Raw genomic sequence first — 40617 nt, 5'->3', positions numbered from 1 at the left:
GGTGGGTCCGCAACCCGGCGGAGCGGGGTGCCGCTGCGCCCACCCGTGCCGCCCCAGCGGCACGACTGCCCGCAGCTAGGGCGGCTCGCAGCCGCCGTGCCACGGAAGGGGACGTGTCGGGGGGTGTCCGCCCGCAGCGGTTGGCGCGTCAACGCCAGTCAGTCGGTGTGAGACCCCATCGCGCCGTTCCGAGGACGGACACCCCCCGGCGCGGCCCCGACCCACCACGCGGCCTCACGCGCTACGCGCACCCCCACGGCGGTCACCGCACCAAGCACGGACGCTTGGCGTCGAACTCCCACCCCGGAACCAGGTACCGCATCCCCGCCGCATCATCGCGCGCCCCCAACGCCTTCTCCCGGTACAGCTCGTGCGCAGCGAGAAGCCGGTCCTCGTCCAGCCGTACGCCCAGCCCCGGCGCGTCCGGCACCGCGATCTCTCCGCCGACGATGCGCGGCGGATCGACGGTCAGCCGCTCCAGCCCCTCCTGCCAGATCCAGTGCGTGTCCAGCGCGTTGTACTCCCCCGGCGCCGCCGCCCCGCAGTGGGTCACCATCGCCAGCGAGATGTCGAAGTGGTTGTTGGAGTGACACCCCCAGGTCAGCCCCATCGCGTTGCACAACTGCGCCACCCGCACCGACCCCTGCATGGTCCAGAAGTGCGGATCGGCCAGCGGGATGGACACCGACTGCAGTGCCAGCGCATGCGCCATCTGACGCCAGTCCGTCGCGATCATGTTCGTCGCCGTCGGCAACCCGGTCGCACGGCGGAACTCCGCGAGGATCTCCCGCCCGGAGTAACCCCCCTCCGCCCCACAGGGATCCTCCGCGTACGCCAGTGTCCCGACCAGCGGCCGGCACAACTCCACCGCCTCCCGCAGCGACCACGCCCCGTTCGGGTCGAGGGTGACCCGGGCCTCCGGGAACCGCTCCTTCAGCGCCCGCACGGCCCGCACCTCCTCCGCCCCCTCCAGCACACCCCCCTTGAGCTTGAAGTCCCGGAACCCGTACAGCTCGTACGCCGCCTCCCCCTGCCGGACGATCGCCTCCGGCGACAGCGCCTCCTCGTGCCGCACCCGGTACCACTCCACCGGTGAGTCGGGCTCCCGCACGTACTCCAGATCCGTCCGGTCCGGGTCACCCACGTAGAAGAGATAGCCCAGCACCCGCACCGAGTCCCGCTGTTGCCCGTCCCCCAGCAGCGCCGCCACCGGCACGTCGAGATGCTGCCCGAGCAGATCGAGCAGCGCCGACTCGACCGCGGTGACGGTGTGCACCGTCGTCCGCAGGTCGAAGGTCTGCGCACCCCGCCCCCCGGCGTCCCGGTCGGCGAACCGCTCGCCGATCTCCCGCAGCACCCGCTTGTAGTCGCCCACCTTCGCCCCGACGACCAGCCCCTCGGCGTCCCGCAGCGTCCGCGTGATCTTCTCCCCGCCGGGCACCTCGCCCAGGCCCGTACGCCCCTCGGAGTCCGTGAGAACCACGATGTTGCGGGTGAAGTACGGCCCGTGCGCGCCGGAGAGGTTCAGCTCCATGCTGTCCCGGCCGGCGACGGGGTAGACGGCGAACGCCGTAACGGTCGGCACCGTCGACTTGTGCCCGATGCTCATCGGATGTCCCTTCTCGAACACGTGATTCACAGACCAACGCCGTCGAGCACCCACTCGACCACCAGCACCCCGCCCAGCCCCAGCACGGCGAGCACCGTCGTGTAGGACGTACGGACCTTGATCGCCTCGATGACGGAGAGGTTGAAGTACTCCTTGAACAGCCAGAACCCGGGGTCGTTCACATGGGAGAACGCGATGGAGCCGCAGGCGACGGCCAGCACCATCACCTCCGGGTGCACCCCACTGCCCGCCAGGAGCGGCAGCGCCACCCCGGAGGCCGTGACGACGGCGACCGTGGCCGAGCCGAGCGCGATGCGCAGGATGACGGCGACGAGCCAGGCGAGGACGATCGGGGAGATGGACCAGCCGTCGGTGGCGTCCTTGATGTAGTCGGAGATCCCGCCTTCGACCAGCACGTTCTTGAAGGCCCCGCCCGCGCCGATCACCAGCAGGATCATCGCCATCGCCTGGGCCGCCGAGGTGCAGGAGGCGCCGACGTCGGCGAGGCTGCGGCCGATCCGCGGCCCGAACGCCCACACCGCCAGGCACAGGGTCAGCAGCAGCGCGATCGGCGCCGAGCCGACGAAGGCGACGACGTGCAGGAACGGGCTCTCACCGGAGGTGGCCATGTCGGTCACGGCGGCGGCCACGATCAGCACCACGGGGAACAGCGCCACGAACAGCGACCAGCCGAGCCCGGGCATCTCCTCCTCGGTGAACTCCCGTTCGCTGACCAGGCCCTTGGGGATGGCCGGCGTCAGCCGCGCGACGAACGGGAGCCGGGGCCAGGTGAGGGCGATGAGCGCCCCGGCGGGCACGGCGACGAACAGGCCGTAGAACAGCGTCAGTCCGACGGAGGCGTGGAAGGTCGCGGCGACGGCGGTGGGGCCGGGGTGCGGCGGCAGGAAGCTGTGCATGGTGGACAGGGCGATGGACATCGGCAGGCCGACCCACAGCAGCTTCGCCCCGGTGACCCTGACCAGGGTGAACGCGATGGGCACGATGATGATGAACGCGACCTCGTAGAACATGGTCACGCCGATCAGCATGGACGTGACCACCATGGCGACCTGGACCCAGCGCGGGCCGAAGGCGTCGAGGAGCTTGCCGGCTATCCGCTGCGCGGCGCCCGAGTCCCCCATCACACGGCCGACCATGGCGCCGAGCCCGATGGTCAGCATGGTGTCGCCGATCTGGTCCCCGATGCCCTCGGAGAGGACGTCCGGGATGGTCGCCACCGGAATGCCCTGGACCAGTGCCACCCCGACCGCCACGAGCAGCAGGGCGGCGAAGCCGTTCAGTCTGAGCCTGGTCATGAGGAGAAGCAGAATCAGGACACTGATCCCGACTACGAGCAGAGGCAAGGCAGTTCCCCTTTGAACTGGTGGGAGCTCATCCCTGTATGCAGATGTCGTCCACGTATGAAGATGGAGGCTAAGTGGGTGAACGCGCGGGGTCAATGGTCGTGCGATCACGGATTGCGGCGGACCGGATCGCCGCGGACCTACGATGAGCCCATGCAGGAGAGGAGAGGCGTCCGCGGCGTGAAGTCGGCGGCCCGGACCGTCGCGCTGCTGGAACTGCTCGCCGAGCGGGGCGAGGAGCCCTCCCGCCTCGACCAGCTCACGGAGGACCTGGGCGTGCCGCGCAGCAGCATGTACCAGCTGCTCCAGACGCTCGTCGACTCCGGCTGGGTCCGCACCGACACCACCGGCTCCCTCTACGGCATCGGCATCCGGGCGCTGCTCACCGGCACCGGCTACCTCGACGGGGACCGGCGCATCCGGCTGGTCCGCCCGTACCTGGACGAGGCGTCGGACGCGCTGGGCGAGACGATCCACCTGGCCCGGCTGGACGGCCGGGACGTCGTCTACCTCGCCACCCGGGAGTCGCACGAGTACCTGCGCACCCTCAGCCGGGTCGGCCGGCGCGTCCCGGCCCATGCCGGTGCGCTGGGCAAGGCGCTGCTCGCCGAGCGCACCGACGACGAACTACCCTTCGACGACGGCCCGTTGGCCGCCCTCACGGAGAACACGCACACCAGCCGGGCCGCCCTGCTCGCCGACCTGGCCGGGGTGCGCGAACGCGGCTACTCCGTCGACCGCGAGGAGACGGTGCCCGGCATCGCCGGCTTCGGTTTCCCCCTGCGCTACGACACCCCGGCCGTCGACGCCATCAGCTGTTCGATCCCGGTGGCCCGGCTGACCCCGGAGCACGAGGCCCGGGTCATCGCCGTGATGCGGGACACCCGGGCGAGGATCGAGTCCCGGCTGCCACCGGCGCCGGGAGGGCCCGACTGGCGCTGAGGATCAGTTCAGCCGGCGGCCCCCTCCGGCAGGACCCCCGCCCGGAACGGCTCCACACCTTCCAGCGTCCGCACCCGCGTCGGCTCGATCAGCAGCATCACCCGGCGCTCCCCGGGCAGCAGCCACGGGTACCGGTCCTCCCCGAGGTACTTGCGCGCGAGCCGGTCCATGCCCCGCTCCGCCTCCTCGCCCTCGACGAACCGGACGACCTTGCCCCGGATCTCCGCACGGTCGTAGGGGTTCTCGGGGTCATGGTGAGAGAGGGAAACGTACGGATTGCGCCGCAGGTTCTCCTCCTTCACCCGCCCGATCGAGGTGTTGACCATGACGTACTCCCCTTCGATGTCCGCCCACATGGGCGACACCTGAGGCGCACCGTCCGCACCCACCGTCGCGAGGTGCCAGAAGTTCGTCGCCAGCAGACGCTCGCGAATATGCCCGTTGAGCTTGCCGTTCACGTTTTTCACTGCCTTTCCGGACCCGCGTCCGCCGGGCCCGGCGCCATCCTCACCACCGTTCCCGCCCGGTTGACAAGACGATCTTCAGCCCCGGTCGAACCCGCGAGTAGCCGTAGCTTCCTACAATCCGTGATCCTGGCCGAACAGACCGTAGTCGCCGCGGTCCCACGCCCCTAGCTTGTGGCGCGTGCGCCGACCTTCACCCCGCCCGAGTGAACCGACCCCGCCCCCCACGCCGCCGCCCTTCAACGCCCCCGCCGCCCGCCGGCTGCGCGCCGCGCTCGGCATGACGCCCGACCACGTCGCCCACGACATGCGCGTCTCGTACGGACACCCGCACATCACCCCGGACCACGTCATCGCCTGGGAACGCGGGGCCGCGGCCCCGTCCGGAACCGAACTCACCGCCCTGGCGGGCGTCCTGTGGTGCTCGCCCGGCGAACTCATCGGCAGACCCCGCACCCTGCGCGAGCACCGCACCGCCCGCGGCCTCGCCCCCGAGGACGTCGCCCGGATCGTCGGGCACGAACTCCACGCGTACCTGCGCATGGAGGAGACCGACTCCTGGCGCGGCAGCGACCGGCAGTCCGCCGCCCTCGCCGATCTGCTCGGCCTCCGGCTGCCCGACTTCGTCACCGTCACCGGCCGGAACGCCAGACTCGGCGACCTGCTGCGCAGCGCCGTCACCACCCGCTGGCAGGCCTACGTACGCCCCGTGGCGAAGGTCGTGCCCCTGGACCGGCGGTTCCTGGAGAACGCCCTCCAGGAACTGCACCAGGACTACCAGGGGCACATGGCCGCCACCCTGAGCTGGGGCGGCGGCAGCAGCGCCGCCGGCGACTCCGCACGCGACTTCCTCGACCGGATCGTCGAGCACTTCTGGACGACGATCCAGGAGAGCCCGGCCTAGAACCCGGATGCCGCCCGGCTCAGAAGACCGACTCGGCCTCGTCCATCCGGTCCTTCGGCACGGTCTTCAGTTCGGTGACCGCCTCCGCGAGCGGCACCATGACGATGTCCGTCCCGCGTAGCGCCGTCATCCTGCCGAACTGCTCCTGGTGCGCCGCCTCCACCGCGTGCCAGCCGAAGCGCGTGGCGAGCACCCGGTCGTAGGCGGTCGGGGTACCGCCGCGCTGGACGTGGCCGAGAATGACCGGCTTGGCCTCCTTGCCGAGCCGTCGTTCCAGCTCGTGGGCGAGTGCCGTTCCGATGCCCAGGAAGCGCTCGTGGCCGAACTGGTCGATCTCGCCCTTGCCGTAGTCCATGGAGCCCTCGGCGGGGTGGGCCCCCTCGGCGACGCAGACGACCGCGAACTTCTTGCCGCGGGCGAAGCGCTCCTCGACCATCTTCACGAGGTCGGCCGGGTCGAACGGACGCTCCGGCAGACAGATCCCGTGCGCACCGGCCGCCATGCCGGACTCCAGCGCGATCCACCCGGCGTGGCGCCCCATGACCTCGACCACCATCACCCGCTGGTGGGACTCGGCGGTGGTCTTGAGGCGGTCCATCGCCTCGGTGGCGACGCCGACCGCCGTGTCGAAGCCGAAGGTGCGGTCCGTGGAGGAGATGTCGTTGTCGATCGTCTTCGGGACGCCCACGACCGGCAGGCCCGCGTCGGACAGCATGCGGGCCGCCGTCAGCGTGCCCTCGCCGCCGATCGGGATCAGTGCGTCGATGCCGAACTGGTGGATCATGTCGCTGGCGTTCTCGCAGGCCTCGCGGAGCCGGTCGCGCTCCAGCCGGGACGAGCCGAGGATGGTGCCGCCGCGGGCGAGGATGCCGCTGACCGCGTTCAGGTCGAGGTTGCGGTAGCGGCCGTCCAGCAGGCCCGCGTACCCGTCCTCGAAGCCGATGACCTCGTCGCCGTAGTTGTCGACCGCCCGGTGCACGACCGACCGGATCACGGCGTTCAGGCCGGGGCAGTCGCCGCCTGCGGTGAGGACTCCGATACGCATCGTGCTGTGTCTCCTGCTCGCTGTGGATACCGGTGAGCCTCCGCCGATTGTTTCACGCTCCACAGCCCGATGGGGCACCCCACTCTGACGGGCGCCTTATCCAGCGGCGGAGGTATTGTCAAGCTGGTTCTGCTCACCTCGGTGGGCGATTTTTCGACGTCCGGTAAGACGTCCGGTAACAAGACATCCCCCTGAGCAAGAAGACATTGCCCTGAGACGGAACGGAGAGCGCGCGTGACCCGCAGCGTGTACGTGACCGGCATCGACCGCGGTGACGGCCGCCAGGTCGTCGAACTGGGGGTCATGGAACTCCTCACCCGGCAGGTCGACCGGGTGGGTGTCTTCCGTCCCCTCGTCCACGACGGGCCCGACCGCCTCTTCGAGCTGCTGCGCGCCCGCTACCGGCTCGCCCAGGACCCCGCGACCGTCTACGGCATGGACTACCACGAGGCCTCCGCCCTCCAGGCCGAGGCCGGCACGGACGAGCTGGTGTCCACGCTCGTCGAGCGCTTCCACCTGGTCGCCCGGGACTACGACGTCGTCCTGGTCCTGGGCACCGACTTCGCCGACACCCAGCTCCCGGACGAGCTGTCGCTCAACGCCCGGCTGGCGAACGAGTTCGGCGCGTCCGTGATCCCGGTCGTGGGCGGCCGCAAGCAGACGGTCGAGTCCGCGCTCGCCGAGACGCGCAACGCCTACCGCGCCTACGACACCCTGGGCTGCGACGTCCTGGCCATGGTCACCAACCGGGTGGCCCGCGAGGACCGCGACGAGATCGCCCGCCAGCTCGACTCCCGGCTCCCCGTGCCCTGTTACGTACTGCCCGACGAGCCCGCGCTGTCCGCCCCGACCGTCTCGCAGATCAGCCACGCCCTCGGCGGCAAGGTGGTGCTCGGCGACGACTCGGGCCTGGCCCGGGACGTGCTCGGCTTCGTCTTCGGCGGCGCGATGCTGCCGAACTTCCTCGACGCCCTGACCCAGGGTTGCCTGGTCGTCACCCCGGGCGACCGGGCCGACCTGGTCGTCGGCTCGCTCGCCGCACACAGCGCCGGCACCCCGCCGATCGCGGGCGTGCTGCTCACCCTGGACGAGGTGCCCGGCGACCACATCCTCACCCTCGCCGACCGCCTCGCCCCCGGCACCCCGGTGCTGTCGGTGGCCGGCACCAGCTTCCCCACCGCCGAGCAGCTCTTCTCCCTGGAGGGGAAGCTGAACGCGGCCACCCCCCGCAAGGCGGAGCGGGCGCTCGGCCTGTTCGAGCGGTACGCCGACACCGCCGACCTGGCACACCGGGTCTCCGCGCCGAGCAGTGATCGCGTCACACCGATGATGTTCGAGCACAAGCTGCTGGAGCAGGCCCGCTCCGACCTGCGCCGCGTGGTGCTCCCCGAGGGCACCGAGGAGCGCGTGCTGCACGCCGCCGAGGTGCTGCTGCGCCGGGGCGTGTGCGAACTCACCCTGCTCGGCCCGGTCGACCGGATCCGCAAGAAGGCCGCCGATCTCGGCATCGACCTGGGCGAGTCCCAGCTGATCGACCCGGCCGCGTCCGACCTGCGCGACGCCTTCGCGGAGAAGTACGCGGCGCTGCGCGCCCACCGGGGCGTCACCGTGGAGCTGGCGTACGACGTCGTCTCGGACGTGAACTACTTCGGCACGCTGATGGTGCAGGAGGGTCTCGCCGACGGCATGGTCTCGGGCTCGGTGCACTCCACGGCCGCGACCATCCGCCCGGCCTTCGAGATCATCAAGACCAAGCCGGACGCCGACATCGTGTCGTCGGTGTTCTTCATGTGCCTCGCCGACAAGGTGCTCGTCTACGGCGACTGCGCGGTCAATCCCGATCCGAACGCCGAGCAGCTCGCGGACATCGCCATACAGTCGGCGACCACGGCCGAGCAGTTCGGCGTGGAGCCGCGGATCGCCATGCTGTCGTACTCCACGGGTACGTCCGGCTCCGGCGCCGACGTCGACAAGGTGCGCGAGGCCACCGGGATCGTCCGCAGGCGGCGGCCCGACCTGCGCATCGAGGGCCCGATCCAGTACGACGCCGCGGTGGAGCCGTCGGTCGCGGCGACCAAGCTGCCCGGCTCCGAGGTCGCCGGGCAGGCGAGCGTGCTGATCTTCCCGGATCTGAACACCGGCAACAACACCTACAAGGCCGTGCAGCGTTCGGCCGGCGCCATCGCCGTCGGCCCGGTGCTGCAGGGTCTGCGCAAGCCGGTCAACGACCTGTCCCGGGGCGCCCTCGTCCAGGACATCGTGAACACCGTCGCCATCACGGCGATCCAGGCCCAGTCCCCCGCCCCGTCCCCGAGCGAGAAGGCAACCGCCCAGTGAGCAGCCCGACCCGTGTCCTCGTCCTCAACTCCGGTTCCTCGTCACTGAAGTACCAGCTGCTCGACATGCGCGACGGCGACCGGCTGGCGGTGGGCCTGGTCGAGCGCATCGGCGAGCAGACCTCCCGGCTGAAGCACACTCCGGCCGGCGGCGAGAGCCGGGAGCGCGGCGGGGCGATCGCCGACCACGACGCCGCTCTGAAGGCCGTGGCCGAGGAGCTCGCGAAGGACGGCCTCGGCCTGGACTCGCCCGAACTGGCCGCGATCGGGCACCGGGTGGTGCACGGCGGCAAGTTCTTCACCGAGCCGACCGTCATCGACGACGCGGTGCTCGCCGAGATCGAGCGGCTCATCCCGGTGGCCCCGCTGCACAACCCGGCCAACCTCACCGGGATCCGTACCGCACAGGCGCTGCGGCCCGACCTGCCGCAGGTCGCCGTCTTCGACACCGCGTTCCACACCACGATGCCGGAGTCGGCCGCCCGCTACGCGATCGACGTGAAGACCGCCGACGAGCACCGCATCCGCCGCTACGGCTTCCACGGCACCTCGCACGCCTACGTCTCCCGGGCCACCGCCGAGCTACTGGGCAAGGACCCGGCCGAGACGAACGTGATCGTGCTGCACCTGGGCAACGGGGCGTCCGCCTCGGCCGTGCGGGGCGGTCGCTGTGTGGACACCTCCATGGGGCTGACGCCTTTGGAGGGGCTCGTGATGGGTACGCGCTCCGGAGACATGGACCCGGCCGTCATCTTCCATTTGATGCGTGTTGGTGGAATGTCCGCCGACGAGATCGACACTCTTCTCAACAAGAAGAGCGGTCTGATCGGTCTGTGCGGCGACAACGACATGCGGGAGATCCGCCGTCGCGTCGACGAGGGCGACGAGCAGGCGGAGCTGGCGTTCGACATCTACATTCACCGCCTGAAGAAGTACATCGGTGCCTATTACGCCGTACTCGGGCGGGTGGACGCGGTCGCCTTCACCGCCGGTGTGGGCGAGAACGCGGCTCCCGTGCGGGCGGCCGCCCTGGCGGGCCTGGAGGAGCTGGGCCTGGCGGTGGACGGCGAGCGCAACGCGCTGCGCGGCGACGAGGCGCGGCTGATCTCGCCCGAGGGCGCCCGGGTGGCGGTGGCGGTGGTACCTACTGACGAGGAATTGGAGATCGCGACGCAGACCTACGCGCTGGTAATTGGTTCGGGGAATCACACCTGAGCGGCAACCCGCCCTTTTGTATTTTCCGCCAGACGGAATATTCCGTTGCGAAACAAACCGATAGGATCGCCCCCATGCGCCGTTCGAAAATCGTCTGTACTCTCGGCCCCGCGGTCGACTCCCACGAGCAGCTTGTCGCGTTGATCGAAGCCGGCATGAACGTGGCCCGCTTCAACTTCAGCCACGGCTCGCACGCCGAGCACCAGGGCCGGTACGACCGGGTCCGTGCCGCCGCCAAGGAGACCGGCCGGGCCATCGGGGTCCTCGCCGACCTCCAGGGCCCGAAGATCCGTCTGGAGACCTTCGCCGAGGGTCCCGTGGAGCTGGTCCGCGGTGACGAGTTCACCATCACCACCGAGGACGTCCCGGGCGACAAGACGATCTGCGGGACGACCTACAAGGGCCTGCCCGGCGACGTGACCAAGGGCGACCAGGTCCTCATCAACGACGGCAACGTCGAGCTGAAGGTCACCGAGGTCGAGGGCCCCCGGGTGAGGACGATCGTCATCGAGGGCGGCGTCATCTCCGACCACAAGGGCATCAACCTGCCCGGCGCGGCCGTCAACGTGCCCGCGCTGTCCGAGAAGGACGTCGAGGACCTCCGCTTCGCCCTCCGCATGGGCTGCGACCTCGTCGCGCTGTCCTTCGTCCGCGACGCCAAGGACGTCCAGGACGTGCACCGCGTGATGGACGAGGAGGGCCGGCGCGTCCCGGTCATCGCCAAGGTGGAGAAGCCGCAGGCGGTGCAGAACATGGAGGACGTCGTGATGGCGTTCGACGGCGTGATGGTCGCCCGCGGTGACCTCGCCGTCGAGTACCCGCTCGAGAAGGTCCCGATGGTGCAGAAGCGCCTGATCGAGCTGTGCCGGCGCAACGCCAAGCCGGTGATCGTGGCGACCCAGATGATGGAGTCGATGATCACCAACTCCCGTCCGACCCGCGCCGAGGCCTCCGACGTGGCCAACGCGATCCTGGACGGCGCCGACGCGGTCATGCTGTCCGCCGAGTCGAGCGTGGGCGCGTACCCGGTCGAGACGGTCAAGACGATGTCGAAGATCGTCACCGCGGCCGAGCAGGAGCTGATGTCCAAGGGCCTGCAGCCGCTCGTCCCGGGCAAGAAGCCGCGCACACAGGGCGGTTCGGTGGCCCGTGCGGCCTGCGAGATCGCCGACTTCCTGGGCGGCCGCGGCCTGGTGGCCTTCACTCAGTCCGGCGACACCGCCCGCCGCCTGTCCCGCTACCGCGCACAGCAGCCGATCATCGCCTTCACCACCGACGAGGGCACCCGCAACCAGATGGCGCTGAGCTGGGGCGTCGAGCCGTACGTCGTGCCGTTCGTGAACAGCACCGACGAGATGGTCGACCTGGTGGAGCAGGAGCTGGTCAAGCTCAACCGCTTCAACGAGGGCGACATCGTGGTCATCACCGCCGGTTCGCCCCCCGGCGTCCCCGGCACCACCAACATGGTGCGCGTCCACCACCTGGGCGGCTCCGCCAACTGATCCACCCTTCCGGAAGGGCCTGAGTGCAGGCCCGTGTACGGCGCAGAGGGCGCCCCCTGTCACGCGGGGGGCGCCCTTGCTTGTGGGTGACGAAGTACACCTACCGGAAATCTGTTTCCTGTGTAACTCTTGTGAAGCCCTGGGGGAGAGGGTACGGGGGAAGTGTGCCTGACCAGCGCACAGGAGTCTCTGACCGGAGTGCGGACGTTCGCCGACGGAAGTAACCGTCGGCCGTCCGAACACGTCCGCCACCGCACACCCACACTCGCGCCCGCCTGCCTCCTGGGTCGAACATACGTCCAGTAGACAGGCGACAACATGCGAAGAGCCATGCGCTCACGGGGGTTAGCCGGCACCGCACTGGTGGCGGCATCAGCCGTACTGACAGGACTGGTGTACGCGACACCCGCCCGGGCGGACGATCCGCCGGCCGAGGACCCGGACGCCGGCCAGTTCCGGATCAGCCTCGGACAGGACGCCCGGATGAACCGGTGCGTGGCCGGTACGGCGCTGCACATCGGCGGCCCCGCCCTCAAGGCCGCCGCGGCCAAAGCCCTCAACGGGACCGACGCCGACCTCACCGCGGCCCTGGAAGGGCACCAGGTGGGCCTCGGCACGCTCGGCGACGCCCGCGGGAAGGACAACCAGGGCGTCATCGACTACCTGAGCCAGTCCAGGAAGCGCACGGAGCGCTGGGAGACGGCCAACAAGATCTACGCACAGACGGGCTGGGACTCGGGCACCGAGTACCACGCTCCCGAGTTCGACAAGGACGTCGTCGCCTTCACCCTCGGTCCGCAGCAGGACCTGTACAACCGGCTCGGCCAGGACGGCCGGAGCGTGCCCACCAAGAGCTCGGTCGACCAGGCGAAGAAGATCGCCGCCGAGATCAAGGGCCAGGACGACTGGAACGACTTCGCCGCCGACGAGATGTTCGGGGACACCGACGTCCGCGGCCCCTACAACTGGACCACCGCCAGCGACGTCGCCTCCTTCCTGCGCCACGGCGGCTTCGTCACCAAGCCGCTGGAGGAGGGCTCCGCCGAGTACCGCATGGAGGTCGAGTCCCTCAAGGTCGGCTGGGGCGGTTGTGACAGCTACAACCCCGTCGACGCCCGGCGGATCCTCACCCCGGTGGTCCTGACCGCCCATCAGGAGTGGGAGCAGGAGTACGCCGCTCAGGCCAAGCCGCGGACGACCATCATGGCCGCCGAGGCGACCGCTTCGGCCGAGGCCCGCAAGGCCACCGAGTCGATGATCGAGTCCATCGGACAGGCGTGGCTCGCAGAGCAGATCCTGCTCTGGCAGAAGTACTGGGCCGGTCAGCCCAAGGACAACATCCACCGGCCCAAGGCAGCGGTCTTCACCCAGGCCAAGACGGACCTCGCCAACGCGCAGAAGAAGGCCGCCGAGCAACTCGCCCTGGCCAACAAGTCCGTGGCCGTGGCCAAGACGGCCTCGGAGCAGGCCGGCACCGCGCAGAACGACGCCTACGCCATCGCGGACGCCGCCAAGACGCCGCGCGGCCGTGGCCTGCTGTACGCGCAGCAGTCGGTGCAGGCCGCCAAGGCCTCGTACGCCGCCGCCCAGGCGGCGGCGAAGGCCACCCAGACCGCGGTGAACGCCGCCAAGGCGACGGTCGCGGACAGCAAGGCCCTGTTCGCGCTGTCCAAGACCCAGGCACACGCCGTCAACACCGAGTTCCGCCGGATCGCCGCCCAGGAGGCGGCGGCCCAGGCGAAGGCGGCCAGGGTGTCGGCGGACGCGCTGGCGAAGGACGCCGCGGCCAACGCCACGAAGGCGAAGAACGCGCAGGCCACCGCCGAGCAGGCGGAGGAGACGGCCCGCGTGGCGGCGGAGACCGCCAAGACGCAGCGCGCCAAGGCCGAGCACGAAAAGGCCGTCGCCGCGAAGGAGCGCAAGACCGCGGCCGGCGAACGCGCCAAGGCGCAGGCTGCCGAGCAGCGCGCGGCCGACGAGCGCGAGACGGCCGGGCAGGCCCGCACCAAGGCGGAGAACGCAGCCAGTACGGCCGACGAGCAGCTCTCCGTGGCGCTCCTCGCCGAGGGCAAGGCCGCCGCCGCGCGTGAGAAGGCCGAGGAGGCGGAGCGCAACAAGAAGGCCACCGCCGCCCGAGCCGCCGCCCTGGAGTCGGCCGCCGCCGCGGCCGTCGGCACCAGCGCCGCGGGCGAGACCCGGCAGGCCGCCAGTGAGGCCCGAGCCGCCGCCGACGAGGCGGCCGGCGCGGCCACACGGGCGAACACCGCCGCCGGCGAGGCGAGCACCGCGGCGCAGAACGCCCGCGCCGCCGCCACCCGTGCCGACGCCGCGGCGCAGCGCTCGCGCGCGGCCGCCGACAAGGCGTGGTCTGCCTACCAGACGGCCGTCGCGGCCGGAGCGACCGCGCACGCCGCGGCCGCCGAGGCCATCGACGCCTCCGATGCCGCCTCCGCAGACGCCGCCAAGGCCGAGCAGGAGGCCAAAAAGGCCCAGGCCGCTTCCCTCAAGGCGAACCAGGAAGCGAAAGCGGCCGGCGCCGAGGCCGCCAAGACCAGCGCCTGGGCGGCCGTGACCGCCGGACACGCGTACGCAGCCGGCCAGGCGGCCTCCGCGGCCCGTGACTCGGCCGCCGAGGTGATCAAGCCCGCCAACCAGGCCATCGCCATCGGGACTCCGTACAAGGAAACCGACATCTCGGCCGCGTTCGCGGTGCTCGTCGGCCAGGCCTCCAAGCCGATCGCGGAGCGGCAGGCCGCCGCGGCCGCCGCCAAGGCCAAGGAGGCCGACAAGGCCGCCGCCGACGCCAAGGCGCTGGCCGAGAAGGCCGCCGGTGACGCCAAGCTCGCCGCACAGGCGGCAGCGGCGGCGGCAGCCGACGCGGCAGCCGCGCTCAAGTCCGCCTCCGCCGCCCGGGCTTCGGCTGCTGAGGCCGCCAAGGCCGCCGAGGCGGCCAAGAAGGCCGACGCCAGGACCAGCGAGTACGTCGCCCAAGCGGGCACGGACTGGTTCTACGCCGACAGCGCCGCCCGTGACGCCTCGAGCGAGGCCACGGCGGCGAACAACGAGGCCACCGAGGCCGAGAAGAGCGCCACGAACGCCCGCGCCTCCGCCGACGCCGCCACCCGCGACGCAGGCGCCGCCGACTCCGCGGCCACCCAGGCCGAGAAGGACGCGGACACCGCGGAGCAGTCCGCCGCCAACGCCAACGAGGACGCGAAGGCGGCCGACGCGGCGGCCGACCGCGCCGAGAAGGAGTTCCTCGAGGAGCAGGAGAAAGCCCGCCAGGCCGCGATGGAGGGTCCCAAGCCCGAGACCGGGCCGGACCTCACCCAGGACGAGGAGGCCCTGCTCCTCGCCCAGTGCGGCCAGACCTGCGTGGACGAGTTCCGCGAGGCCAAGCAACTCCTGGCCATGGACGTCATGGACTGGGTGGTCGCCAACGGCGGCCAGATCATCCTCGACGAGCTGGGCTACAACGACGCCAAGAAGTGCTTCACCAAGCGCGACGTCGAAGGCTGCCTCTGGACTCTGGTCAACGTCATCCTCGTCGGCACGGCGGTCACCAAGATTCCGGCGGTCGGCAAGGCGATCTACCGGGTCGGCAAGGGCATCCACTCCTTCTGGGAGGGCCTGGACAAGGCCAAGGACACCCTGGACCGGTTGCGCACGGTCGTGGACCGGGTCAAGAAGGGCCAGAGCGCCGTAGCGTGCCTCGTTCCGTTCGCCGGAGGCGCTGCCGCCCAGCGGGCCGCGTTCCACGGAGCCTCCGCGAAGTCAGGGGCACTCGCCGTCGCCTCCGCCGGGAAGCCGAAGATCTGTGTGACCTCGGCGCTCGGCAAGAACAGCAGGCTCGCCAAGCTCGCCGAGAAGTCCACGAAGAACCAGGACGTGCAGCGCGAGATGAACCAGCTGATCAACAAGCTCATGGACGGCAACGACCAGCCGGGCAGGGGTTCCAAGGCGCTGTCGCACGGCATCCGCTACCTTCGGAGCGACAAGGGCGCCCGGCTCTTCTTCCGCGAGGTCGACGGCGGCTTCGAGATCATCGGTAAGTCCGACAAGCCGAACGAGCCGCACGTCATCAAGGAGTTGCTGAAGATCTATGGCTCATGAGCCGCTGGTGACCGTGGAGACGGCCGACTTCTCCGTCACCTATGTACTCGGCCTGGAGGACGACGCCGACACCGTCGAGGACGTCGACGCGGTCATCCGCGCCCATGACGGCAAGGGGTGGACCGCGAGCTTCATGACCCCTCGGAAGATCGCAGAGGTGATGGACCGCTGGTCCACCACCGGCGAGTGTGCCAACGGCCTGTACCTCCAGATCCCCGACCTCGTGATCGTCCGTGAAGGCGGCCTGGACGCCATGACCAGAGCCCTGGTCGACCTTTTCGGCGAGTACGGCATGGACACCAACGTCCTGCCGCGCTTCGAGGACGATGAGGACGAGGACGACTGAGCTGGAAAACGCAGCTGTGCCCCGCCGGGTGGACACCCGGCGGGGCACAGATTTCGCGGCTCCCGGAGAAGACCGGATCAGTCGGTGACGTACTGGTGCAGCCCCGGCACGGTCAGCGTGCCTCCGAACTGGCCTGCCTGGGTGACCTTCACGTTGGTGAAGTAGATGTACGGGATGTTCAGGGGCGGCGGGTGCTCCGGGTCGAACGTGACCGGGATCAGGCCGAGCAGGTTTCCGGAGATGCTCTCCGTGTACATCACCGTCTTGCCGTCGGTGATCGTGGACGTCGACCCCTTGGCCGCCTGGACGTGGTGCGTCTTGCCGGACAGCTTGTCCTTGACGAGCTGGTGCAGGTCCCCGATGTCGGTCCCGTCGTTGATGACGTACTTCAGGACCTTCTTGGTGGCGCCGCTCGCGGTCTTCACCTCGACGATGCCCTGGTAGTCGGCACCCTTCAGCGTCAGCGAGCTGGCCTCCAGGCGCCAGGGCTCGTCGGGCACGAGGATCTTGTTGTCGATCCCGCCCTCGGCGTCCGTGGCGGCCGGGCAGTCCTCGGGGTCCACGGAGGAGCTCTCGGACGGGCTCGGGGAGGCGGTGGCCTTGTCCGCCGCCTCTTCGGCCGCCTTCTTCGCCGCCTCGGTGGTGTCCTCAGCCGCCTTCGACGCCTTGTCGGTCGTGTCCTTCACCGCGTCCTGCGCCGTGTCGGTGACCTTGTCGGTGGTCTCCTTGACGGTGTCGGACGCGTCGTCCTTGCTGGTGGCCTCGTCGTCGGCCTTGTCCCCGGACGGCGAAGCGGACGCGGACGGCGTGGGGCTCGGGCTCGCGGTGGACTTGCCGCCCGTGAGGATGCCGCCGATCGCGTCGCCGATGCCCTCCAGCAGACCGCCACCGCTCTCGGACGCCGAGGGACTCGGCGTGGCCGCGTCGTCCTCGCCCGAGGTGCCCGAGGAGGCCGAAGGGGTCGGCGTGGGCTCGGTCTTGTCGCCCGTGTCGTCGGAACCTGAATCCGACGAATTCGACGAACCCGACGAGCCCGACGGGGTCTTGTCCGCGTCCGCTTCCGAACCGCCTGCGGACGCCGAGGGGCTCGGCTCGGCCGCGTCCTGGTCCTTCTTGCCGTCGGTCCCGCTGTCACTCGCCGAGGGCGAGGGAGAGGCGCCGTCCTTGTCGTCGTCCAGCGCCGCGACGCAGTCCTTGTACTCGTCCGCCTTGAGGCTGTTCGCCGTGGACGGGTGGTCGTCGGCAAGGGCGAGAGTCGGGGTGAATCCCATGCCCATGAGCACGGCGGTGGGCATCGCCGCCATGGCTATCGCCTTGCCGGCCGGCATCTGGAACCGGGTGAACAGCGGCTTCTTGGGGGCCGCGTGACGAGGCCCCGTTCTCGCTCGCGCCGTGGACTCGGGCAACTGGTGGTGGGCGTCAGCCGACACGGTACCCCCCGTGATGGGCCTCGGGCCGGGCGCCACCCGCCGATCCGCTGTCGTCGGTCCCGAAGGGAGAGAACGTCTGCCCCGGCTCCCCTGCGACACCGTCGGAAGCGGGTTCCGCCGCGCCCTCCGTCGTGGGCCCCTGACCATCCGGCTGCCGGCCGCCCCCGGCGGACTCCGTCTTGCCCGGGGCCCAGGAGATCCCGAGCGCGCCGCCGAGCATCGCCAGCAGGAAGCCGATGATGAAGCCCCCGATGTTCGAGACCACCAGCGACACCAGAGCGAGGATGATCGCCGCGACACCGGCGAAGACCCGCGTCGCCTGCTGGAACCACATGGTCAGGCCCAGCGTGACGAGCAGAACCCCGATGATGAGGGAGCCGGCACCCGCGGTGGTCGCCATGGTGAGCGACATGGTTCCCAGCTTGAGGGTGGCGTAGGGGAAGTACGCGATGGGCACCCCGCCGAGGATGGTGAACAGGCCTGCCCAGAACGGCCGGGTGCCCCGCCAGTCACGGAATCGCCGACGCAGCCGGGTGAAGGTCCCGGCGCTCTGGACCGGAGTCTCGGCACTCATGGAAAACAGCTCCCTCGGTCCGGTGGAGGTACGTACCGGCTCGGCCGTAGGCGTGTGGAGAAGCCGGAAAGTCTAAGTCTGTGAAGGTGCCCGGCTCGCGGCCGGGCCGGGCCCGCAGGGCGGGGAAGCCGCTGCTTCCCCGCCCCTCAGGAGCAGTTCAGCCGCCCCTGGGGTGCCCGTGAACCGGAGGCCTCAGTAGCACTCCATGTCCTTGTCCATGCCGAGCTTCATCGACAGGCCACTGAGCTTGAACGTGCCCGCCGTGGTCGCCCACGCCGTCTGCTCGACGCCGTAGAGGTCGGCCGACTCGGCCTGCTGGGCGAAGCCGCCCGGCAGCGTGGACTTCTTGTCCTTGACTTCAGGACCACGGGTCTTGTCCTGAACCGCGACGCCGATGTCGATGTTCTTGAACTCGGCGTCGGCGTCGAGCTGAGCGACGTCGATGTACAGGTTGTGCGCCGTGACCGGCTTCTTCGGGTCGGTCCCCGCATCAAGACGGAGGTAGACCGTCTTGCCTATGAGGGGGATCGGCGTCGCGACCGACTGGCACATCTTGGTGATCGTCGCGTCGTCGAACGACGAGATCGCGACGGGAACCTGGGTCTGTTCCTTGCCGTCCGTCTTCTTGTAGACGGTGTCGATTCCGCCGTACTGAGCGAAACCCTCACCGTGCAGGTGACCGGCCGACACCTTGAACTGCTGACCGGAAACGCTGAACGAAGCGGCCAGCGCCCCCTGCGCGAGTCCGACACCCACACATGCCGCAGCGGCGACGCTGGGCACCATGACCACAGCGAACCGCTTCCATCTGGTCCCGCCACGCACCTGGGACTCCATATTTCCTCCTTCTCGGACGTACATCTCCTGTCCTGGCTCGCCCCGAGTAGCGGCTCAGCCGGGCAGGGATGGGAGAAGTGCTACGTCCTCGGGAAGGAGAGCGCCCGCACTCGGAGGCACAACTCGCGCCCGAATCACCGGCGATCACCCCCGAGCGACAACCACTGGTCGCGCCTGACACGCATCACGCACAACCCTGCTGGACAGGCTTCGCCGAGCAGGCGAAGACCCCCCTGTCCAAGAGCCGGCGCCACTGCCGCCGGCTCTGCTCGGTGGGGACCCAGGACGTCCCGCGACCCAACCGGCTGCCGGGGTACGGGAATGGACCGAGCGTGGCCGATCGTGGTCCATTCTGGCCGCCCGCACAAGGGGGTTCGTTACTGGCTGGTAACGGCCGGATAACCGAACACCGACCCGATGGTCTCGGACGGCGACGCAGGGTGTCGCCCGACGGCGGTACAAAGCTGTTGATCGATGGACAGAATCCGACAGATCAACGCCCACGACTTACTCGCAGTAACAGCGGCCGCGATTACCAAGTTTTGGTAAAGCGCGGCCGCGGTGACGCTCTGTCGGCAAATTTTTCACGCGGGCACCACATGCCCGCGTGTTTAACGACTGGTCAGAACAGGGCGCGCGCCAGGGCCCTACGGGCCGCGATCACGCGCGGATCCTCGAATCCGACCACCTCGAACAGCTCCAGCAGCCGCATCCTCACGGTGTCCCGGTCGTCACCGAACGTACGCTGCACGGTCTCGATCAGCCGGCCGAAGGCGTCCTCCACGTGCCCGCCCACCAGGTCCAGGTCGGCGGCGGTGATCTGCGCCTGCACGTCGGCCGGCTTCTCGGCCGCGTCCTTGCGCACCTGCTGCGGGTCGATGCCCTGCACCCGCTGGAGCAACTCGGCCTGGGCGAGGCCCAGTTTGGCCTCCTCGTTGCCCGGGTCCTCGTTCAGCACGTTCTTGTAGGCCTGGATGGCACCGCCCAGGTCACCCGAGTCCAGCGCCTGGACGGCGGACTCGAGGAGGCCGTCATGCGGGCCGGCCGGTCGCTCGGGGGCCGCCTGGGCATCGCCGCCCGGCTCGGCGTCGGGGTCGACGGTGAGGCCCGTCAGGCCGAAGCGCTGCTCGGCGACCTGCACCAGCTGGTCCAGGGTCTGCCGGATCTGCGTCTCGTCGGCGGCCCCCTGGAAGAGCGGCAGGGCCTGCCCGGCGACGACCGCGAACACCGCGGGGATCCCCTGGATGCCGAACTGCTGCATCAGCATCTGGTTGGCGTCGACGTCGATCTTGGCGAGCAGGAAGCGGCCGTTGTACTCGACGGCCAGCCGCTCCAGGACGGGGCTCAGCTGCTTGCAGGGCTGACACCACTCGGCCCAGAAGTCGATGACGACGGGCACCTCGGCGGACCGCTGCAGGACGTCCCGCTCGAACCCCGCCTCATCGACGTCGATGACGAGATCGGCCGGGGAGATCGCCCCCGTCCCGCCCTCCCGGGCGGCCTGGGCTCGCGCCTGCTCCGCCTTCGCCTTGGCCTCCTGGGCCGCCTTCACCGCGGCGAGGTCGACGACTCCGCTCATGGACATGTTCCGTGGCTGCATGCGTCTATCCTCCCCCGTACTGCGCGCGCGTGTGAAAAACGGTGTGAAAGCCGGGCTGGTCGGTCCCCTTGGGTGCCGGGTCCCCACTCGGCACCGTCGTGACGAAGCCCGTGTACGTCCGTCACGAGCTTTCGCTACGAGACGTAGCGTAATGCCACGCCCCGGGCCGGGGACACCACCCCCCGGTGATCTCCCTCACGGCCACACAGGAACCGTCGGTTTATGGTCAGGGCATGCAGAGCCGCAGCCCCGCCAGCCGCACCGGGCGCCCGCGCAGCGCCACGGCGGACGCCGCGATCCTGGCCGCGACGCGGGAGGCGCTGGTCGACCTGGGATGGTCCAAGCTCACCCTGGGAGACGTGGCGACACGCGCCGGGGTTGCGAAAACGACGCTCTACCGCCGCTGGGCGGGCAAGAACGAGCTGGTCGTCGACGCGGTCGCGGAGCTCTTCGACGAACTCCGCCTGCCCGACCGGGGCAGTCTGGCCGCGGACATCGAGGGCGTCGTACTCCAGTTCGCGGCGATCCTGGCCCTCCCGGAGGCGAAGAGCGGCCTGATGGCGGTGGTGGCGGAGGCCACCCGCGACGACGCCCTGCGCGAGCGCATCCGCGCGTCGGTCGTCGACCGCCAGAAGCGCCTGGTCCTGGAGGGCCGGTGCCGAGCCCAGGAACGAGGCGAACTCCCACCCGAACCGAACCCGGAGTCAGCGGCCCGCACGGCGGACCTGATCTTCGACATGGTCGCGGGTGCGGTGGTCCACCGCACCCTGGTCAGCGCGGAACCGGCGGACGAGGAATGGGTCAGAAGCTTCACCAAGGTGCTGCTGGAAGGACTCTCTTAGCGGGCCGGGCTGCGGACCCACCCCAGCCGCAACACCGAGCACTCAGAAACCGGCAGGCTCCGTATACACCCCCCACTCATCCCGCAGCACCCCACAGATCTCCCCAAGGGTCGCCTCCGCCCGCACCGCGTCCAGCATCGGCCCGATCATGTTGGCCCCACTCCGCGCGGCAGCCAGCATCCCGTCGAGCGCGGTGCGCACGGCAGCGTCGTCCCGCCCGGCCTTGCGCCCGGCCAGCACCCGCACCTGCTCCCGCTCCACCTCGTGACTGACCCGCAGGATCTCCAGGTCCCCGGTCACCGACCCGGTGTGGCAGTTGACGCCGACGACCTTCTTGTCGCCCTTCTCCAGCGCCTGCTGGTAGCGGAACGCCGACTCGGCGATCTCCCCGGTGAACCAGCCGTCCTCGATCCCCCGGAGGATCCCGGAGGTGATCGGCCCGATCGGGTGCTGCCCGTCGGGGTGCGCCCGCAGCCCCCGTTCCCTTATCTGCTCGAAGATCTTCTCCGCGTCCGCCTCGATCCGGTCGGTCAGCTGCTCGATGTACCAGGAGCCGCCCAGCGGGTCGGCGACGTTGCCGACGCCGGTCTCCTCCATGAGCACCTGCTGTGTGCGCAGCGCGATCTCCGCCGCCTGCTCGCTCGGCAGCGCGAGGGTCTCGTCGAGGGCGTTGGTGTGCAGCGAGTTCGTCCCGCCGAGCACGGCGGCCAGGGCCTCCACGGCCGTCCGTACGACGTTGTTGTACGGCTGCTGGGCGGTGAGGGAGACGCCGGCGGTCTGGGTGTGGAAGCGCAGCCACTGCGCCTTCTCCGACGTCGCCCCGTACACGTCCCGCATCCAGCGGGCCCAGATGCGGCGGGCGGCGCGGAACTTCGCGATCTCCTCGAAGAAGTCGACGTGCGCGTCGAAGAAGAAGGACAGGCCGGGGGCGAACACATCCACGTCGAGGCCGCGCGACAGCCCCAGCTCGACGTATCCGAAGCCGTCCGCGAGCGTGTAGGCCAGCTCCTGCGCGGCCGTCGCCCCGGCCTCGCGGATGTGGTAGCCGGAGACGGAGAGCGGCTTGTACGCGGGGATGCCGGCCGCGCAGTGCTCCATCAGGTCGCCGATGAGCCGCAGGTGCGGCTCCGGCTGGAAGAGCCACTCCTTCTGGGCGATGTACTCCTTGAAGATGTCCGTCTGGAGCGTGCCGTTCAGGACGGACGGGTCGACGCCCTGCCGCTCCGCCGCCACCAGGTACATGCAGAAGACGGGGACGGCCGGGCCGCTGATGGTCATCGAGGTCGTCACGTCGCCGAGCGGGATGTCCTTGAACAGGACCTCCATGTCGGCGGCCGAGTCGATGGCGACACCGCAGTGCCCGACCTCGCCCAGCGAGCGCGGGTCGTCGGAGTCGCGGCCCATCAGGGTCGGCATGTCGAAGGCGACCGAGAGCCCGCCCCCGCCGTTGCGGAGGATCATCTTGTAGCGCTCGTTGGTCTGCTCGGCGTTGCCGAACCCGGCGAACTGCCGGATGGTCCACGTACGCCCTCGGTAGCCGGTCGCGTACAGGCCGCGGGTGAAGGGGTACTCCCCGGGCCAGCCGATCCGCTCGAAGCCGTCGTAGGTGTCACCGGGCCGTGGCCCGTAGACCGGCTCCACCGGATCGCCGGAGAGCGTGGTGAAGTCGGCGTCGCGCTTGCGCGCGGCATCGTACCGGGCCTGCCAGCGGCGGCGGCCTTCCTCTATGGCGTCAGCATCCATACCGACGAATTTACTAGGACGTCCAAGTAAATGTCGATGGGAGACCGCCGTACGTTGCTCCGTACGGCGGTGCGGTTACGCCTTGGCGGCCGCGGGCGAGTCCTCCGCGACCTTGGCCTCGAGCTCGTGGCTGATCCGGCGCTCCACGAAGAACGCGGCCGTCGGAACGGTCCCGGCGAGCAGCACCCACAGCTGCTTGCCCACCGGCCACTTCGCCTTGGAGCCCAGGTCGAAGGCGAAGATCAGGTACAGGACGTACAGCCAGCCGTGCGCGATGCCGACGACGCGCGTGAAGTCCGCGGCGCCGTCCATGTCGAGCAGGTACTTGGCGATGACGCCGATGGTCAGCAGGACCAGCAGCACGCCGGTGACGTAGGCCATCACGCGGTAGCGGGTCAGCACGCTCTTCTTCATGCCGTCGAGCGTAACGACCCGTTCCGGGAGATCTTGCCCCGGGTCAGCCCTCCTCGAAGTCCCCCGCGGCGACCCGCAGCGGCCGCAGCATGGCGAAGATCTCCGCGCACTCCTCCGCGTCGTACGCCCCCAGTCCGAAGTCCATCGCCATCAGGTCGCGGGTGGCCGACTCGACCACCTCGCGGCCCTTGTCGGTGATGCTGGCCAGGGTGCCGCGCCCGTCGTTGGGGTTGGGCCGCTTGCCGACGAGACCCGACCTCACCAGCCGGTCCACGGTGTTCGTCACGGACGTGGGGTGCACCATGAGCCGCTCACCGATCTTGGACATCGGCAGCTCGCCGGACTTGGAGAAGGTGAGCAGCACCAGTGCCTCGTACCGCGCGAACGTCAGCCCGTACGGCTTGACCACCGCGTCGACCTCGGCGAGAAGGATCTGCTGGGCCCGCATGATCGAGGTGATCGCGGCCATGGACGGCACGTTTCCCCAGCGCTGCTTCCAGCGTTCGTCGGCACGCGCGATCGGATCGAAGGAGAGACTGAGCGGCTTCGGCACGAACCCGACCTTACCGGCCGGTCACATGGTGGTCAGCCCCGTCTCGGCTTTCGGGCACCGGGGCCCTCGGGCATGATCTCGAAGACCCCCGTCCACCGGTCGTCGTGCAGACAGGCGTTCATCGGCGCGACCAGGGTGGCGTGGTCGGGGTCGGTCCGCCACCGCTTGATGGCCTCGAAGCTCTCCCACTCACTGGTGAGCAGCCACTGAGCGGGGTCGTCGACGGAGCGGCAGAGCTGTTCGCGCAGATGCCCGGGTGACCGCACGGCGCGTTCGAGCACGCCCTGGTACGACTCCACGAACTCCGCTTCGCGCCCCGCGCGGACCCGCAGCAGCCGCACCACCCGTACCCGGGCCGGCGCCGCGTTCTCCCCCGTCACGACGGGTCGAGGACGACGGGCAGCTCCGCCAGTCCGCGGAAGGCCGGGAACGGCACGGTCAGCCAGCGCGCGTCCTCCGGTGCCACGGCCAGGGCCATGTCGGGGTGCCGTCCGAAGAGCGTGCCGAGGGCGATCTGCATCTCCAGCCGCGCCAGCGGGGCGCCGACGCAGTAGTGCGGTCCGAGGCCGAACGCAAGGTGCGTCGCCTGGACGTTCGGGCGCTCGACGTCCATGCGGTCCGGCTCGGGGAACATCTCCGGGTCCCGGTTGGCCGAGGTGAGCGAGATCTGCACCAGCGCACCCTTGGGGATGAGCATGCCGCGGATCTTGATGTCCTCCTTCGCGTAGCGGAACGTCGAGTTCTCCACGGAGGTCTCGAACCGGAAGACCTCTTCGACGGCCGCGGCCATCGCCTCGGGGTTCCGCATGGCCAGACGCTTCTGCTCCGGCCTGCTGAGCAGGTGGTAGACGGCGTTGCCGATCTGGTACGCGGTCGACTTGTGCCCGGCGAACAGCAGCACCCACGCGGTGGAGACGAGTTCGCCGTCGGTGAGCGCGCCGTCCTGGTCCTGCGCCGTGACGAGTGCACTGAGCAGTGCCCCGTCCGGCTCCCGGCGCTTGCGCGCGATCAGGTCCACCAGGTAGTCGCGCAGGTTTCCCTCGGCGATCTCCAGCGCCTTCCTCGCCTCCGGCCCGAAGCCGGTCTGCGCGACGGTGGCGGACCACTCCTGGGCCTGCTTGCGTTCGTTCTCCGGGACGCCCAGCAGCTCGCAGATCACGTGCAGCGGCAGCGGGAAGCAGAACTCGGTGAGGAGGTTCACCGGCTCGGACGCCGGGCAGCGGTCCAGCAGCCCGTCGGTGATCTTCTGGACCTGCTCGCGCAGCGACTCCACGCGCTTGGGGGTGAAGGTGGCGCCGACGATCCTGCGCAGCCGGGTGTGCTTCGGAGGGTCCGAGAAGAGCATGTTGTCGTCCAGCGCGATCGACGAGTCGCCGAAGATCCGGTGGTAGGCGTCGATGGCGCCGTACATGTCCTTGCTCAGCCGGGGGTCCGCGAGGGCGGCGCGGGCGTCGTCGTACCGCGTGATGAGGTACGTGTCGACCCCGTGCGGGGGCGACAGCGGGCACACCGGTGCCGCCTCCCGGAGTGCGGCGTAGACGGGGTGCGGGTTCGCGCGGAACTCCCGGCTGCAGGACGATGCCGCGGCGGCGGCCTCGTCGGACGACATTCCCTCGGATGCGAACGCTTGCGTCATGACTGGTCCCGGTGGCAGAAGTTCCGTCGGTCGGTCACACCGTTTCCCGTCCGGCGTCGCGCGGCAAACGCTGCTGGGCCATACGAGTCGTAAGGCCGAATGCGCCGTGCACAACGGGCGGTTGACCCGGCCGGCGTATGCCGGGAAGCCCCGGATCGCGCACTCCTGGCCCGCTTGGTAAACATTTTGAACGGGCCGGTCCGCCTCTTCACGGGCCGGCACTCGCCGAATGCTGAGGAAGCCAGTGAGCGGACGCGCAGCGGAATCCACACCAGTTCTCGTCGTGGGCGGATCCCTGGTGGGTCTTTCCACATCCGTGTTCCTGGGGCGTCTCGGGATCGAGCACATGCTCGTGGAGCGGCACGCCGAGACGTCGACGCACCCACGCGGCCGTGGGAACAACGTGCGCACCATGGAGCTCTTCCGGACCGCCGGACTCGAGCAACGGGTGCGGGAGGCGGCTTTCGCGCTCGCAGGGAACGACGGTGTCCTCCAGGTGGACACCCTCACCGGGGGCCGGCGCCGCTGGATCATCCAGGACATCTCCGCGGGCATGGACATCTCCGGAGTCAGTTCGTCGAACTGGTGCCTGTGCAGCCAGAACGACCTGGAGCCGGTCCTGCTGAGCCGCGCCCGCGAGGGCGGAGACATCCGCTTCGGCACGGAACTGCTGTCCTTCACCCAGGACGAGGACGGGGTCCGGGCCCGGGTCATGAGCCGGGAAACCGGTGAGACGTACACCGTGAACGCCGAATTCCTGGTGGCCGCCGACGGCCCGAGAAGCCCCATTCGCGAACATCTGGGAATCAGCCAGTCGGGGCCCGGTGCTCTTTTCCACAACATCAGCGTGACGTTCCGGAGCAAGGCGCTCAAGGAATACGTCGGACCGCAGCGCTTCATCGTCTGCTACATCACCGATCCACAGGGAGAAGGCGCTCTGCTGCCCGTGGACAACGAGGAGCGCTGGGTCGTCCACATTCCCTGGTTCCCGAACCGGGGCGAGTCACTGGAGGATTTCACCAGTGAGCGCTGTGCGGCGCATATCCGCGCGGCTGCCGGAGTTCCGGACCTCGATGTCGAGATCACCGGAAAAGCGCCGTGGCACGCGTCGAAACGCGTCGCGGACAGCTATGCGCGGGGCCGGGTCTTCCTGGCCGGGGACTCGGCCCACGAAATGCCTCCCACCGGGGCGTTCGGCTCCAACACCGGGATCCAGGACGCCCACAACCTCGCCTGGAAGCTCGCCGCGGTACTGCGCGGCTGGGCCGGCCGGCCGCTGCTCGGCACGTACGAGGCCGAACGCCGGCCTGTCGCCGTCACGACGAGCGCCCGGGCCTCCCAGCAGGCGGTGGAGGAGGAGCACCCCGGCTTCGCTCCGGCGGCGGGACGCAACGACGACCCGGCGGACCTCATGACGGTCGCGCTCTGCTACCGGTACGCGTCGGAAGCCGTCGTGGGCGCCTCCCCCGGCCGGCCGGTCGTCCCGGACGACTTCCGGCTCGGCGGAGAGCCCGGCAGCCGCGCACCGCACATGTGGGTCACGCGGCGCGGCGAACGGATCTCCACCCTGGACCTGTACGAGCGTTCCTTCGTCCTGCTCGCCGGGCCCGGGGGCCAGGAGTGGCGCGGCGCGGCGGAACAGGCCGCCGGGACCCTGGGCGTTCCGGTCGAGGCGTATCTCGTGGGGGACGGCCCCGATCACGACCTGTCGCCCGAGCCGGGCGCCGACTGGGCGGAGCTGCACGGCGCGGCCCGGGACGGTGCCGTCCTGGTGCGCCCGGACGGTTTCGTCGCCTGGCGCGCGACCGGCCGGCTGCCCGATGCCGGCCAGGTGCTGACGAACGTACTGCGCACCGTGCTCTGCCGTGACTGAGCACGCCGCGTCCCCATCGAACGACCGACACCGAGGACATGCCGATGACATTCGAAGACGGCTTCCAAGACGGCCCCGTCGCGGGCCGAGTGGACGTCCATCACCATTTCACCGCGCCGGCCTGGCTGGACTGGGCCGAGCAACGCGGCGTCGTCAACCGCGAGCGGCTGCCCTGGTGGACGCGCTGGGACATGGACGCGGCCCTGGAAGTCATGGACAAGACGGGCATCAGCACGTCCGTCATGACCGTGGCGATGCTCGGACGGTTCCGTGAGCGTACGGAGCGTCAGGAGAGCGCGCGGATCGCCCTGCGGGCGGCGGCCGACGTCGTCGAGGCACGTCCCGCGCGCTTCGCCTTCTTCGCTCCGGTGTTCCTCGACGACCTGGAGCTCTCCCGGTGGAGCCTGCGCTACGGGCTCGACGAGCTCGGCGCCGTGGGCGTCAGCACGAGAACGAGCATGGACGGCGTCTACCTGGGCGACGCATCCCACGACAGCCTCCTTCAGGAGCTGAACGAGCGGTCCGCCGTCATCAGCACGCACCCCATGGAGGTGCCGGCCGGCAAGGACGGCGGTACCGGACTGCCGGGGATGCCGCCCTTCGTGTGTGACTTCCTCATGGACACCACGCGGGCGGCCATCAACCTCATCCGGAACGGCACCCTGGACCGCTACCCCGATCTCACCTTCGTGCTGCCGCACGGAGGCGGCTTCCTGCCGTACATGGCCACCAGGCTCGAACTCTTCGGCGGGCACCTCTCCCCCGGCATCGAGCCGGGCCGGGTCCGGGACTACCTGCACCGGTTCTACTTCGACACCGCGGGGCCCATGTCCCCCTCCGCCACACCCACCCTGCTGGCCACGGTGGACCCCGGCCGGATCCTCTTCGGCACGGACTGGCCGCCCACGCCCGCACAGGTCGTCGCCGACATCGCGGCACCGGCTCTGGACAGCGATCCGGCCCTCTCACCGGAGCAGCTCCGGGGCATCAACCGGGACAACGCCCTGCGTCTGCTGCCGGTGCTGGACCGCTCCGCCCGGTAGCCGGAAAAGCATGAGAGAGAGAAGGGCCGCTGCACCGGCAGCGGCCCTTCTCTCATGGCTCGTTGTTCACCGGGTCGTTCACCGGCCGGCCGGTGAACGGTCCCTCTCCCAGTGGTAGAAGCGCTGCGCCATCGCGTCCTTCGGACCACGCCAGGTCTCGGGGTCGTAGGGGCGGACGTACGCTTCGAGTCTTCTGCTGATGTCGAGGAACTCGGGGCGTCCGGCGACCCGCGCGATGGCGGGGCCCGGGTCCTGTTCGGCCTCGATGAAGTGCATGTACACATCGCCGAACTGGAAGAGGGAGCGCTGGGTCACCCCGACGAGGTGGGGCAGGTCGCCGCGGTCGGACTCCGCGAAGACCTCGGCGATGTCCGGGGCCGAATGCGGGGCCATCCGGGCGACGATCAGGGCGTGGTGCATGAGGTCCTTCTCCTTGTGCGGCGGCGTTCAGGCGGGTGTGGCGGGTGCTGTCGGCCGCTCGTCGGCGGCCTGCTCGATGCGGTCGCGGATGAGGGCCAGCTGGATCGGCGAGTTGCGGTTGATGATGTCCGTCATCCCGGCGTCGTCGACGGGCGCCTCGGGCTTCATGGCGAAGTCCTGCGTCCAGTGCATGCGGACGCCCCGGGGGGTCTCCTCGTACTCCCACAGGATGTTCATGTACTCGAAGGGGCCGGTCTCGACCCGGCGTGCCCGGACGGTGAGCTTCTCGCGGTCGGTGGTCCGCTCCGACACCCAGCTCCACACCTTGCCGTTCTCGTCGGGGTGCATGGTGAGGCGGAAGGTCACCGTGTCGCCCTCCCGGGACAGCACCTCGGCGTCCGCGTACTCACTGAACAACTGAGGCCATCTCTCGATGTCGTTGGTCATGTCCCAGACGAGGTCGAGGGGAGCGGCGATGGTGATCTCGTTCTCGGTGTGTCCTGCCATGTCAGGCTCCTGCCGTGAGGGTGCTGTTGACGAGGTCGAGGAAGTCGCGCGGGGTCTTGCACCGTTCCGCGTCGGTGGGCAACGCCCGGCCGTGCCCGTTCTCCAGCTCGCCCACGATGCCGAGCAGGCCGAGTGAGTCCAGCCCGAACTCGGCGAACGGACTGTCCGCCCGGGCCGCGAGGTCCTGCGGGTCGACGGTGACGCCGGCCGCCTTCTTCATGAGTGCGGCCAGTTCTTCCAGGGTCACTTCACTGCTCATGCGTGTTCTCCTTGTCGTGCGGTGTGGCGGATTCCGGGCCCCGGCGCAGCACCAGCGCCGCGTTGGAGCCCATGAGTCCGCGGCTGAGGACCAGGGCCGTGCGGAGCTCGGCCGGGCGTGCCGTCGAGGTCACCAGGTCGATGTCGTGGCAGACGTCGAAGACGTTCGGCGTGGGCGGGACCTGTCCGTGTTCCATGGCCATCACCGCTGCCACGACGTCCAGTACGGGCGCCCCGCAGTAGGACCGGCCGATGCCGGTCTTGGGGGCGGTGACGGGCACGCGGGTGCCGTGCGGGCCGAGGGCGTCGGCGAGGGCGAGGGCCTCGGCGCGGTCCGCCTCCGGGACGCCCATCGCGTCGGCGAAGACCACGTCGATCTCCTCCGGGGCGCAGCCGGCCTCGTCGAGGGCGCCGCGGATCGCCTGGGCGAGTCCCTCGCGTGAGCGGTCCCAGCGCGAGGCACCGGTGAAGGTGGCCGCGTGCCCGGCCACGACGGCGCGGACGGCCGCGTCGCGGCGGCGCGCGCGGTCCTCGTCCTCGACGACCAGCACGGCGCCGCCCTCGGCCGGCACGAAGCCGCAGGCCGCGGAGGTGAAGGGGCGATAGGCGCGCGCCGGGTCCTCGGCCGTGCTGAGTTCCGGGTATCCGAGCTGGCAGACCATCGAGTACGGCGCGAGCGGCGCCTCGGCCGCCCCGACCACGACCACGTCGGTGCCCCGTCCCACGGTCCGGGCGGCGTGGGCGACGGCGTCCAGTCCTCCGGCCTCGTCGCTCGCGACCACGCCGCAGGGGCCCTTGAAGCCGCCGCGGATGGACATCTGGCCCGTGCTGGCGGCGTAGAACCAGGCGATGGACTGGTAGGGGCCGACGAAACGGGATCCCTGGCCCCACAGCCGCTGCAGCTCCCGCTGGCCGAACTCGCCGCCACCGGATCCGGCGGCGGTGACCACGCCCACGGAGTACGGGGAGTCGGCGGCGGCGTCGCTCAGTCCCGCATCCTTCAGGGCCGCACTGGCGGCGGCCATCGCGTAGTGGCTGAACCGGTCGGTCTGCACGAGGAAGGTCTCCTCGATGAGCGCCGAGGGATCGAAGCCCCGCACCTCGCCGGCGACGCGCAGCGGAAGGTGCCCGCAGCCCTCCCGGGTGATCCGGTCGAGGACGAACAGCCCCTCCTTGACGGACTTCCAGTAGGTCTCGGTGTCGGTTCCGTTGGGCGCGACCACACCGATCCCGGTGATCACCGTGCGCCGGGTCGCTCGAGCACTCATCGTTTCCTCCCGCCCGGCCCCGTCAGGAGCACCGCGGACTGGAACCCGCCGAAGCCACTGCCCACGGAGAGCACGTGGTCGAGCTTGCGCGGGCGTGCGGTACGGGGCACGTAGTCCAGGTCGCACTCGGGGTCCGGGGTCTCGTAGTTCGCCGTCGGCGGGACCACCTGGTGGGCCAGGGCCAGCACACAGGCGACGACCTCGATCGCGCCGATCGCGCCGAGCGAGTGGCCCACCATGGACTTGATCGAACTCATGGGCGTGTCGTAGGCGTGGGCGCCCAGCGACCGTTTGACGGCGGCGGTCTCGTGCCGGTCGTTCTGACGGGTGCCCGAGCCGTGCGCGTTGACGTAGTCGATCCGGGTGGGATCCAGCTTCGCCTGTTCGAGCGTGGTGTCGATGGCCCTGGCCATCTCCAGTCCCTCGCTGGTCAGTCCGGTCATGTGGTACGCGTTGCCGAAGGTGGCGTAGCCGCCGATCTCGCAGTAGATGTGCGCGCCGCGGGCCCGGGCGTGTTCGAGTTCCTCCAGGACGAGCACCGCGGAGCCCTCGCCCATGACGAAGCCGTCGCGGTGGGCGTCGAAGGGGCGGGAGGCGTGCTCCGGGTCGTCGTTGTTCGGCGAGGTCGCCCGGATGGCGTCGAAGCAGGCCATGGTGATCGGGGAGATCGGGGAGTCCGACGCTCCGGCGACGCATATGTCGGCGCGGCCCTCCGCGATGGTGTGGAAGCCGTAGCCCACCGCGTCGAGTCCGGAGGTGCAGCCGGTCGACACGGTCTGCACCGGCCCCTGGGCGCCGAAGCGTTCGGCGACGTCGGAGGCCAGTGTGCTGGGCGAGAACGCCCGGTGCAGCTGCGGTTCGGCGGCCCGGTGGTCGACGTCCCAGCGTTGGCCCCGTTCGCTGACCAGTACGTAGTCGTGCTCCAGGCGGGTCGTGCCGCCCACGGCGCTGCCGAGCGAGACGGCCACCCGCCAGGGGTCCTCCGCCTCGAAGTCGACGCCGCTGTCGGACACCGCCTCCGCCGCCGCGACGAGGGCGAACTGGATGTACCGGTCGGCGCGTTCGGCCTGGCCGGGATCGAGTCCGTGCGCGAGCGGGTCGAAGTCGCATTCGGCGGCTATCCGGGAGCGCAGCCCTTCGGGATCGAACAGGGTGATGCCGCGCGTCGCGGTGCGGCCGCTGGAGAGCAGGTCCCAGAAGGCCGGTACGCCGATCCCGCCGGGGGCGACGACGCCGATGCCGGTGACCGCCACCCGCCGGGTCATGAGGGCACCCCTCGTCGTTCGGGCTGCGCGCCGTCCCCGTGCACGACCGGGTGCGGCCCGGCGGCGGCCTCCCCCTCCTGGGTCTCGGTGTCGACGTGGCCGAGGCTCGGCTTCGGGGCCAGCGGGGCGAGGTGGAAGACCATCCGGGCCTCCAGGTCACCGACGTTGCGGAAGCGGTGCCGCATGCCGATGGGGATCATGAGGCCCTGGTCGGCACGCAGAGCACGCGTGTCGTCGTCCAGGTCGACTTCCAGCTCTCCCTGGACGACGTACACGAACTCTTCGGAGTACGGGTGGTAGTGCTCGCTGATGCGCTCCCCGGGCTGCATGATGGCCAGGCCCATGAAACCGCTCGTGGAACCCACCGTGAGGGGGGTGAGCAGGGTGCGCAGATCGCCGCCGCGCCTGCGGTTGGGCTCGGTCTCGCTGATGTCCACGATGCGCGGGCGCGTTGTGTCCATGGTCCGTCTCCAAGGTCGGTCGGTGGGGGTGGGTGTTCAGGGACGGTGTCGTCCATGGGCCGTCAGGGCTGGTCGGCAGCCCTGCGGTCGGTGATCGGCGTCATCTCGGTGTGGGCCAGGAGGCGGGTGGCGTCCCGTTCGTTCGAGAGCGGTCCTGCCACGCCGAGTGCGGCGCCGTCGAGCAGCCGGGTCAGCACGGCGGCCTTGCGTGCGCCGTGGATACCGAGCGCCCTGACCGGGTCGCTCTCGGGGTCCCGCGTGTCGATGAGGCGGACGACCAGGTCGTCCCGGTGGAAGACGGTGCTGCGGTGCACGGGACTCGCGGGGTCGTCCGCGGCGGCCTCGTCCTGCTGGGCGAGCAGCCGTGCCAGGGCCATCCCGCAGCCCTCGCGGGCCGGGTAGAACAGCGCGTGGCGCCGCAGGCCGTCCGGCTCCGCTCCGCCGCGCGCCACATGGTGCACGGCCGGCATGGCCGCGCGGATGAAGAAGGCACGTGCGGACGCGGGGTCGGTCAGGTCCCTGTCGAGTTCCAGGTGTGGGTTGAGGGCTTCCTCGACGGCCCGCACCTCGGGTTGCCGGGAGACGTGGCGCAGCGCCGTCTGCAGGTCGCCCTCCACCTCGACGGTGCGCACGACGCGGTTGCCGTGCATGAACAGGGTCGTACGGCGCAGCCGGGTGGAGTCGTCGACTCGGGACCGGGGCGGCGCGTACCCGGCGAGGATCTCCGCGACCTTCGACTCGGAGCCGGGTTTGACCGTGAACGTCAGGGCGTGGCGCGTCACTCCGTCGCCCACCCGCACGGCTCCCCGCAGTTCCTCGCCGGCCCGGTCGGCGAGCGGGACGGCCCGCCCCGTCTCACGGACGACGGTGTAGCGCGTCGACCGGATGTCACGGACGCAGTCCTGCATGGGCCTGACGGTCTCGATGTGCTCCTCGCTGTTCACCCAGGCGAGATACGGCGGGGCCGTCTCCCATTCGCTCGTGATGAGCCACTGGGACGGGTTCTCCACGGACTGGCACAGCTGGTCGCCGAGGTGACCGGGAACCGACGCGACCCGGCTGCGCATGTGCTCGTAGGCGTCGAGGAACCGTTGCTGGGCGCCTTCGTGGAGGTCGACCAGCAGGATCACGCGCAGCCTGGAGCCGTCGAACGCCGACTGGGATGTATACGTCGAAGTGTCCATCCGGCAGACCCTTCCTTCGGGGCAGACGGCGGCCGCCGCATCCGGCAGTCGGATGACGGTCGGCCCTGAGCCCTCATCGTGGGTCGGCGTGTCGGACTCCGCGAGCCGCGCGGGTCATCAGAGGGAACTGCCCGGTGCGCAGGGCGCGTTTGCGTCGGGTGCGGTGCCCGGCCGCCGCGAAAGGAAGAAGCCCCGGCTCGTCATGAGCCGGGGCTTTGCTCCGTATGGATGACGCGGCGAGGTCACTCGGCGAGGTGCCGCTCCACGGTCTCCACCTTGGAGGTGAGGCCGTCGGTCACTCCGGGGCGGATGTCCGCCTTGAGGACCAGGGAGACGCGCGGCGCCCGCGCCTCGACCGCGGCGACAGCGCGCCGGACGACGTCCATGACCTCGTCCCACTCCCCCTCGATCGAGGTGAACATCGCGTCGGTGCGGTTCGGCAGCCCGGACTCGCGCACCACGCGCACCGCGTCGGCGACGTACTCCCCCACGTCCTCGCCGACGCCCAGCGGCGTCACGGAGAAGGCGACGATCACGCGTTCACCACGCCTTCCTGGCGGGCGCGGGACGCGATCACGGCGTCCTCGGTCTCACGCCGCAGCTTCCGCTCGGCGAAGAAGCCGCCGGCGGGCAGCACCGAGAGGACGAAGTACAGCGCGGCGGTCTTCAGGGACCACTTGGCCCGGTTCCACGCGTCGGCCCAGAAGATCACGTACAGGACGAACAGCACACCGTGCACCATGCCCATCACCGGCACGGCGTTGAAGTCCGTGGTCCGCTTCAGCACCGAGCAGACCAGCAGGAGGAGGAAGGAGATCGCCTCGGGGGCCGAGACCAGGCGGAGGCGGCGGATGGCGGTGGCGGTCTTGAGGTCCACGGGTCACCTTCGGTGGGAGAGACGCGGCGGTCTGGACGAACGGTCTGTACGGTCTGACGGTTTGTGAACGCACGCACAAGCGTCCCGCCCATTGTGGCAAACCGCCGCGGGCCCTCCGGCCGGGGGGCTGCGCTCCGCCCCCGTAAGGGTCCGATCAGGGTCGTTCTCCACCCGCGGGCCCTGTCCGCGGAGCCCGGCCTGCGGCTACCTTTCCCTTTCGTGGCGATGTTCCGACTTCAGAGCAGCAAGGTGCTCGCCGTCGACATGACCGGAGACGCCGTGAAGGCGAAGAACGGCTCGATGGTCGCGTACGACGGCGAGATGGCCTTCAAGAAGCTCAGCGGCGGCGGTGAGGGCATCCGAGGCATGGTGACCCGTCGGCTGACCGGCGAGCAGATGACCTTGATGGAGGTGAAGGGGCGGGGGACCTGCTGGTTCGCGGACCGGGCCTCCGAGATCAACCTGGTCGGCGTCCAGGGCGACAAGCTCTACGTCGAGTCGAGCAACCTGCTCGCGACCGACGGCGGGCTGCGCACGGGCACGGAGTTCACGGGCCTGCGCGGCGCCTCGCAGGGCAACGGGCTGTTCACGACGACCGTCGAGGGCCACGGCCAGGCGGCGATCATGTCGGACGGCCCGGCGGTGGTGCTGCGGGTGAGCGCGCAGTACCCGCTGACCGTCGACCCCGGGGCGTACGTGGCGCACCAGGGCAATCTGCGGCAGTCCTTCCAGTCCGGTGTGACGTTCCGCACGCTGCTCGGGGAGGGCGGCGGCGAGGCCTTCCAGATGCGGTTCGAGGGGGACGGGCTGGTGTACGTGCAGCCGAGCGAGCGGAACACGATCGCGGGAGACGTGTGACATGGCCTTCCGGGAGATCAACGGAAAGATGGTCGAGGCGACGGTGGCGCCCGGTCAGCGGCTGTTCAGTCAGCGCGGCGCGATGCTCGCATACAAGGGCGAGGTGTCCTTCACGCCCAACATGGCGGGCGGCCAGGGCGGGATCATGTCGATGATCGGCCGCCGGGTGGCGAACGAGGACACCCCCCTGATGTCCGTCGAGGGCAGCGGCACCGTCCTGTTCGGACACGGCGGGCACCACGTCCAGGTGATCCACCTCGCCGGCGACACGCTGTACGTCGAGGCGGACCGCCTCCTGGCCTTCGAGGGCACCCTCCAGCAGGGCACGATGTTCCTGGGCTCGCAGGGCGGCGTCATGGGCATGGTCCGCGGCCAGGTCAGCGGCCAGGGACTGTTCACGACGACGCTGAAGGGCCACGGGGCCGTGGCGGTCATGGCCCACGGCGGCGTCATAGAGATCCCGATCACTCCGCAGCGGCCGGTGCACGTGGACCCCCAGGCCTACGTCGCCCACCACGGCGACGTCCGCAACAAGCTGTCCACGGCCCTGGGCTGGCGGGACATGGTGGGCCGCGGGTCGGGCGAGGCGTTCCAGCTGGAGCTCAGCGGCAGCGGTGCGGTGTACGTCCAGGCGTCGGAGGAGAAGCTGTGAGCACGTACGGAACGCCGGGCGCCGGCCCCGCGGTCTTCGACCCCGCGACGCTGCCGCCCGACGACAACGTCAACGCGTACACCTTCTGTGTGGAGCTGAAGGGGAGCCAGTGGTTCCTCCAGAAGGGGAAGATGATCGCCTACTACGGCTCGATCGACTTCAACGGCGTCGGACACGGCCGGCTCGACCGTCTTGTCCGTACGTCCTTTCATTCGCCTCTGCACGCGAGCGACTGGGTCGTGGCGGAGGGCTCGGGCAAGATGCTCCTCGCCGACCGGGCTTTCGACGTCAATTCGTACGACCTCGAGGACGGCAATCTGACCATTCGCTCCGGCAACCTGCTCGCTTTTCAGCCAAGTCTGTCGCTGAAGCAGTCAATCGTGCCGGGTTTTCTGACCCTCATCGGAACCGGAAAGTTCGTGGCCGCGTCGAACGGCCCGGTGGTGTTCATGGAACCCCCCATCCGGGTGGACCCCCAGGCCCTGGTCGGGTGGGCCGACTGCCCCTCCCCCTGCCACCACTACGACCACGGGTACATGACCGGCGTAATGGGCGGTCTACGTGCACTGACGGGCCTGGGAGGCGCCTCCGGCGAGGAGCACCAGTTCGAGTTCGTCGGCGCCGGCACCGTGCTGCTCCAGTCGTCCGAGACCCTGATGGCCGAGCAGGCCACGGGGGCCGTTCCGCCCCACGCCGGCGTGCCCGGCGGCGGGCCGTCGGGGCCCCAGCCAGGGCAGTCCGGCGTACCGCGTCTTCCCGGACAGCTGGGGGACCTCCAGCGTCGCTTCGGGCTGTGAGCGGTAGTCTGCGGAGTGTGACATCGAACGCCTTCGCACCGATGTTCGGCAGGCGCACGCCGTCACACGAAAACCCTCACTAGTTCGCCTTTCAACCTTTTAGGTAGACTTCATTCATGGAGACCGAGACGGCCACGCGCTGGCTGACCGATGCGGAGCAGTGCGCCTGGCGCACCCACCTGGAGGTCAACAGGCTGTTGACGTACCAGCTCGAAAAGGACCTGCAGCCGTTCGGCCTGACAATGAACGACTACGAGATCCTGGTGAACCTCTCCGAGTCGGAGGACCAGCGGATGCGGATGAGCGACCTCGCCTCCGCCACCCTCCAGTCCAAGAGCCGCCTCTCGCACCAGATCACGCGCATGGAGAACGCGAACCTGGTCCGGCGGGAGAACTGCGAGTCCGACCGCCGGGGGCTCTACGCGGTCCTCACCGACCACGGCATGGCGACGATGCAGCAGGTCGCGCCCCACCATGTGGCGTCCGTGCGGAGGCACTTCATCGACCTGCTGTCCCCCGAGGCCCTGACGGAACTCGACAAGGCCCTCAAGCCCATCGCGGAGCACCTGCGCGACCAGCGCGGACGCCCGTAGTCACCCGCCGCCACGGTCAGGCGAGAGGCAGGCGGAGCTCGAACAGGGCTCCGCCTGCGGGCCCCTGTCCGGCCGTGAGGGTGCCGCCATGCCGTACGGCGACGTCCCGGGCGATGGCGAGCCCCAACCCGGCCCCGCCGTCGTCGCGGCTGCGGGCGGCGTCCAGGCGGACGAACCGTTCGAAGATCCGCTCCCGGTCGGCCTCGGGCACACCCTCCCCGTCGTCCGCCACCCCGATCACGGCCGTACCACCCTCCGGCCGCACACACACGGTGACGGCCGACCGGGCATGCCGCTGGGCGTTGTCGAGCAGATTGGCGAGCACCCGACCCAACTGCCCCCGCGATCCGGCCACCTCCACCGGCTCCGCGTCCACCGTCACGCCCGTCCTTCCCTCGGCCTCCTCCCGGGCCAGCCCGGCCAGGTCGACCCGTGCCTCGCCGGGCCGCTCCCCCGCGTCCAGCCGGGCGAGCAGCAACAGGTCGGCGGCGAGCCGCTGGAGCCGCACGGTGTCCTCCACGGCCCCGTCGAGGTCCAGCAGCTCGGGATGCGCGGCAGCCACCTCCAACTGCGTCCGCAGCGAGGCGATCGGGCTCCGCAGCTCATGGGAGGCGTCGGCGACGAACCGCCGCTGCCGCTCCACTGAGGTCTCCAGGGCCGCGAGCGTCTCGTTGGTGGTGCTGGCGAGCCGGGCGACCTCGTCGTGCGTGTCCGGCTCCGGGACGCGCCGGGAGAGGTCCTCGGAGTGGGTGATCGCCGCCATCTCGCACCGGATGTCCTCCACCGGCCTGAGCGCCCGGCGGGTGACCAGCCAGGTCACTCCGGCAACGACGCCGAGCAGCAGCGGGAACCCGATCAGCATCACCGTGAGCGCGGTGCGCACGGCCCCGTGCTCGGCGGCCAGCGGAGAACCGGCGTAGACCTTGAGGCGCCCCCGGTCCTGGGTCTCCACCTCCACGGCGGCGAACCGGTAGTCCTCCGTGTCCCCGTCGATCGTCACCGACCCGTTGCTGAAGACGCTCTTCCCGGCGATCTCCCCGGGTTCGAGGGCCTCTTCGTGGTCGTCGGCCTCGTCGTCATCGTCCTCGCGGGGCGCGACCGGCGGCTGCGGCTTCACCCGATCGGAGTCGGTGCCGCTGATTTTCTCCAGGTCCTCGCTGGCCGCGACCAGCCGCTTGTTCTCATCGAGGACCTGCACCGGCCCGTCGTCGCCGTCCAGGCCCGACAGCTTGTCGTACGGCGTCCCGGCGGCGAGTTCGGAGGCGACCGCCCGGGCGGACCGCTCCGCCTGCGTACCGGCCTCGCCGATCAGATTGGACCGCAGGGACAGCAGGACGGCGGCGCCGGCCGCGACGAGCGCCACCGCGACCACGAGCGTGGCACCGAGCGTGGCCCGCGCCCGGACGGATCCGAACAGCCGCCTCACGGCGACGTCTCCAACCGGTACCCGGCCCCTCGCACGGTCCGGATCAGCCCGGCCCGCAGCTTGCGCCGCAGGGTGCTGACGTACACCTCGACGATGTTCGGATCACCCTCGTACGCGAAGTCCCACACGTGCTCGAGGATCTCCGGCTTGGACACCACCTCCCCGGCCCGCAGCACGAGCTGCTCCAGCACCGAGAACTCCTTCGCGGTGAGGGCGATCTCGTCGTCCCCCAGGAACACCCGCCGAGCCGCCGTGTCCACTTTCAGGTCCCCGTGCACATGCACCGGCGAGGCCCCGGCTCCCACCCCGCGCCGCCGGAGCAGGGCCTTGACCCGGGCCACGAGCACGACGTACGAGAACGGCTTGGTCAGATAGTCGTCCGCACCGGTGTCCAGCCCCTCGGCCTCGTCGTACTCGCCGTCCTTGGCGGTCAGCATCAGGATCGGCACCTCGTGCCCGGCGGCGCGCAGGGCGGCGCAGACCCGGTAGCCGTTGAGGCCCGGCAGCATGATGTCGAGGATCACCAGGTCGTATGTGCCCTCAGAGGCCTGGTGCAGCCCCTCCCTGCCGTCGTGGACGACGTCCACGGCGTACCCCTCGGCCGTCAGGCCCCTGGCGAGCGACAGGGCCAGCCGCTTCTCGTCCTCCACGATCAACAGGCGCATGCGTAAAGAGTGGCAAAGCCAACCTGAAGATCCCTTCAGGGGCCTTCAGCTTCCTCTCAGCCTCCGTCAGCCAGAGTCGAAGACGTCGAAAACGAAACGACTCGGGAGGAATCCGCATGAAGCGCAACATCGTGATCGCCGCTGTGACCGCTGCCGCCCTGATCGGAGGCGGTACGGCCACGGCTATCGCGACCACGGGAGACGACGAGGGGTCGGCGCGGCAGGCGGCGAACACACGGCTGTCGGACGACGACGGCCGGGACGACCAGGACGGCGCGGACGACCGGGACGACGACACCGCGAAGGCGTCTTCCGCGGACGTCACGGCGCCCGAGGCCATCGCCTCCGCGCTGAAGCACACCCCGGGCACGGTGGTCTCCGCGGAGCTGGACGACGAGGACGACAGCGACAAGGTGATCTGGAAGGTCGACGTCCTGGCCGGCGACAGCACCTGGCACAGCGTGAGCATCGACCCGTCCAGCGGCAAGGTCCTCGGTTCGCACACCGACGACGAGGACGACACGGCGCAGGTGCGGGCGGCGCTGAAGGGGGCTTCCGTGACGGCCGAGCAGGCCGCGAAGGCTGCTGCCGGCAAGGGGGTCGTGACGTCCGTCGGCCTCGACGAGGACGGCAAGGACAAGTCCTGGGAGGCCGAGACCCGCAAGTCCGGTGGGGTCGAGCAGGACTGGAAGGTCGACCTGAACACCGGCAAGGTCACGGCCGATCAAGACGACGACCAGGACTGATCAACAACTGTCACTTTCAACCGCCCCGGCGCCGCTGCTGACGCCGGGGCGTTGCGCAACTCGGCGCGGCGAGGTGCCGCTGCGCCCACCCGTGCCGCCCCAGCGGCACGACTGCCCGCAGCTGGGGCGGCCACGACGCGCCCGCAGCCGCCAATGGCGAGAAGGGGACGTGTCGGGGGGTGTCCGCCCGCAGCGGTTGGCGCGTCAACGCCAGTCAGTCGGTAGGTGACCCCATCGCGCCGTTCCGAGGACGGA

At 70.2% G+C, this 40617-nt stretch carries 39 protein-coding genes; 15 read left to right on the top strand and 24 right to left on the bottom strand.

Features of this window, described 5'->3' with window-relative positions:
* Positions 1-262 precede the first annotated feature (262 nt).
* Both ABZ016_RS40310 and ABZ016_RS40305 read right to left on the bottom strand, forming a co-directional pair.
* Positions 263-1609, bottom strand: a complete 1347-nt coding sequence (locus ABZ016_RS40310; RefSeq protein ID WP_356921744.1) for an enolase C-terminal domain-like protein — start codon at positions 1607-1609, stop codon at positions 263-265.
* 26 nt (positions 1610-1635) lie between these two features.
* Positions 1636-2973 carry a gluconate:H+ symporter gene (locus ABZ016_RS40305; protein ID WP_356921743.1) on the bottom strand — a complete coding sequence of 446 codons (1338 nt, stop codon included), beginning with the start codon at positions 2971-2973 and terminating at the stop codon, positions 1636-1638.
* 153 nt (positions 2974-3126) lie between these two features.
* Between ABZ016_RS40305 and ABZ016_RS40300 the strand changes: the two genes are divergently transcribed.
* On the top strand, positions 3127-3915 hold the full coding sequence (locus tag ABZ016_RS40300) for an IclR family transcriptional regulator (RefSeq protein WP_356921742.1): 789 nt from the start codon (positions 3127-3129) through the stop codon (positions 3913-3915).
* Between the two features lie 8 nt (positions 3916-3923).
* Here ABZ016_RS40300 and ABZ016_RS40295 read toward each other — a convergent pair whose 3' ends face one another.
* A complete protein-coding gene (locus ABZ016_RS40295) occupies positions 3924-4382 on the bottom strand; it encodes a PPOX class F420-dependent oxidoreductase (protein WP_356921741.1) in 459 nt (152 codons plus the stop codon).
* Between the two features lie 178 nt (positions 4383-4560).
* Between ABZ016_RS40295 and ABZ016_RS40290 the strand changes: the two genes are divergently transcribed.
* Complete coding sequence (locus tag ABZ016_RS40290) at positions 4561-5283, top strand: helix-turn-helix transcriptional regulator (protein ID WP_356921740.1); 723 nt, start codon at positions 4561-4563, stop codon at positions 5281-5283.
* Positions 5284-5302: 19 nt separating this feature from the next.
* Here ABZ016_RS40290 and ABZ016_RS40285 read toward each other — a convergent pair whose 3' ends face one another.
* Entirely contained in the window at positions 5303-6328 is a 1026-nt protein-coding gene (locus ABZ016_RS40285; protein WP_356921739.1) for an ATP-dependent 6-phosphofructokinase, read from the bottom strand.
* Between the two features lie 234 nt (positions 6329-6562).
* Here ABZ016_RS40285 and pta point away from each other — a divergent pair, with 234 nt between their 5' ends.
* From pta to ABZ016_RS40260, 5 genes are all read left to right on the top strand, one after another.
* The gene (pta, locus tag ABZ016_RS40280) at positions 6563-8665 is read left to right on the top strand and encodes a phosphate acetyltransferase (RefSeq protein ID WP_356921738.1); all 2103 of its coding nucleotides are present in this window, start codon (positions 6563-6565) and stop codon (positions 8663-8665) included.
* Positions 8662-9879 carry an acetate kinase gene (locus tag ABZ016_RS40275; protein ID WP_356921737.1) on the top strand — a complete coding sequence of 406 codons (1218 nt, stop codon included), beginning with the start codon at positions 8662-8664 and terminating at the stop codon, positions 9877-9879. Before pta ends, ABZ016_RS40275 begins: the two co-directional genes overlap by 4 nt.
* Positions 9880-9953: 74 nt before the next feature.
* Positions 9954-11381, top strand: a complete 1428-nt coding sequence (gene pyk, locus ABZ016_RS40270; RefSeq protein WP_356921736.1) for a pyruvate kinase — start codon at positions 9954-9956, stop codon at positions 11379-11381.
* 393 nt (positions 11382-11774) lie between these two features.
* The gene (locus ABZ016_RS40265; RefSeq protein ID WP_356921735.1) at positions 11775-15494 is read left to right on the top strand and encodes a hypothetical protein; all 3720 of its coding nucleotides are present in this window, start codon (positions 11775-11777) and stop codon (positions 15492-15494) included.
* Positions 15484-15840 carry a hypothetical protein gene (locus ABZ016_RS40260; protein WP_356921734.1) on the top strand — a complete coding sequence of 119 codons (357 nt, stop codon included), beginning with the start codon at positions 15484-15486 and terminating at the stop codon, positions 15838-15840. Before ABZ016_RS40265 ends, ABZ016_RS40260 begins: the two co-directional genes overlap by 11 nt.
* A 77-nt stretch (positions 15841-15917) precedes the next feature.
* Here ABZ016_RS40260 and ABZ016_RS40255 read toward each other — a convergent pair whose 3' ends face one another.
* The 4 genes from ABZ016_RS40255 to ABZ016_RS40240 all read right to left on the bottom strand — a co-directional run bounded on the left by ABZ016_RS40255 (position 15918) and on the right by ABZ016_RS40240 (position 20281).
* Positions 15918-17168, bottom strand: a complete 1251-nt coding sequence (locus ABZ016_RS40255; RefSeq protein ID WP_356921746.1) for a hypothetical protein — start codon at positions 17166-17168, stop codon at positions 15918-15920.
* A gap of 91 nt (positions 17169-17259) precedes the next feature.
* On the bottom strand, positions 17260-17844 hold the full coding sequence (locus tag ABZ016_RS40250) for a DUF6114 domain-containing protein (protein WP_356921733.1): 585 nt from the start codon (positions 17842-17844) through the stop codon (positions 17260-17262).
* Positions 17845-18036: 192 nt separating this feature from the next.
* Positions 18037-18681, bottom strand: coding sequence for a DUF6230 family protein (locus tag ABZ016_RS40245; protein ID WP_356921732.1), 645 nt, complete (start codon positions 18679-18681; stop codon positions 18037-18039).
* A gap of 622 nt (positions 18682-19303) precedes the next feature.
* Positions 19304-20281: a tetratricopeptide repeat protein gene (locus ABZ016_RS40240; protein ID WP_356921731.1), complete on the bottom strand. Its 978-nt coding sequence runs from the start codon at positions 20279-20281 to the stop codon at positions 19304-19306.
* A gap of 233 nt (positions 20282-20514) precedes the next feature.
* On the opposite strand from ABZ016_RS40240, the gene ABZ016_RS40235 reads away from it, so the two are divergent.
* Complete coding sequence (locus ABZ016_RS40235) at positions 20515-21123, top strand: TetR/AcrR family transcriptional regulator (protein ID WP_356921730.1); 609 nt, start codon at positions 20515-20517, stop codon at positions 21121-21123.
* 42 nt (positions 21124-21165) lie between these two features.
* Here ABZ016_RS40235 and ABZ016_RS40230 read toward each other — a convergent pair whose 3' ends face one another.
* From ABZ016_RS40230 to ABZ016_RS40210, 5 genes are all read right to left on the bottom strand, one after another.
* Positions 21166-22866, bottom strand: coding sequence for a methylmalonyl-CoA mutase family protein (locus tag ABZ016_RS40230; protein ID WP_356921729.1), 1701 nt, complete (start codon positions 22864-22866; stop codon positions 21166-21168).
* 75 nt (positions 22867-22941) lie between these two features.
* Positions 22942-23280 (bottom strand): DUF3817 domain-containing protein, encoded by a 339-nt coding sequence (locus ABZ016_RS40225; protein ID WP_003993039.1) that lies wholly within the window; start codon positions 23278-23280, stop codon positions 22942-22944.
* A gap of 43 nt (positions 23281-23323) precedes the next feature.
* Positions 23324-23833: a MarR family transcriptional regulator gene (locus ABZ016_RS40220; protein ID WP_356921728.1), complete on the bottom strand. Its 510-nt coding sequence runs from the start codon at positions 23831-23833 to the stop codon at positions 23324-23326.
* 32 nt (positions 23834-23865) lie between these two features.
* On the bottom strand, positions 23866-24213 hold the full coding sequence (locus tag ABZ016_RS40215) for an antibiotic biosynthesis monooxygenase family protein (RefSeq protein ID WP_356921727.1): 348 nt from the start codon (positions 24211-24213) through the stop codon (positions 23866-23868).
* Complete coding sequence (locus tag ABZ016_RS40210) at positions 24210-25469, bottom strand: cytochrome P450 (RefSeq protein ID WP_356921726.1); 1260 nt, start codon at positions 25467-25469, stop codon at positions 24210-24212. The genes ABZ016_RS40215 and ABZ016_RS40210 overlap by 4 nt, the downstream gene beginning before the upstream one ends.
* A 229-nt stretch (positions 25470-25698) precedes the next feature.
* Here ABZ016_RS40210 and ABZ016_RS40205 point away from each other — a divergent pair, with 229 nt between their 5' ends.
* Together ABZ016_RS40205 and ABZ016_RS40200 are read left to right on the top strand one after the other, a co-directional pair.
* A complete protein-coding gene (locus tag ABZ016_RS40205) occupies positions 25699-27342 on the top strand; it encodes an FAD-dependent monooxygenase (protein ID WP_356921725.1) in 1644 nt (547 codons plus the stop codon).
* A 44-nt stretch (positions 27343-27386) separates the two neighbouring features.
* Entirely contained in the window at positions 27387-28385 is a 999-nt protein-coding gene (locus tag ABZ016_RS40200) for an amidohydrolase family protein (RefSeq protein WP_356921724.1), read from the top strand.
* Between the two features lie 78 nt (positions 28386-28463).
* Here ABZ016_RS40200 and ABZ016_RS40195 read toward each other — a convergent pair whose 3' ends face one another.
* The 9 genes from ABZ016_RS40195 to ABZ016_RS40155 form a co-directional block, all read right to left on the bottom strand.
* Positions 28464-28805, bottom strand: coding sequence for a TcmI family type II polyketide cyclase (locus ABZ016_RS40195; RefSeq protein ID WP_345660162.1), 342 nt, complete (start codon positions 28803-28805; stop codon positions 28464-28466).
* A 27-nt stretch (positions 28806-28832) separates the two neighbouring features.
* Entirely contained in the window at positions 28833-29312 is a 480-nt protein-coding gene (locus tag ABZ016_RS40190; RefSeq protein WP_356921723.1) for an SRPBCC family protein, read from the bottom strand.
* A gap of 1 nt (position 29313) precedes the next feature.
* A complete protein-coding gene (locus ABZ016_RS40185) occupies positions 29314-29571 on the bottom strand; it encodes an acyl carrier protein (RefSeq protein WP_356921722.1) in 258 nt (85 codons plus the stop codon).
* Positions 29561-30838, bottom strand: coding sequence for a ketosynthase chain-length factor (locus ABZ016_RS40180; protein WP_356921721.1), 1278 nt, complete (start codon positions 30836-30838; stop codon positions 29561-29563). The genes ABZ016_RS40185 and ABZ016_RS40180 overlap by 11 nt, the downstream gene beginning before the upstream one ends.
* Positions 30835-32103 (bottom strand): beta-ketoacyl-[acyl-carrier-protein] synthase family protein, encoded by a 1269-nt coding sequence (locus tag ABZ016_RS40175; protein WP_356921720.1) that lies wholly within the window; start codon positions 32101-32103, stop codon positions 30835-30837. The genes ABZ016_RS40180 and ABZ016_RS40175 overlap by 4 nt, the downstream gene beginning before the upstream one ends.
* Entirely contained in the window at positions 32100-32564 is a 465-nt protein-coding gene (locus ABZ016_RS40170; RefSeq protein WP_356921719.1) for a cupin domain-containing protein, read from the bottom strand. The genes ABZ016_RS40175 and ABZ016_RS40170 overlap by 4 nt, the downstream gene beginning before the upstream one ends.
* Positions 32565-32626: 62 nt before the next feature.
* Entirely contained in the window at positions 32627-33748 is a 1122-nt protein-coding gene (locus ABZ016_RS40165; protein WP_356921718.1) for a SchA/CurD-like domain-containing protein, read from the bottom strand.
* A gap of 242 nt (positions 33749-33990) precedes the next feature.
* Positions 33991-34284, bottom strand: a complete 294-nt coding sequence (locus ABZ016_RS40160; RefSeq protein WP_189739141.1) for an MTH1187 family thiamine-binding protein — start codon at positions 34282-34284, stop codon at positions 33991-33993.
* The gene (locus ABZ016_RS40155; protein ID WP_356921717.1) at positions 34281-34625 is read right to left on the bottom strand and encodes a DUF3817 domain-containing protein; all 345 of its coding nucleotides are present in this window, start codon (positions 34623-34625) and stop codon (positions 34281-34283) included. The genes ABZ016_RS40160 and ABZ016_RS40155 overlap by 4 nt, the downstream gene beginning before the upstream one ends.
* Positions 34626-34850: 225 nt before the next feature.
* On the opposite strand from ABZ016_RS40155, the gene ABZ016_RS40150 reads away from it, so the two are divergent.
* The 4 genes from ABZ016_RS40150 to ABZ016_RS40135 all read left to right on the top strand — a co-directional run bounded on the left by ABZ016_RS40150 (position 34851) and on the right by ABZ016_RS40135 (position 37525).
* On the top strand, positions 34851-35483 hold the full coding sequence (locus ABZ016_RS40150) for an AIM24 family protein (protein ID WP_356921745.1): 633 nt from the start codon (positions 34851-34853) through the stop codon (positions 35481-35483).
* A 1-nt stretch (position 35484) separates the two neighbouring features.
* Positions 35485-36135 carry an AIM24 family protein gene (locus ABZ016_RS40145; RefSeq protein WP_356921716.1) on the top strand — a complete coding sequence of 217 codons (651 nt, stop codon included), beginning with the start codon at positions 35485-35487 and terminating at the stop codon, positions 36133-36135.
* On the top strand, positions 36132-36932 hold the full coding sequence (locus ABZ016_RS40140; RefSeq protein ID WP_356921715.1) for an AIM24 family protein: 801 nt from the start codon (positions 36132-36134) through the stop codon (positions 36930-36932). The genes ABZ016_RS40145 and ABZ016_RS40140 overlap by 4 nt, the downstream gene beginning before the upstream one ends.
* A gap of 116 nt (positions 36933-37048) precedes the next feature.
* Complete coding sequence (locus tag ABZ016_RS40135; protein WP_003993020.1) at positions 37049-37525, top strand: MarR family transcriptional regulator; 477 nt, start codon at positions 37049-37051, stop codon at positions 37523-37525.
* Between the two features lie 16 nt (positions 37526-37541).
* On the opposite strand, the gene ABZ016_RS40130 is transcribed toward ABZ016_RS40135, so the two are convergent.
* On the bottom strand, positions 37542-38951 hold the full coding sequence (locus ABZ016_RS40130; RefSeq protein WP_356921714.1) for a HAMP domain-containing sensor histidine kinase: 1410 nt from the start codon (positions 38949-38951) through the stop codon (positions 37542-37544).
* Entirely contained in the window at positions 38948-39616 is a 669-nt protein-coding gene (locus ABZ016_RS40125) for a response regulator transcription factor (RefSeq protein WP_356921713.1), read from the bottom strand. The genes ABZ016_RS40130 and ABZ016_RS40125 overlap by 4 nt, the downstream gene beginning before the upstream one ends.
* A gap of 116 nt (positions 39617-39732) precedes the next feature.
* Here ABZ016_RS40125 and ABZ016_RS40120 point away from each other — a divergent pair, with 116 nt between their 5' ends.
* The gene (locus ABZ016_RS40120) at positions 39733-40362 is read left to right on the top strand and encodes a PepSY domain-containing protein (protein WP_356921712.1); all 630 of its coding nucleotides are present in this window, start codon (positions 39733-39735) and stop codon (positions 40360-40362) included.
* The last annotated feature ends 255 nt before the right edge of the window (positions 40363-40617 follow it).

The sequence above is a fragment of the Streptomyces sp. NPDC006372 genome (genome assembly GCF_040612515.1).
Classification (GTDB): domain Bacteria; phylum Actinomycetota; class Actinomycetes; order Streptomycetales; family Streptomycetaceae; genus Streptomyces.
This window is presented reverse-complemented; position numbering and strand designations above follow the sequence as displayed.

What these genes read in the sequence shown, in the direction of transcription:
- ABZ016_RS40310 (WP_356921744.1), bottom strand. Translation starts at nt 1,609, where the DNA reads ATGAGCATCGGGCACAAGTCGACGGTGCCGACCGTTACGGCGTTCGCC.
- ABZ016_RS40300 (WP_356921742.1), top strand. Translation starts at nt 3,127, where the DNA reads ATGCAGGAGAGGAGAGGCGTCCGCGGCGTGAAGTCGGCGGCCCGGACC.
- ABZ016_RS40285 (WP_356921739.1), bottom strand. Translation starts at nt 6,328, where the DNA reads ATGCGTATCGGAGTCCTCACCGCAGGCGGCGACTGCCCCGGCCTGAAC.
- pyk (WP_356921736.1), top strand. Translation starts at nt 9,954, where the DNA reads ATGCGCCGTTCGAAAATCGTCTGTACTCTCGGCCCCGCGGTCGACTCC.
- ABZ016_RS40260 (WP_356921734.1), top strand. Translation starts at nt 15,484, where the DNA reads ATGGCTCATGAGCCGCTGGTGACCGTGGAGACGGCCGACTTCTCCGTC.
- ABZ016_RS40255 (WP_356921746.1), bottom strand. Translation starts at nt 17,168, where the DNA reads ATGCCGGCCGGCAAGGCGATAGCCATGGCGGCGATGCCCACCGCCGTG.
- ABZ016_RS40250 (WP_356921733.1), bottom strand. Translation starts at nt 17,844, where the DNA reads ATGAGTGCCGAGACTCCGGTCCAGAGCGCCGGGACCTTCACCCGGCTG.
- ABZ016_RS40245 (WP_356921732.1), bottom strand. Translation starts at nt 18,681, where the DNA reads ATGGAGTCCCAGGTGCGTGGCGGGACCAGATGGAAGCGGTTCGCTGTG.
- ABZ016_RS40240 (WP_356921731.1), bottom strand. Translation starts at nt 20,281, where the DNA reads ATGCAGCCACGGAACATGTCCATGAGCGGAGTCGTCGACCTCGCCGCG.
- ABZ016_RS40235 (WP_356921730.1), top strand. Translation starts at nt 20,515, where the DNA reads ATGCAGAGCCGCAGCCCCGCCAGCCGCACCGGGCGCCCGCGCAGCGCC.
- ABZ016_RS40230 (WP_356921729.1), bottom strand. Translation starts at nt 22,866, where the DNA reads ATGGATGCTGACGCCATAGAGGAAGGCCGCCGCCGCTGGCAGGCCCGG.
- ABZ016_RS40225 (WP_003993039.1), bottom strand. Translation starts at nt 23,280, where the DNA reads ATGAAGAAGAGCGTGCTGACCCGCTACCGCGTGATGGCCTACGTCACC.
- ABZ016_RS40210 (WP_356921726.1), bottom strand. Translation starts at nt 25,469, where the DNA reads ATGACGCAAGCGTTCGCATCCGAGGGAATGTCGTCCGACGAGGCCGCC.
- ABZ016_RS40205 (WP_356921725.1), top strand. Translation starts at nt 25,699, where the DNA reads ATGCTGAGGAAGCCAGTGAGCGGACGCGCAGCGGAATCCACACCAGTT.
- ABZ016_RS40200 (WP_356921724.1), top strand. Translation starts at nt 27,387, where the DNA reads ATGACATTCGAAGACGGCTTCCAAGACGGCCCCGTCGCGGGCCGAGTG.
- ABZ016_RS40195 (WP_345660162.1), bottom strand. Translation starts at nt 28,805, where the DNA reads ATGCACCACGCCCTGATCGTCGCCCGGATGGCCCCGCATTCGGCCCCG.
- ABZ016_RS40190 (WP_356921723.1), bottom strand. Translation starts at nt 29,312, where the DNA reads ATGGCAGGACACACCGAGAACGAGATCACCATCGCCGCTCCCCTCGAC.
- ABZ016_RS40185 (WP_356921722.1), bottom strand. Translation starts at nt 29,571, where the DNA reads ATGAGCAGTGAAGTGACCCTGGAAGAACTGGCCGCACTCATGAAGAAG.
- ABZ016_RS40180 (WP_356921721.1), bottom strand. Translation starts at nt 30,838, where the DNA reads ATGAGTGCTCGAGCGACCCGGCGCACGGTGATCACCGGGATCGGTGTG.
- ABZ016_RS40175 (WP_356921720.1), bottom strand. Translation starts at nt 32,103, where the DNA reads ATGACCCGGCGGGTGGCGGTCACCGGCATCGGCGTCGTCGCCCCCGGC.
- ABZ016_RS40170 (WP_356921719.1), bottom strand. Translation starts at nt 32,564, where the DNA reads ATGGACACAACGCGCCCGCGCATCGTGGACATCAGCGAGACCGAGCCC.
- ABZ016_RS40165 (WP_356921718.1), bottom strand. Translation starts at nt 33,748, where the DNA reads ATGGACACTTCGACGTATACATCCCAGTCGGCGTTCGACGGCTCCAGG.
- ABZ016_RS40150 (WP_356921745.1), top strand. Translation starts at nt 34,851, where the DNA reads ATGTTCCGACTTCAGAGCAGCAAGGTGCTCGCCGTCGACATGACCGGA.
- ABZ016_RS40145 (WP_356921716.1), top strand. Translation starts at nt 35,485, where the DNA reads ATGGCCTTCCGGGAGATCAACGGAAAGATGGTCGAGGCGACGGTGGCG.
- ABZ016_RS40135 (WP_003993020.1), top strand. Translation starts at nt 37,049, where the DNA reads ATGGAGACCGAGACGGCCACGCGCTGGCTGACCGATGCGGAGCAGTGC.
- ABZ016_RS40125 (WP_356921713.1), bottom strand. Translation starts at nt 39,616, where the DNA reads ATGCGCCTGTTGATCGTGGAGGACGAGAAGCGGCTGGCCCTGTCGCTC.
- ABZ016_RS40120 (WP_356921712.1), top strand. Translation starts at nt 39,733, where the DNA reads ATGAAGCGCAACATCGTGATCGCCGCTGTGACCGCTGCCGCCCTGATC.